The 55,527-nt window shown below is 73.2% G+C and carries 52 protein-coding genes, 1 tRNA gene and 1 pseudogene (1 of these 54 only partly in view); 28 read left to right on the top strand and 26 right to left on the bottom strand.

The window, feature by feature from the left end; genetic code table 11:
* The 3 genes from ACN6LD_RS29405 to ACN6LD_RS29395 form a co-directional block, all read left to right on the top strand.
* A protein-coding gene (locus ACN6LD_RS29405; RefSeq protein ID WP_319187058.1) for a sigma-70 family RNA polymerase sigma factor crosses the window boundary here: on the top strand, nucleotides 1-321 show its 3' portion. 222 nt of this gene lie to the left of the window's left edge; the window shows 321 of its 543 coding nt (coding positions 223-543); its start codon lies off the left edge, out of view; the stop codon is at nucleotides 319-321.
* On the top strand, nucleotides 318-1,136 hold the full coding sequence (locus ACN6LD_RS29400; protein WP_319187060.1) for an anti-sigma factor: 819 nt from the start codon (nucleotides 318-320) through the stop codon (nucleotides 1,134-1,136). The genes ACN6LD_RS29405 and ACN6LD_RS29400 overlap by 4 nt, the downstream gene beginning before the upstream one ends.
* Nucleotides 1,137-1,262: 126 nt before the next feature.
* Complete coding sequence (locus ACN6LD_RS29395) at nucleotides 1,263-1,544, top strand: hypothetical protein (protein ID WP_266723395.1); 282 nt, start codon at nucleotides 1,263-1,265, stop codon at nucleotides 1,542-1,544.
* A 35-nt stretch (nucleotides 1,545-1,579) separates the two neighbouring features.
* Here ACN6LD_RS29395 and ACN6LD_RS29390 read toward each other — a convergent pair whose 3' ends face one another.
* The 4 genes from ACN6LD_RS29390 to hmgA form a co-directional block, all read right to left on the bottom strand.
* Nucleotides 1,580-2,830: a CaiB/BaiF CoA transferase family protein gene (locus tag ACN6LD_RS29390; protein WP_319187063.1), complete on the bottom strand. Its 1,251-nt coding sequence runs from the start codon at nucleotides 2,828-2,830 to the stop codon at nucleotides 1,580-1,582.
* A gap of 82 nt (nucleotides 2,831-2,912) precedes the next feature.
* On the bottom strand, nucleotides 2,913-4,079 hold the full coding sequence (locus tag ACN6LD_RS29385) for a type ISP restriction/modification enzyme (RefSeq protein ID WP_319187065.1): 1,167 nt from the start codon (nucleotides 4,077-4,079) through the stop codon (nucleotides 2,913-2,915).
* A gap of 35 nt (nucleotides 4,080-4,114) precedes the next feature.
* Nucleotides 4,115-4,864 (bottom strand): GntR family transcriptional regulator, encoded by a 750-nt coding sequence (locus ACN6LD_RS29380; protein WP_445044788.1) that lies wholly within the window; start codon nucleotides 4,862-4,864, stop codon nucleotides 4,115-4,117.
* A gap of 27 nt (nucleotides 4,865-4,891) precedes the next feature.
* The gene (gene hmgA / locus ACN6LD_RS29375) at nucleotides 4,892-6,244 is read right to left on the bottom strand and encodes a homogentisate 1,2-dioxygenase (RefSeq protein ID WP_319187069.1); all 1,353 of its coding nucleotides are present in this window, start codon (nucleotides 6,242-6,244) and stop codon (nucleotides 4,892-4,894) included.
* Nucleotides 6,245-6,407: 163 nt separating this feature from the next.
* On the opposite strand from hmgA, the gene ACN6LD_RS29370 reads away from it, so the two are divergent.
* From ACN6LD_RS29370 to ACN6LD_RS29325, 10 genes are all read left to right on the top strand, one after another.
* Nucleotides 6,408-6,980, top strand: a complete 573-nt coding sequence (locus ACN6LD_RS29370; protein ID WP_319187071.1) for a hypothetical protein — start codon at nucleotides 6,408-6,410, stop codon at nucleotides 6,978-6,980.
* A gap of 73 nt (nucleotides 6,981-7,053) precedes the next feature.
* Nucleotides 7,054-7,671: a TetR/AcrR family transcriptional regulator gene (locus ACN6LD_RS29365; RefSeq protein WP_319187073.1), complete on the top strand. Its 618-nt coding sequence runs from the start codon at nucleotides 7,054-7,056 to the stop codon at nucleotides 7,669-7,671.
* Between the two features lie 137 nt (nucleotides 7,672-7,808).
* Complete coding sequence (locus ACN6LD_RS29360) at nucleotides 7,809-10,046, top strand: molybdopterin oxidoreductase family protein (protein WP_445044787.1); 2,238 nt, start codon at nucleotides 7,809-7,811, stop codon at nucleotides 10,044-10,046.
* A gap of 141 nt (nucleotides 10,047-10,187) precedes the next feature.
* Nucleotides 10,188-11,621: a CitMHS family transporter gene (locus tag ACN6LD_RS29355; RefSeq protein WP_319187077.1), complete on the top strand. Its 1,434-nt coding sequence runs from the start codon at nucleotides 10,188-10,190 to the stop codon at nucleotides 11,619-11,621.
* Between the two features lie 19 nt (nucleotides 11,622-11,640).
* A complete protein-coding gene (locus tag ACN6LD_RS29350; protein ID WP_319187079.1) occupies nucleotides 11,641-12,891 on the top strand; it encodes an MFS transporter in 1,251 nt (416 codons plus the stop codon).
* Nucleotides 12,892-12,994: 103 nt separating this feature from the next.
* The gene (locus ACN6LD_RS29345) at nucleotides 12,995-13,786 is read left to right on the top strand and encodes a hypothetical protein (protein ID WP_319187080.1); all 792 of its coding nucleotides are present in this window, start codon (nucleotides 12,995-12,997) and stop codon (nucleotides 13,784-13,786) included.
* On the top strand, nucleotides 13,773-14,477 hold the full coding sequence (locus tag ACN6LD_RS29340) for a class F sortase (RefSeq protein WP_319187082.1): 705 nt from the start codon (nucleotides 13,773-13,775) through the stop codon (nucleotides 14,475-14,477). The genes ACN6LD_RS29345 and ACN6LD_RS29340 overlap by 14 nt, the downstream gene beginning before the upstream one ends.
* A 281-nt stretch (nucleotides 14,478-14,758) precedes the next feature.
* On the top strand, nucleotides 14,759-16,114 hold the full coding sequence (locus ACN6LD_RS29335; protein ID WP_319187084.1) for an ABC transporter ATP-binding protein: 1,356 nt from the start codon (nucleotides 14,759-14,761) through the stop codon (nucleotides 16,112-16,114).
* Between the two features lie 88 nt (nucleotides 16,115-16,202).
* Complete coding sequence (locus ACN6LD_RS29330; protein ID WP_319187086.1) at nucleotides 16,203-17,591, top strand: aldehyde dehydrogenase family protein; 1,389 nt, start codon at nucleotides 16,203-16,205, stop codon at nucleotides 17,589-17,591.
* Nucleotides 17,592-17,601: 10 nt separating this feature from the next.
* Complete coding sequence (locus ACN6LD_RS29325; RefSeq protein ID WP_445044786.1) at nucleotides 17,602-18,681, top strand: Zn-dependent alcohol dehydrogenase; 1,080 nt, start codon at nucleotides 17,602-17,604, stop codon at nucleotides 18,679-18,681.
* 46 nt (nucleotides 18,682-18,727) lie between these two features.
* Here the strand turns inward: ACN6LD_RS29325 and ACN6LD_RS29320 are convergent, their stop codons facing one another.
* The 3 genes from ACN6LD_RS29320 to ACN6LD_RS29310 all read right to left on the bottom strand — a co-directional run bounded on the left by ACN6LD_RS29320 (nucleotide 18,728) and on the right by ACN6LD_RS29310 (nucleotide 21,367).
* The gene (locus ACN6LD_RS29320; RefSeq protein WP_319187150.1) at nucleotides 18,728-19,729 is read right to left on the bottom strand and encodes a DMT family transporter; all 1,002 of its coding nucleotides are present in this window, start codon (nucleotides 19,727-19,729) and stop codon (nucleotides 18,728-18,730) included.
* A gap of 149 nt (nucleotides 19,730-19,878) precedes the next feature.
* Entirely contained in the window at nucleotides 19,879-20,697 is an 819-nt protein-coding gene (locus tag ACN6LD_RS29315; RefSeq protein WP_445044785.1) for an ArsR/SmtB family transcription factor, read from the bottom strand.
* A 34-nt stretch (nucleotides 20,698-20,731) separates the two neighbouring features.
* On the bottom strand, nucleotides 20,732-21,367 hold the full coding sequence (locus ACN6LD_RS29310; RefSeq protein WP_319166270.1) for a TetR/AcrR family transcriptional regulator: 636 nt from the start codon (nucleotides 21,365-21,367) through the stop codon (nucleotides 20,732-20,734).
* Between the two features lie 81 nt (nucleotides 21,368-21,448).
* Between ACN6LD_RS29310 and ACN6LD_RS29305 the strand changes: the two genes are divergently transcribed.
* The 3 genes from ACN6LD_RS29305 (at nucleotide 21,449) to ACN6LD_RS29295 (ending at nucleotide 23,600) form a co-directional block, all read left to right on the top strand.
* A complete protein-coding gene (locus ACN6LD_RS29305) occupies nucleotides 21,449-22,600 on the top strand; it encodes an acyl-CoA dehydrogenase family protein (protein WP_319187152.1) in 1,152 nt (383 codons plus the stop codon).
* A gap of 59 nt (nucleotides 22,601-22,659) precedes the next feature.
* Nucleotides 22,660-22,902: a YiaA/YiaB family inner membrane protein gene (locus tag ACN6LD_RS29300; protein WP_107444819.1), complete on the top strand. Its 243-nt coding sequence runs from the start codon at nucleotides 22,660-22,662 to the stop codon at nucleotides 22,900-22,902.
* A 71-nt stretch (nucleotides 22,903-22,973) separates the two neighbouring features.
* The gene (locus ACN6LD_RS29295; protein ID WP_319187093.1) at nucleotides 22,974-23,600 is read left to right on the top strand and encodes a TetR/AcrR family transcriptional regulator; all 627 of its coding nucleotides are present in this window, start codon (nucleotides 22,974-22,976) and stop codon (nucleotides 23,598-23,600) included.
* A gap of 26 nt (nucleotides 23,601-23,626) precedes the next feature.
* Here ACN6LD_RS29295 and ACN6LD_RS29290 read toward each other — a convergent pair whose 3' ends face one another.
* Nucleotides 23,627-24,088 (bottom strand): MaoC family dehydratase, encoded by a 462-nt coding sequence (locus tag ACN6LD_RS29290; RefSeq protein WP_057579718.1) that lies wholly within the window; start codon nucleotides 24,086-24,088, stop codon nucleotides 23,627-23,629.
* Between the two features lie 86 nt (nucleotides 24,089-24,174).
* Between ACN6LD_RS29290 and soxR the strand changes: the two genes are divergently transcribed.
* Nucleotides 24,175-24,708, top strand: a complete 534-nt coding sequence (gene soxR, locus ACN6LD_RS29285) for a redox-sensitive transcriptional activator SoxR (RefSeq protein ID WP_415924820.1) — start codon at nucleotides 24,175-24,177, stop codon at nucleotides 24,706-24,708.
* A gap of 134 nt (nucleotides 24,709-24,842) precedes the next feature.
* Entirely contained in the window at nucleotides 24,843-25,118 is a 276-nt protein-coding gene (locus tag ACN6LD_RS29280) for a hypothetical protein (RefSeq protein WP_445044790.1), read from the top strand.
* Here ACN6LD_RS29280 and ACN6LD_RS29275 read toward each other — a convergent pair.
* Both ACN6LD_RS29275 and ACN6LD_RS29270 read right to left on the bottom strand, forming a co-directional pair.
* Nucleotides 25,094-25,283, bottom strand: a pseudogene (locus ACN6LD_RS29275) (RNA ligase (ATP)); the annotation flags it as partial. The gene ACN6LD_RS29280 and the pseudogene ACN6LD_RS29275 sit on opposite strands and share 25 nt — an antisense overlap.
* 124 nt (nucleotides 25,284-25,407) lie before the next feature.
* Entirely contained in the window at nucleotides 25,408-26,010 is a 603-nt protein-coding gene (locus tag ACN6LD_RS29270; RefSeq protein WP_319187097.1) for a hypothetical protein, read from the bottom strand.
* A gap of 209 nt (nucleotides 26,011-26,219) precedes the next feature.
* Between ACN6LD_RS29270 and ACN6LD_RS29265 the strand changes: the two genes are divergently transcribed.
* On the top strand, nucleotides 26,220-29,006 hold the full coding sequence (locus ACN6LD_RS29265; protein ID WP_445044784.1) for a penicillin acylase family protein: 2,787 nt from the start codon (nucleotides 26,220-26,222) through the stop codon (nucleotides 29,004-29,006).
* Nucleotides 29,007-29,028: 22 nt separating this feature from the next.
* Here ACN6LD_RS29265 and ACN6LD_RS29260 read toward each other — a convergent pair whose 3' ends face one another.
* Entirely contained in the window at nucleotides 29,029-30,450 is a 1,422-nt protein-coding gene (locus ACN6LD_RS29260; RefSeq protein ID WP_445044783.1) for a serine-threonine protein kinase, read from the bottom strand.
* 287 nt (nucleotides 30,451-30,737) lie between these two features.
* On the opposite strand from ACN6LD_RS29260, the gene ACN6LD_RS29255 reads away from it, so the two are divergent.
* The 3 genes from ACN6LD_RS29255 to ACN6LD_RS29245 are packed head-to-tail and all read left to right on the top strand — an operon-like array spanning nucleotide 30,738 to nucleotide 33,815.
* The gene (locus tag ACN6LD_RS29255; RefSeq protein WP_319187103.1) at nucleotides 30,738-31,499 is read left to right on the top strand and encodes an SDR family oxidoreductase; all 762 of its coding nucleotides are present in this window, start codon (nucleotides 30,738-30,740) and stop codon (nucleotides 31,497-31,499) included.
* Complete coding sequence (locus ACN6LD_RS29250) at nucleotides 31,496-33,169, top strand: class I adenylate-forming enzyme family protein (RefSeq protein WP_445044782.1); 1,674 nt, start codon at nucleotides 31,496-31,498, stop codon at nucleotides 33,167-33,169. The genes ACN6LD_RS29255 and ACN6LD_RS29250 overlap by 4 nt, the downstream gene beginning before the upstream one ends.
* 52 nt (nucleotides 33,170-33,221) lie before the next feature.
* A complete protein-coding gene (locus ACN6LD_RS29245) occupies nucleotides 33,222-33,815 on the top strand; it encodes a TetR/AcrR family transcriptional regulator (RefSeq protein WP_319187107.1) in 594 nt (197 codons plus the stop codon).
* A gap of 55 nt (nucleotides 33,816-33,870) precedes the next feature.
* Here the strand turns inward: ACN6LD_RS29245 and ACN6LD_RS29240 are convergent, their stop codons facing one another.
* From ACN6LD_RS29240 to ACN6LD_RS29230, 3 genes are all read right to left on the bottom strand, one after another.
* Nucleotides 33,871-35,085, bottom strand: coding sequence for an acyl-CoA dehydrogenase family protein (locus ACN6LD_RS29240; protein WP_319187109.1), 1,215 nt, complete (start codon nucleotides 35,083-35,085; stop codon nucleotides 33,871-33,873).
* Nucleotides 35,086-35,090: 5 nt separating this feature from the next.
* The gene (locus tag ACN6LD_RS29235; protein WP_445044781.1) at nucleotides 35,091-36,113 is read right to left on the bottom strand and encodes a phosphotransferase family protein; all 1,023 of its coding nucleotides are present in this window, start codon (nucleotides 36,111-36,113) and stop codon (nucleotides 35,091-35,093) included.
* Between the two features lie 248 nt (nucleotides 36,114-36,361).
* Complete coding sequence (locus ACN6LD_RS29230; RefSeq protein WP_319187113.1) at nucleotides 36,362-36,658, bottom strand: hypothetical protein; 297 nt, start codon at nucleotides 36,656-36,658, stop codon at nucleotides 36,362-36,364.
* A gap of 116 nt (nucleotides 36,659-36,774) precedes the next feature.
* On the opposite strand from ACN6LD_RS29230, the gene ACN6LD_RS29225 reads away from it, so the two are divergent.
* Nucleotides 36,775-37,752 carry an NADP-dependent oxidoreductase gene (locus ACN6LD_RS29225; RefSeq protein ID WP_445044780.1) on the top strand — a complete coding sequence of 326 codons (978 nt, stop codon included), beginning with the start codon at nucleotides 36,775-36,777 and terminating at the stop codon, nucleotides 37,750-37,752.
* A gap of 64 nt (nucleotides 37,753-37,816) precedes the next feature.
* Here the strand turns inward: ACN6LD_RS29225 and ACN6LD_RS29220 are convergent, their stop codons facing one another.
* From ACN6LD_RS29220 to ACN6LD_RS29205, 4 genes are all read right to left on the bottom strand, one after another.
* On the bottom strand, nucleotides 37,817-38,140 hold the full coding sequence (locus ACN6LD_RS29220; protein ID WP_319187117.1) for a DUF202 domain-containing protein: 324 nt from the start codon (nucleotides 38,138-38,140) through the stop codon (nucleotides 37,817-37,819).
* Nucleotides 38,137-38,529, bottom strand: coding sequence for a YidH family protein (locus ACN6LD_RS29215; RefSeq protein ID WP_319187119.1), 393 nt, complete (start codon nucleotides 38,527-38,529; stop codon nucleotides 38,137-38,139). Before ACN6LD_RS29215 ends, ACN6LD_RS29220 begins: the two co-directional genes overlap by 4 nt.
* A gap of 10 nt (nucleotides 38,530-38,539) precedes the next feature.
* Complete coding sequence (locus ACN6LD_RS29210; RefSeq protein ID WP_445044779.1) at nucleotides 38,540-39,091, bottom strand: NUDIX domain-containing protein; 552 nt, start codon at nucleotides 39,089-39,091, stop codon at nucleotides 38,540-38,542.
* A 157-nt stretch (nucleotides 39,092-39,248) separates the two neighbouring features.
* On the bottom strand, nucleotides 39,249-40,142 hold the full coding sequence (locus ACN6LD_RS29205) for a DMT family transporter (protein WP_319187122.1): 894 nt from the start codon (nucleotides 40,140-40,142) through the stop codon (nucleotides 39,249-39,251).
* A gap of 605 nt (nucleotides 40,143-40,747) precedes the next feature.
* Here ACN6LD_RS29205 and ACN6LD_RS29200 point away from each other — a divergent pair.
* Nucleotides 40,748-41,473, top strand: a complete 726-nt coding sequence (locus ACN6LD_RS29200) for a molybdopterin-dependent oxidoreductase (protein WP_319187123.1) — start codon at nucleotides 40,748-40,750, stop codon at nucleotides 41,471-41,473.
* The gene (locus ACN6LD_RS29195) at nucleotides 41,457-42,080 is read left to right on the top strand and encodes a cytochrome b/b6 domain-containing protein (RefSeq protein WP_319187125.1); all 624 of its coding nucleotides are present in this window, start codon (nucleotides 41,457-41,459) and stop codon (nucleotides 42,078-42,080) included. The genes ACN6LD_RS29200 and ACN6LD_RS29195 overlap by 17 nt, the downstream gene beginning before the upstream one ends.
* Before the next feature lie 321 nt (nucleotides 42,081-42,401).
* On the opposite strand, the gene ACN6LD_RS29190 is transcribed toward ACN6LD_RS29195, so the two are convergent.
* The 4 genes from ACN6LD_RS29190 to ACN6LD_RS29175 form a co-directional block, all read right to left on the bottom strand.
* A complete protein-coding gene (locus ACN6LD_RS29190) occupies nucleotides 42,402-43,409 on the bottom strand; it encodes an L-idonate 5-dehydrogenase (RefSeq protein WP_319187127.1) in 1,008 nt (335 codons plus the stop codon).
* Between the two features lie 16 nt (nucleotides 43,410-43,425).
* The gene (locus ACN6LD_RS29185; RefSeq protein WP_445044778.1) at nucleotides 43,426-44,184 is read right to left on the bottom strand and encodes an SDR family oxidoreductase; all 759 of its coding nucleotides are present in this window, start codon (nucleotides 44,182-44,184) and stop codon (nucleotides 43,426-43,428) included.
* Between the two features lie 88 nt (nucleotides 44,185-44,272).
* Nucleotides 44,273-45,670 (bottom strand): GntT/GntP/DsdX family permease, encoded by a 1,398-nt coding sequence (locus tag ACN6LD_RS29180; protein ID WP_445044777.1) that lies wholly within the window; start codon nucleotides 45,668-45,670, stop codon nucleotides 44,273-44,275.
* A 212-nt stretch (nucleotides 45,671-45,882) separates the two neighbouring features.
* Nucleotides 45,883-46,401 carry a gluconokinase gene (locus tag ACN6LD_RS29175; protein WP_319187132.1) on the bottom strand — a complete coding sequence of 173 codons (519 nt, stop codon included), beginning with the start codon at nucleotides 46,399-46,401 and terminating at the stop codon, nucleotides 45,883-45,885.
* 143 nt (nucleotides 46,402-46,544) lie between these two features.
* On the opposite strand from ACN6LD_RS29175, the gene ACN6LD_RS29170 reads away from it, so the two are divergent.
* The gene (locus tag ACN6LD_RS29170) at nucleotides 46,545-47,246 is read left to right on the top strand and encodes a FadR/GntR family transcriptional regulator (protein ID WP_319187134.1); all 702 of its coding nucleotides are present in this window, start codon (nucleotides 46,545-46,547) and stop codon (nucleotides 47,244-47,246) included.
* An 18-nt stretch (nucleotides 47,247-47,264) separates the two neighbouring features.
* On the opposite strand, the gene ACN6LD_RS29165 is transcribed toward ACN6LD_RS29170, so the two are convergent.
* From ACN6LD_RS29165 to ACN6LD_RS29150, 4 genes are all read right to left on the bottom strand, one after another.
* Nucleotides 47,265-47,699, bottom strand: coding sequence for a YchJ family protein (locus ACN6LD_RS29165; RefSeq protein WP_445044776.1), 435 nt, complete (start codon nucleotides 47,697-47,699; stop codon nucleotides 47,265-47,267).
* 139 nt (nucleotides 47,700-47,838) lie between these two features.
* On the bottom strand, nucleotides 47,839-49,191 hold the full coding sequence (locus ACN6LD_RS29160) for a M1 family metallopeptidase (RefSeq protein ID WP_319187154.1): 1,353 nt from the start codon (nucleotides 49,189-49,191) through the stop codon (nucleotides 47,839-47,841).
* Between the two features lie 80 nt (nucleotides 49,192-49,271).
* Entirely contained in the window at nucleotides 49,272-53,138 is a 3,867-nt protein-coding gene (locus ACN6LD_RS29155; RefSeq protein ID WP_445044775.1) for a Pls/PosA family non-ribosomal peptide synthetase, read from the bottom strand.
* Between the two features lie 324 nt (nucleotides 53,139-53,462).
* Nucleotides 53,463-53,550 (bottom strand) — tRNA-Leu (locus ACN6LD_RS29150).
* Between the two features lie 206 nt (nucleotides 53,551-53,756).
* On the opposite strand from ACN6LD_RS29150, the gene ACN6LD_RS29145 reads away from it, so the two are divergent.
* Entirely contained in the window at nucleotides 53,757-55,085 is a 1,329-nt protein-coding gene (locus tag ACN6LD_RS29145; RefSeq protein WP_319187139.1) for a M20/M25/M40 family metallo-hydrolase, read from the top strand.
* A 165-nt stretch (nucleotides 55,086-55,250) separates the two neighbouring features.
* Nucleotides 55,251-55,484 carry a chaplin ChpH gene (gene chpH, locus ACN6LD_RS29140; RefSeq protein ID WP_319166214.1) on the top strand — a complete coding sequence of 78 codons (234 nt, stop codon included), beginning with the start codon at nucleotides 55,251-55,253 and terminating at the stop codon, nucleotides 55,482-55,484.
* Nucleotides 55,485-55,527 lie beyond the last annotated feature (43 nt).

The following is a 55,527-nucleotide window of genomic DNA, read 5'->3' as shown; positions in this document are numbered from 1 at the left end:
CTCGCGCACCGCCGCGCCGTCGACCGGGTGCGCAGCGCCCGCGCCGCCGTGGATCGCGAGCAACGCGAGGGACGCCGCTACCACGACCCCGCCTTCGACCAGGTGACGGAGGAGGTCGAGGCAGGACTGGAGCGCGAGTGGGTGCGCCGCTGCCTCGACCGCCTGACGGCTCTTCAGCGGCAGTCCGTCACCCTCGCCTACTACGACGGCTACACGTACCGTGAGGTGGCCGACCGGTTGTCGTTGCCGCTGGGCACGGTCAAGACACGGATGCGCGACGGACTCACGCGGATGCGCGACTGCCTGGGAGGCGCCGTATGAGCATCCTCGGGATCTTCCGCCGGGAGGATCTTCACTCGCTGGCCGCCCCCTATGCGCTCGACGCACTCGAGGGGGACGAGCGGCGCCGCTTCGACAAGCATCTGAAGAACTGCGAACGCTGCTCGGCCGAGGTGCGGGCGCTGACCGAGGACGCGGTGCGGCTCGCCTGGTCGGCCGCCGCCCCGCCGCCCGCCGCGCTGCGCGAGCGGGTGCTGGCCGCGGTGCAGAGAACCCCGCAGGAGTCCTCGCGCGCCCCGGCCAGGGAGCACGCGCCCCAACTGCCCCCGCACGTCTGGGGCGCACAGCCACCGCCCAGACGCTCCCGAGCGCCCCGAGCGCGCCGCCCGCTGTTCGTGCCGTTCGCGACGGTCACCGCCGCCGCGGCCCTCGTCGTCGCCTCGCTGTTCGCCGTCCTGGCCGACCGCACCCGGGACGAGCTGAACGCCGAGCGCGCCCAGGCACGTGATATCGCCCACGTTCTCGCAGCTCCCGACGCCCGGGCGAGCACCGGGCGGGACGCCCGGGGCCGCAGTATCGGAGTGATCGCTTCCGCTGCGGACGGCGAGGCGATCGTGACCTTGAGCGGATACGGCGATCTTCCGACCGGGCAGGTGCATCAGCTGTGGCTCATGCGCCCCGGCGCGCAACCGCGCTCCCTGGGGCTCTTCGCGAGCGACACGCCCCTGGTCGCCACCGGTCTCGACAAGGGCGCGACGTCACTCGCTGTGACCGTCGAGCCCGACGGGGGATCGCCGCAGCCCACTACACAGCCGGTTGTCCAACTCACCCTGAAATCGGTCGGATTCGGAGAGTGATCGCGGAGGAGTCGTCAACCCCCTTACGGGGAAGGTGAATCCTGTGAGCTCGATACATGTGTGCCGCGACGGGGCGATAGGGTTACCCTGCCCGGGCCGGGTGGACTCGTACGGGTGGGGAGTGACATGGAACAGATAACGATGCACAGCAGGGCTAGGGTCCCCGCGATCACCTGCGGGAGCAGCGCGACCAGTTCGCGGCTGGACCGACATCTTTCGGTACTGGCGGGTCCCGCCATTCCGCAGCGCGAGACGCTCGAGGCGACCTCGCTCATGCGGGAGCTGACGGCCCGTGAGCCCGTACAGAACGCCGGCTCCAAGACGGTGCGAGCACGGGTGAGCCGCGTCTCGCTCTTCGCCCCTCTGCGCCGCCTGCGCCGCTCGCTCTTCGGCGGGCACAAGCACTGACCGTCCGGCCCACCCGTATGCACTGAGTCCCGCGCTCAGGCGGTCACACCGTCCCGGCGCAGCGCTGCGATCTCCTCGTCCGTCATCCCCACGGCACGCAGCACTGCTTCGGTGTGCTCCCCGAGCGCGGGCACGTCCCCCATCCGCGCCTCCGTCCCACCCGGAAACGTGATGGGGGGCAGCAGCGCCCGCAGCGGTCCGACCGGCGTCCCCACCTCCCGCCACCGCTCACGGGCCGCCAGCTGCGGATGCTCGGCGACCCCGGGCAGCTCCCTCAGACGGGCGCAGGCGATGCCCGCGCCCTCCAGACGCGCCACCGCCTCGTCGGCGCCCAGCGTGCCGAGCGCCTCCGCCACGAGCGCGTCCGTGCCTTCCCGGTTCGCCACCCGTGCCGCGTTCGTCGCGTACGCCGGGTCCGTCCCCCATTCCGGTCGGCCGAGGACCTGTTCGGCCAGCCGCCGCCACTCCCGGTCGTTCTGCACCGACAGCAGCACCCCTGCGCCGTCCGCCGTCGGGTAGGCGTCGTAGGGCGCGATCACCGCGTGCGCGAGACCGGTGCGCCGCGGGGGGACGCCCCCGTGCATCGTGTGATGGAGCGGGTGCCCCATCCACTCCGTCAGCGACTCCAGCATCGACACCTCCACCGGGCCGCCCCGACCCGTCGTGCCCCGCCGCACCAGCGCGGCCAGCACGCCGGAGAAGGCGTACATGCCCGCCGCGATGTCCGCCGCCGGGATGCCCGCCTTGACCGGCTGCCCGGGCGTCCCGGTCACCGACACCAGTCCCGCCTCGCACTGCACGAGCATGTCGTACGCCCGTTTGTCCGCGAAGGGGCCGCCGGCGCCGTAGCCGGAGACGTCGACCGCCACGAGTCGCGGGTGCGCCGCGCACAGGGTGGCCGCGTCCAGGCCCAGCCGGGCCGCGGCCCCCTGCGCCAGGTTCTGCACGAACACGTCCGCGCCGGCGATCAGCCGGCGCACCACGGCCAGGCCGCGCGGATCCTTCAGGTCCAGCGCGATCGACTCCTTGCCGCGGTTGCACCACACGAAGTGCGAGGCGAGTCCGGCGGCGGCCGTGTCGTAGCCGCGCGCGAAGTCCCCGCCGTCGATCCGCTCGACCTTGATCACCCGGGCGCCGAGGTCGGCGAGCTGCCGGGTCGCGAACGGCGCCGCGACGGCCTGCTCGACCGCGACGACGACGAGACCCTCGAGAGGCAGTGGCTCCGGCCGGGGCTCCGGCAGGGGCCGGGGACGAGGCGTGTGCTGGGGCTGGGGCGGCTGGTCCATGGGGTGGATCATGACCTCCGTCCGCCCGGTCTGTCATGCGGGAGCCGGGCAGGGCCGCCCCGGACGGCCCCGCGCACCGGGTCTAGATGAGGGCGAACTGGCCCTCCGGTCCCTCCTCGTGGTGGTCGAGGACCGTCGCCGGGTGGCGTGCCGCGTCCGGGACCGGCAGGACGCCCGCCGCGCGCAGCTCCGCCGCGGTGACCGTGTCCGGGTCCGCCGCGGCCGACTCGGCCCGCCGCGCGCCGACGTCCGCGAGCAGCGCCAGCACCGTGATCAGTTCCAGGAGTTCGGAGGTCCACGACTGCTGCCAGGCCGCGGGGCGGATCGCGGCCAGTGTGCCCGGCTCGGCCTCCTGGGCCGTCCGTGCCGCGAACCAGCGCTCCAGGACCCGGACGCCGGGCTCCGACTCGGCGTCCCACGCCTCGGGCGGGACGGGCGACACCCGGCCCTCGTCGAGCCGGAGGGTCTCCTCGTCGCGGTCGTACCGCAGGGCGAGCGGGCGGGCCGGGATCGGGGCGCGGACGTAGGGCCGGCGGCCGCCGGGCAGTTTGGGCCGCTCGCCGTGCCGCCTCAGCAGCCACAGCACGCGACGGCCGGACTCGACGCCGTGCGCCCACAGCTCCCGGTCCCGGGTGAGCGGGACGGTGAGATCGGGGCGGACGGCGGTGAGGGTCCACGCCAGGAAGTCCACCGGATCGGGGGAGTGGCCCAGCCGGCGCAGCAGATCGGGCAGGCCGGGCGCCAGGTTGGGCTCCACGCCGCCCGGCCGTCGGTACAGCGGCCGGATGCGGCCCGGCCGCAGCAGGGGCAGCACGGAGGTCGCCAGCAGGGGGCGCGTCGCCGTCTGCGGCGTCTCCACCACGAACACCTGGGCGTCGTCCGCGACCCGCCACAGCTCCGGGCGGGCGGTGTCGAGAAGGCGGTGATCGGGGATCAGCCACTGCTCGTCGAAGGGCGCCGCCAGCACCCGTACGGGCTCGGGGCAGGGGCCGACGGCGCGGGCCAGCCGTTCGGTGCCGCCGGACCTGCCGGGCAGCTGCCCGACCGCCGTGTGCAGGGTGCGCGAGCGCGTCGGCTCGAAGAGGGCCTCGCGGTCGGGGCCTTCGGCCTTGAGCAGGGCGTCCCAGCGGGCCTTCAGGGACGCCGGGTCGGGCGCCGTCGGCCACCCCCGGCCGAGCCGCGGCGGTGCGACGGACCACGGCATGAGGTCCGCAAGCTGCGGAGCGTCGTCGGGCGTCACGCCGGGCATCGTACGACGGGTCGCGGACCGCGCGGCACGGTGCGTCACGTCGCGTCGAGGGTGACCGTGAAGGAGAAACGGTCGCCTCGGTAGTGGATGACGGCCGCGTCCAGGGCCCGGCCGTCGGAGTCGTAGGTGACGCCCGTGTAGTGCAGGATCGGGCTCAGCAGCGGGACCCGGAGCAGCTGCGCCGTCTCGGGGTCCGCGAGCCGCGCCTCCACGGTGTCGGTGATGCGGCTGATGTCCACGCCCACGACGTCCCGCAGCACCTTCGTCATCGGCCAGCGGACCAGGTCGTCCGGATCGATGCGGGCGGCGAGCTCCGGACGGACGTAGTTGCGGGCGTGGTTGGTGGGCTCGCCCGTGTTCTCGTCGCTTCGCAGGCGGTGGTACGTCCCCACCTCCGCGAGGTCCGGGAAGTGCTCGGCGACCTCGGCGGGGACGGCCGCCCGGCCGTGGTCCAGCAGCTCGGTCGCCATCCCGGACTGCTGGGCCACGATCGCGTCGACCGAGCCCAGCAGCCGGACCGGGGCCCCGCGCCGCGCCGCGGGCTCGATGAACGTGCCCCGGCGGCGGTGCCGGGTGATCAGCCCCTCCTCCTCGAGCTCCTTCAAGGCCTGCCGCATGGTCAGCACGCTCACCCCGTAGTGCCCGGCCAACTGCTCCTCCGTCGGCAGTCGCAGCGGGTCCCGGGGCGAGCGGCCGAGTATCGAGGCGCGCAGCGACTGCGACACCTGGTACCAGAGCGGCAGCTTTCGGGTGAGGACGATCGAGTCCGGGGCGAAGGAGGTCACGGGCCTATCCGTACCGGTCGGGAACGTTCAGTGCAATGTGCCGTCGGACGTTCCGGCGGACGGACGGAAGTGACGCTCGAGGCCCTGCCACACGTCGTCGTAGCGCTGCTGCAGATGATCCGCCCGCGCCGCCTGCGGGGTGAGGACGAGCGGCCAGCGCGTCTCGAACATGAACGCCAGCCCGTCGTCGACCTTGTGCGGCTTCAGGTCGGCGGCGCTCGCGCGGTCGAACGTCTCACGGTCCGGGCCGTGCGCCGACATCATGTTGTGCAGCGAGCCGCCGCCCGGCACGAAGCCCCCCTTCCCGGCCGTCTTGGCGTCGTAGGCGCCCTCGATCAGGCCCATGTACTCGCTCATCACGTTGCGGTGGAAGTACGGCGGCCGGAAAGTGTCCTCGCCGACCAGCCAGCGCGGGGCGAACACCACGAAGTCCACGCCGGCCAGGCCGGGGGTGTCGGACGGGGACGTCAGCACGGTGAAGATCGACGGGTCCGGGTGGTCGTAGGACACCGAGCCGATGACGTTGAAGCGGCGCAGGTCGTACACGTACGGCACGAGGTTGCCGTGCCAGGCGACGACGTCCAGCGGGGAGTGGTCGTAGGTCGCGCTCCACAGATGACCGCAGAACTTGTTGACCACCTCCACCGGCCCCTCGACGTCCTCGTAGGCGGCGACCGGCGCCCGGAAGTCGCGCGGGTTGGCGAGGCCGTTGGCGCCGATCGGCCCGAGGTCGGGGAGCCGGAAGGGGGCGCCGTAGTTCTCGCAGACGTAGCCGCGGGCCGAGTCGTCCAGCAGGTCGACGCGGAAGCGGACCCCGCGCGGGATCAGCGCGACATGGCCGGGCTCGGCGTGCAGCAGCCCGAACTCCGTGCGCAGCAGCAGCCCGCCGTGCTCGGGGACGATCAGCAGCTCGCCGTCGGCGTTCCCGAAGACGCGGTCCATGCCGGCGTTCGCGTGGTAGAGGTGCACGGCCATGCCGCTGCGCTGGGCGGCGTCCCCGTTGCCGCCGACGGTCCACAGGCCGGACAGGAAGTCGGTGCCCCCGGGCGGCTCGGGCAGCGGGTCCCAGCGCAGCCGGTTCGGATCGGCGACGGTCTGTGTGAAGGGGCCGGTGCGCAGCGCCCCGTCCGGGGCCCGGGTGAAGGCCGGGTGCGCGGCCGACGGACGGATCCGGTACAGCCAGGAGCGGCGGTTGTGGGCGCGCGGCTCGGTGAACGCCGTGCCGCTGAGCTGCTCGGCGTACAGGCCGAGGGGGGCGCGCTGGGGCGAGTTGCGGCCGTCGGGAAGGGCCCCCGGGACGGCCTCCGAGGCGTGTTCGTTGCCGAACCCGCTGAGGTGGGCCAACCCCTCGGCCGTCTTGCGTGCGTCCCCGCTGCTCATCGTGGCTCCCTTGCCGGTGATTCCTATGCATCACCGTAGGATTGCGGTTTCCCGGACGCAAGAGGCCCGCCGGTGTCCTCCTCTCGGAGGACGATCACGGCACGGCCGGAACCAGACTTCAGGGGGATCCGTGGGCGGGGGGCGGTGCTCTAGTGTCCGGTTCATGTCGTGGACGCGCCCCCTTCCCGCCGCGCTCGCGGTTTCTGTCCTGTTGCTGGCCGGATCCGCGGGCTGCGCCTCCGGCGACGCCCGCGGACAGGGGACCGTGGCGTCGCCCTCGCCGGTCGGCAAGGTGCTGGACCACACGGACGACGACGGGCGCCACTACCGCCAGGTGGCGAGGAAAGGGGCTCCCGAGGTCGGAGTGGAGGTCCAGCCGGACGGCTCCGGCGGCTGGGACGTGCGGCTGAAGCTGGCCAATTTCCGGTTCTCGCCGACGGGAGCGCCGCAGCGGGCCGTCACCGGTCGCGGCCTCGCCCGGCTCTACGTCGACGACCTACGGGTCGCCGACCTGCGCACCCTGGCGTACCGCATCCCGGCCGGCTATCTCCCGCACGGCACCCATCACGTCACCGCCCGTCTGTACGCGGACGACGCGACGGTCTGGGCGGTGGAGGGCAAGCCGGTGGAGGCCACGGCGGACGTCACGGCGTCGGAGTCCGCGTCCGCCGTGCCGCCCGGCGGGCTTCCGGCGGGGTCGCCGAGCGGGTCCCCGACGGGGTCGCCGTCCCCCTGAGCGCGTTGAGTGCATCAGACACGTTTCTCCGTACCCAGGGGTGAGGTTCACCCGGCCGCGGCGGAAAGGCATCATGAAGTCCGTGCCCCAAGCGACATCGCTCCGTCGTGCGCCCGTGCAGCGGCGCAGTGCCGAACGGCTGACCAGGATCCTCGACGCCTGCGCCGACCTGCTGGACGAGGTCGGCTACGACGCCCTGAGCACGCGGGCCGTCGCCGAGCGCGCCGGCGTCCCCATCGGGTCCGTCTACCGCTTCTTCGGCAACAAGCGGCAGATGGCCGACGCGCTCGCGCAGCGCAACCTCGAGCACTACTCCGAGCGCGTCACCGAGCGTCTGCGCGGAGCCCGGCAGGGCGACTGGCGGACCGCGATGGACGCCGTGCTCGACGAGTACCTCGCCATGAAGCGCACCGCGCCCGGCTTCTCGCTCGTCGACTTCGGCAACCAGATCCCGGTCGGCGCGCGGCACTCCGAGCCCAACCACCGGGTCGCCGACCGGCTCACCGAGCTGCTCGCCGCCCACCTCGTCCGCGAGCCCGACGACGATCTGCGCCGGGTGTTCCTGATCGCCGTGGAGACCGCGGACACCCTCGTCCATCTGGCCTTCCGGGTGGACCCGGAGGGGGATGCGAAAGTGATCGACGAGACCCGCGAGCTGCTGAGGGCGTATCTGGCCCGCGTGCTGGACTGACCCGCGTGCCGGACCGACCCGCGCGGCGCAGGCGGTCGGGGCGCGGGGGCGACCGCTTTCCGGGCAGGGCCTCCCCAGAAGGCATACCGGTCGGTATGCTCGACCGGGACGAGGCAACGCCGCCCCCAGGAGGACCCGTGTCCCGCACCGCCCTGCGAATCTGCCCCCTGTGCGAGGCCACCTGCGGGCTCACGCTCACGATCGAGGGGACGCGGGTCACCGGCGCCCGCGGCGACCGGGACGACGTGTTCAGCAAGGGTTTCATCTGCCCCAAGGGCGCCGCGTTCCCCGCCGTGGACGGCGACCCCGACCGGCTGTCCTCGCCTCTCGTCCGCCGTGACGGCGAGCTGCGCGAGGCCACCTGGGAGGAGGCCTTGGACGCGGTGGCCGCCGGCATCCGCCCGGTCGTGGAGCGGCACGGCCCGAACGCCGTCGGCGTCGTCCTCGGCAACCCCAACGTGCACACCGTGGCCGGCGGCCTCTACCCGCAGCTGCTGGTCGGCGGGCTGGGCACCCGCAGTCTGTTCACCGCTTCCACGGTCGACCAGATGCCCAAGCACGTCTCCAGCGGACTGCTCTTCGGCGATGCCAACGCGATCCCCGTCCCGGACCTCGACCGCACCGACCACCTCCTCCTCATCGGCGCCAACCCCCTGGAGTCCAACGGGAGTCTGTGCACCGCCCCGGACTTCCCCGGCAAGCTCAAGGCGCTCAAGGCCCGCGGCGGCACCCTGACGGTCATCGACCCGCGCCGCACCCGCACCGCGAAACTCGCCGACCGGCACATCGAGATCCGGCCGGGCGCCGACGCGCTGCTCCTCGCGGCCATGGCGCACGTGTTGTTCGAGGAAGACCTGGTGCACCTGGGGGAGTTGACCCCGCACGTCGAGGGATTGGCCGAACTCCGCGACGCCGTACGGGACTTCACTCCCGAGGCGGTGGCCCCGGCGTGCGACGTCGACGCCGCGGTCGTGCGCGCGCTCGCCCGGGAGCTCGCCACCGCCCCGACCGCCGCCGTCTACGGCCGCATCGGGAGCTGCACGGTCCCGTTCGGCACCCTCGGCAGCTGGCTCGTCGACGTCCTGAACATCCTCACCGGCAACCTGGACCGGCCCGGCGGCGCCCTCTTCCCGCAGGCCGCCACCGACCGCACGCCCCGCCCCGCGGGCCCCGGCCGCGGCTTCCGGCTCGGCCGATGGCACTCCCGGGTCGGCGGCCACCCCGAAGCCAAGGGCGAACTCCCGCTCTCGGCGCTGGCGCAGGAGATCGACACCGCCACCGAGGAGGGCGAGCCGATCCGCGCACTCGTGGTGGTGGCCGCGAACCCCGTGCTGTCCGCGCCCGACGGCGACCGGCTCGACAAGGCGCTGGAGTCGCTCGACTTCATGGTCAGCGTCGACCCCTACCTGAACGAGACCTCGCGCCACGCCGACGTCGTCCTGCCGCCGCCCCCGCCCTCCCAGAGCCCGCACCACGACTTCGCCTTCAACACCCTGGCCGTGCGCAACCAGGTCCGTTACTCCCGCCCCGCCGTCCCGCTGGAGCCCGGCCGGATGGCCGAGACGGAGATCCTCGCCCGGCTGACGCTCGCGGTGACCGGCATGCACGGCGCCGACCCGTCGGCCGTGGACGAGATGGTCGTCGGCCAGACACTCGGCAAGGCCGTCCAGGAGCCGCACTCGCCCGTGCACGGCCGTGCCCCGCAGGAGCTCGCCGCGCAGCTCACCGGGGAGAGCGGCCCCGAACGCCGGCTCGACATGATGCTGCGCCTCGGCCCCTACGGCGACGGCTTCGGCGCCCGCCCGGACGGTCTGAGCCTCGCCCGGCTGCTCGAGAGTCCGCACGGCATCGACCTCGGACCGCTCGGTCCCCGCCTGCCGCAGCCGCTGAAGACGGCCTCCGGCCGGATCGAGCTGCTGCCGCAGCCGATCGCCGGTGATCTCCCGCGGCTGCGCGAGTCCCTGGAACAGCGGCCGGACGGGCTCGTCCTGGTCGGCCGCCGTCATCTGCGGTCCAACAACAGCTGGATGCACAACGTCCCCGCCCTCACCGGCGGTACCAACCGCTGCACGCTGCAGATCCACCCCGAGGACGCCGAACGGCTGGGCGTGCGCGACGGCGCGCCGGTGCGGGTGACGGGCGCCGGGGGCGAGGTGACCGCACCGGCCGAGGTCACCGACGGCGTGCGCCGGGGCGTCGTCAGCCTTCCGCACGGCTGGGGTCACGACCGCCCCGGAACGCGCCTGAGCCATGCCGCCGCCGACCCCGGAGTCAACGTCAACCAGCTCCTCGACGGCAGTCTGCTCGACCCCCTGTCGGGCAACGCGGTCCTCAACGGAGTGCCGGTCCGACTGGCCGCGATCCCGGCGCTGTGACCTGAGCAAAGCTGTGACCTGGAGTTTTGCGCTTATTGCTCGCACGTCAACGTCTTGTTAACCCTGTTTGAACGGACCTAACGTCAACGCACCGCCGACCCCCAGGTGGGATGTTCAAGGGCGAACGTTAGGTATCCATTCATGTTGACCATCCTCGGCTTCGCGATGATCGCGACCTTCCTGGTCCTGATCATGCTGAAGAAGATGTCGCCGATCGCGGCGCTCGTCTTGATCCCGGCACTGTTCTGCGTCTTCGTCGGGAAGGGCGCCAAGCTCGGTGACTACGTCATCGACGGCGTCACCAGCCTCGCCCCCACGGCGGCGATGCTCATGTTCGCGATCGTCTACTTCGGTGTGATGATCGACGTCGGCCTGTTCGACCCGATCGTCCGGGGCATCCTGAAGTTCTGCAAGGCCGACCCGCTGCGCATCGTCGTCGGCACGGCACTGCTCGCCGCGATCGTCTCCCTCGACGGCGACGGCTCCACCACCTTCATGATCACCGTCTCGGCGATGTACCCGCTGTACAAGCGCCTGAAGATGAGCCTGGTCGTGATGACCGGGGTGGCCGCCATGGCCAACGGCGTGATGAACACGCTGCCGTGGGGCGGCCCCACCGCCCGCGCCGCCACCGCGCTCAAGGTCGACGCCAGCGACATCTTCGTGCCGATGATCCCGGCTCTCGCCGTGGGCCTCGTCTTCGTCGTCGCGCTCTCCTACGTCCTCGGCCGCCGCGAGCGGGCCCGGCTCGGCGTGCTGACTCTGGACGACGTGCTGGTGGAGGAGAAGGCGGAGCAGACCGAGACGGTGCTCGTGGGAGCCGGCGGCGCCGGAACCGGCGCCGGCAAGGCGGCCGCCCCGGCCGGCGGCTCCGGCGGCGCGGCTCCCGGCGGCGTCGGCGAGGACGACGCCGAAGACGCGGACGACGACGGCTTCCAGGGCCTCGACCCGCACCGCGCCACCCTGCGCCCCAAGCTGTACTGGTTCAACGCGCTGCTCACGGTCGTGCTGCTGACCGCCATGATCATGGAACTGCTGCCGATCCCGGTGCTGTTCCTGCTCGGCGCCGCGCTCGCCCTCACCGTCAACTTCCCCCACATCCCGGACCAGAAGGCCCGGCTCGCCGCCCACGCCGACAACGTCCTCAACGTCTCCGGCATGGTCTTCGCCGCCGCCGTCTTCACCGGCGTCCTCCAGGGCACCGGCATGGTCGACCACATGGCCAGGTGGATGGTGGACGTCGTCCCCGAGGGCATGGGCCCGCACATGGCGCTCGTCACCGGCGTACTGAGCCTGCCGCTCACCTACTTCATGTCGAACGACGGCTTCTACTTCGGCGTCCTTCCGGTCCTCGCCGAGGCCGGCGCGGCGCACGGCGTCACCCCGCTGGAGATGGCCCGCGCCTCGCTCGTCGGCCAGCCCCTGCACATGTCGAGCCCGCTGGTCCCGGCCGTCTACGTCCTCGTCGGCATGGCCAGGGTCGAGTTCGGCGACCACACCCGCTTCGTGGTCAAGTGGGCCGTCCTGACCTGCCTGGCGATTCTCGGCGCGGGCATCCTGTTCGGGATCATCTGACCGTCCGGTGGAGGAACATGTGAGGCCCGGCAGGAACCGCGGCTGGCTGCTCCGTCTCGTCATCGCCTTCGGCTTCGCGCAGGGGGCGGTGTCGATGGCGCGGCCCGCCGTCTCCTACCGGGCCCTCGCGCTCGGCGCCGACGAGGGGGCCGTCGGCGTCGTGGCGGGCGTCTACGCGCTGCTGCCGCTCTTCGCCGCCGTGCCGCTCGGCCGGCGCACCGACCACGGCCGGTGCGCCCCCCTGCTGCCGGTCGGCGTGGCCCTCATATCCGGCGGCTGCGTGCTCAGCGGGCTCGCGGCGTCGCTGTGGACGATGGCCCTGTGGAGCGGCGTGATGGGGCTCGGGCACCTCTGCTTCGTGATCGGCGCCCAGTCGCTCGTCGCCCGCCAGTCCGCGCCGCACGAACAGGACCGCAACTTCGGCCACTTCACCATCGGCGCCTCGCTCGGCCAACTCGTCGGCCCGGTGGCCGCCGGAGCGCTGATCGGCCGTGCGGACATGGCGGGCAGCAGCGCGCTCGCCCTGCTCGTGGCGGGCGCGGGCTGCGCCGTCGCGTTCGCCTCGCTGTGGCGCATCGAGCACCGCGACCTCGAGCCCGACTCCCGCACGGGGCAAGGGGATCGGATCCCCGTCCGGCGCATCCTGCGGGCCCGGGGCGTCCCCGCCGGCATCCTCGTCAGCCTCTCCGTGCTGTCCGCGACCGACATCCTCACCGCCTACCTGCCGGTGGTCGGCGAGCACCGGGGCATCGCGCCGTCCGTCGTCGGCCTGCTGCTCAGCGTCCGCGCGGCCGCCTCCATCGCCTGCCGGCTCGTCCTCACCCCGCTGCTGCGGCTGCTCGGCCGGACCGCGCTGCTCACGGTGACCTGTCTGCTGGCGGCCCTGCTCTGCGCCGGCATCGCGCTGCCCGTGCCGGTCCTGGCGCTGGGCGTGATGCTCGCGCTGCTCGGCTTCTGCCTGGGCGTCGGACAGCCGTTGTCCATGACGACCGTCGTCCGGGCCGCGCCGGACGGCGCCCGTTCCACCGCCCTCGCGCTGCGCCTCACCGGCAACCGGCTCGGCCAGGTCGCCGCACCGGCCGCCGCGGGCCTGGTGGCCGGGCTCGCGGGTGCGGCCGCGCCGTTCGCGATGCTGGGGGCGCTGCTGCTGCTCTCTTCGGGGGTGGCCCTCAGGTCGCCGCGGGAGGCGCGCGGAGCGGAGGAGGCGGGGGCGGATCCGTCCGCCGGTCGCCGGTCCGGGGCGGGATTGCGCCGGTCGAGCGACGTCTGACGGCGCGTCGGGCGGCGGTCCCACCGTCGGGGCCGGCGATGTGAAAGAGAGTCAGGTGCAAGAGCGATTTGTATGAAAATCGTCCTGACTCGGAGGAATGCGCATGTCCAGCTCGACGCTCCCGCCCGCCTTCGGCGCCCGCTTCGGCGCCACGGCTCTCACAGTGCTCGCCGCGGCCGGGTTCACCTGCCTCGCGGCACCGTCGGCCGTGGCCGTCGGGGAGGCCGGCGACATCAGGATCCACCGTGAGCACGTGCCCCCGGGCGTCTCGAAGGACGACCCGGTGGCCTGCCGGTTCTACCTCGACGCAGCCAACTTCGGCGACCTCGAGTCCGTCACGTACACCATCAAAGCGAAGCCCCCGACGGCGGGCACCGCCACGGTGACCGGCACCATCGACCTGACCCAGGGCGCCGGGCACACCGACACGCTGGGACTGGCCGAGGGGTCGTACACGCTCAACTGGAATCTTCCTTCCGCCACAGGCGGGGTCGTCGCCTCGACCACGGTGAAGGTCTTCAAGATCAACTGTCGTGAGGACGGGCGCAGCGGCGGGAACCAGGGCCCGAACCGCCCGATCACGGACGACGGCCGGGAGTTCGGGGCCGCGAACGGCCAGGGCGGCGGCGGCCAGAACGGCGCCGCGCAGGGCGCAGGCGGCCGGGAGAGCGGCGGCCGTGAGGACGCCGGCCGTGAAGGCGCAGCGCAGGGCGGCGGCGCCTGGAACGGCGAGAAGGGCGGTCCCGAGGGCGGTGTCCACGCGGGTGGCGGCGGTCTCGCCGACACCTCGCAAACCTTCACCCCGCTGGCCGCCACCGCGGCCGTCGGCCTGGTGGCCGTCGGCGGAGTCGCGTACTTCCGTCTGACCCGCCGGCGCAACCATGGTGCCGCGTAGGCGCGGACGCAGGCCCTGGCACCGGACCCGTCTCTTCCGTCTCACCAGGACGGCCGTGCTCGCGGTCGTCCTGGTGACGGCGGCAGTCCGGTGCGGGGGGCACGACTCCCCGGGCGCGCCGCCCGGGGCCGGGCGGACGGCGGCCCACGGGTCCGCCGGCCGGGCCTCCGCGGACGACGCCGGCGCAGAGGGCGGGAAGGGGCCCGAGCACCCCGGGCCGCCGCCCCGCCCGCTGCCCCGGTCCCCGGCGACCGTGCTGCGGGTGCCGTCCCTGGGCATCGACGCGCCGATCGTCCCGCTGCGGCTCGGCCCCGACCGGCATCTGGGGACGCCGCCCCTCGACGAGCCCAAGCTCGTCGGCTGGTACGCGGGCGGCCCCACCCCGGGCGAGCGGGGCGCCGCCGTCGCGGTCGGGCACCGCGACACCAAGACCGGCCCCGCGGTTTTCGCCGGCCTCGCGCGGGTGGCCCGGGGCGCCCGGATCGAGGCCCGGCGCGCCGACGGCCGCACCGCCGTCTACACCGTGGACCGCGTCCGGGTCTTCGACAAGGACACCTTCCCCGACAAGGAGGTGTACGGTCCGACCCGCCGCCCCGAGCTGCGCGTGCTCACCTGTGGCGGCCTGTTCCGGCGGACGACCGGGTACACGAGCAACGTCGTCGTCTTCGCCCATCTGACGGCGACCCGCTGACCCGGCGCCGAGACGCCCTGCCCGTCCCCGACCGGCCTCGCCCTCCCCGACCGGCCCCGTCCCGTCTCCACCGGCCCCGCCGGGCCTCGGGGCCCGGGCAGAACCAGACGGTCCGGTTCGTCGCCTGCCGGACGCCCGCGTCCGATCCGGCCCCCTCTCTTCCCCCCGCCGTGCACGGTCCGTTAGCTTCCGTGACTCAGCAGCCTCGTTCGGTCCGCGCGCGACAGGCCGGATCGCGGAGCACCGGCTGGGCAGGCCCACGAGTCCCGGGGACGCTTCTCATGACACGCGCCATCTCCCTGCACGACGTCAGCAAGGTCCACGCCCGAAGCGGCCGGGTCGTGGACCGGCTGTCGCTGGACATCGCGCCCGGCGAGTTCCTGGTCCTGCTCGGCCCCTCCGGCTGCGGCAAGTCCACCGTGCTCCGGATGATCGCGGGCCTCGAGAACATCACGGAGGGCCGGCTGACGCTCGACGGGGCGTACGCCAACGGCCTGGCGCCGTCCGAACGGGACATCGCGATGGTCTTCCAGAACTTCGCGCTCTACCCGAACATGACCGGCCGCGACAACATCGGCTTCCCGCTGCGCATCGAGTCGCCCGGCGCCGATCCCGGTCCCCGGGTGGACGCCACCGCCCGGATGCTCGGCATCGAGGACCTGCTCGACCGCTTCCCCGGCCAGCTCTCCGGCGGCGAGCGCCAGCGCGTCGCCATGGGCCGGGCCATCGCCCGCCACCCCTCGGCCTTCCTGATGGACGAGCCGCTGTCCAACCTGGACGCCAAGCTCCGCAACCACCTGCGGGCCGAGATCTCCAGGCTCACCCGGGAGCTGGGCGTCACCACCGTGTACGTCACCCACGACCAGGCCGAGGCCATGTCGCTCGGCGACCGGGTCGCCGTCCTGCGCGGTGGAGTACTCCAGCAGGTCGGCGCCCCGCGCTCGGTGTACGCGCTGCCGCGCAACGTCTTCGTCGCCGCCTTCATCGGCACCCCGCGGATCAACCTGCTGCGCGGGGTGGTCCGCGCCCCTCTCGACGGCGCCATGACGGTCGTCCTCGGCAAGCAGGCCCTGCGGCTGCCCGAGCCGCTGTCCCTCGACCACAAGCTGCTGCGTGTGCAGCAGGGCCGGGAGGTGATCGTCGGGCTGCGCTCGGAGGCGGTGCGCATCGCCACGCCCGCCGAGGCCCGGCCGGGCGAGACGCACATCACGGGCCTGGTGGAGCACGTCGAGTTCCAGGGTCACGAGGTGCTGGCGCACTTCAACACCGGCTCCCGGCTCGCCGTCGTGCCCGAGCTGGAAGCGCCGCGGCCGGTCCCGCGGCCGACCCGGCGCCGCCGCCGGGAGAGCGGGGTGCTGGGCCGGCTGCGGGAGCGGGCGGGCGGCCTGCGGGGCGGCCGGGTCGGGGTCCTGGACGAACGTCCGGAAAACGCCGGGGGAGGGGAGCACGGCGGGCGCCCCCCGTCCGCCGAGGCCCGGGCGCCGGGCGACCTGGTGGTGCGCACCACCCCCGACTTCGACCTCCGGCACGGCATGCAGGTGCCGCTCCTCGTCGACATCGCGCATCTCTTCGTCTTCGACCAGCACGGCGACCGGATCAGCCCTGCCCCGGACCGGCTGCCGGACCTGGACGAGTGAGCAGACGTCGTCCCGTGTCCCCTGGTGCCGGAAAACTAACGACGCTAGTTTAGGGCGCGGACGACGATGACCGCCCGGAGGGAACGCGATGAAGGCACACGACGGCATCTACCTCGACGGCGCGTGGCGCCCGGCCGCGGGTCAGGACGTGATCGAGGTCGTCGACCCGGTGGACGAGCGGGTGATCGGCCGCGTCCCGGCGGGCGGGGCCGCAGACGTCGACGCCGCGGTGCGCGCCGCCCGCGCCGCCCTCCCGGGCTGGGCCTCGACCCCGCCCGCCGAGCGCGCCGCACGGCTGAGCGCCCTCCGGGACGTCCTGGCGGCCCGCAAGGACGAGATCGCCGAGACGGTCACCGCCGAACTCGGCTCACCCCTCGCCTTCTCCCAGGCGGTCCACGCGGCGGTGCCGATCGCGGTGGCGGGCTCCTACGCGGAGCTGGCCGCGACGCACTCCTTCGAGGAACGGGTCGGCAACTCCACGGTCCTGCACGAGCCGGTCGGCGTGGTCGGCGCGATCACCCCCTGGAACTACCCGCTGCACCAGATCGTCGCCAAGGTCGCCCCGGCCCTCGCCGCGGGCTGCACCGTGGTCCTCAAACCAGCCGAGGACACCCCGCTCACCGCCCAGCTGTTCGCCGAGGCGGTCCACGAGGCGGGCGTCCCGGCCGGGGTCTTCAACCTCGTCACCGGCCTCGGCCCGGTGGCCGGCCAGGCCCTCGCCGAACACCCCGGCGTCGACCTGGTGTCCTTCACCGGCTCGACGGCCGTCGGGAAGCGGATCGCGGCGACGGCGGGCGCCGCCGTGAAGAAGGTCGCCCTCGAACTCGGCGGGAAGTCCGCCAACGTCATCCTGCCGAGCGCCGACCTCGCCCGGGCGGTCAACGTCGGCGTCGCCAACGTGATGTCCAACTCCGGCCAGACGTGCAGCGCCTGGACCCGGATGCTCGTCCACCGCGACCAGTACGAGGAGGCGGTCGGACTCGCCGCAGCCGCCGCGGCCAAGTACGGCGACCGCATCGGTCCCGTCGTCAGCGCAAGGCAGCGCGACCGCGTGCGCGGATACATCGAGCAGGGCGTGGCCGAGGGGGCGACGCTGGTCGCGGGCGGCCCCGAAGCCCCCCGCGAACAGGGCTACTTCGTCAGCCCCACGGTCTTCTCCGACGTCACCCCCGACATGACGATCGCCCAGGAGGAGATCTTCGGCCCGGTGCTGTCCGTCCTGCGCTACGAGGACGAGGACGACGCCCTGCGGATCGCCAACGGCACGGTCTACGGGCTCGCCGGCGCGGTCTGGGCCGGCGACGAGGCGGAGGCGGTGGCCTTCGCCCGCCGCATGGACACCGGCCAGGTCGACGTCAACGGCGGCCGGTTCAACCCCCTCGCCCCCTTCGGCGGCTACAAACAGTCGGGCGTCGGACGCGAGCTCGGCGCGCACGGCCTGACCGAGTACCTCCAGACCAAGTCCCTGCAGTTCTGAGGAGCCAGAAGTGGTCCGTGCCGCCGTACTTCCCGCCGTCGGAGCTCCCCTGGAGGTCATCGGCATCGACCTCCCGGAACCCGGCCCGGGCCAGGTCCGCGTCCGCCTCGCCGCCGCCGGGGTCTGCCACTCCGACCTCTCCCTGTCCGACGGGACCATGCGGGTGCCCGTCCCCGCCGTCCTCGGCCACGAGGGCGCGGGCACGGTCGTGTCCGTCGGCGAAGGGGTCGCCCGGGTCGCACCGGGCGACCGGGTCGTCCTCAACTGGGCTCCCTCCTGCGGGAGTTGTCACGCCTGTGGGCTGGGCGAGGTCTGGCTGTGCGCCAACGCCCTGAACGGCTCCGCGGACGTCTACGCCCGCACCGCCGACGGCAGGGACCTGCACCCGGGCCTGAACGTCGCCGCGTTCGCCGAGGAGACGGTCGTCCAGGAGTCCTGCCTGCTGCCCCTGCCGGACGGCATCCCCCTCGCCGACGCCGCCCTGCTGGGCTGCGCCGTCCTCACCGGCTACGGCGCCGTCCACCACAACGCGCGCGTCCGGGCCGGCGAGACGGTCGCCGTCTTCGGCGTCGGCGGCGTCGGCCTCGCCGCCCTCCAGGCGGCCCGGATCGCGGGCGCCTCGACGATCGTCGCCGTGGACGTCTCCCCCGAGAAGGAGGAGCTGGCCCGGTCGGCGGGCGCCACGGAGTACGTGATCGCCTCGCCGGACACCGCCCGAGAGATCCGCGCCCTCACCGGCCGGCAGGGCGTCGACGTGGCCGTGGAGTGCGTGGGCCGGGCCGTCGCCATCCGCACGGCCTGGGAATCCACCCGGCGCGGCGGCCGCACCACGGTCGTCGGCATCGGCGGCAAGGACCAGCAGGTCACCTTCAACGCCCTGGAGCTCTTCCACTGGGGCAGAACCCTCTCGGGCTGCGTCTACGGGAACTCCGACCCGGCGAGGGACCTCCCGGTCCTCGCCGGCCACGTCCGGGCGGGCCGTCTGGACCTCGGCGCCCTGGTGACGGAGCGCATCGCGCTGGAGGACATCCCGGGCGCCTTCGACAACATGATGGCCGGCAAGGGCGGCCGGGCGCTCGTCGTGTTCTGACCTCGCCCCCCACGGTCGGGACGGCGGGGCGGGCCCCCGGTCGGCGTCAGCCCGACCGGGGGCCGACCTCCCGGTCGGGCCCCGGGTCGGGAACCCCCGCTTCTCCCGCCCCCGTCGCCTGCGCGGACTCCGCCGCCCGCGCCGGCGGCACCCGCGGGGTGCGGGGCTTCGACCGTGACACGGCCACGCCCGCCAGGCACAGCACGCCGCCGGCCAGCGTGAGCGCCCCCGGCACCTCGCCGAGCGCCAGCCAGGACATCAGGACGACCAGCGCGGGCACCGCGTACGTGGTCGCCCCCATACGGCTCGCTGTCGTCCGGGCCAGGGCGTACGCCCACGTGGTGAAGGCCAGCGCGGTCGGGAAGACGCCCAGGTAGACCATGTTGAGCGTGGCGGAGACCGGCGCGTCGGCCGCCTCGTGGACCAGCTGTCCCGCGAACGGCAGACACACCACCGCGCCGACGACGCACCCGAACGTCGTCACCTGCAGCGCGCTCGCGCGGCCCAGGGCCGGCTTCTGTGCCACGACGCCGCCCGCGTAACCGAAGGCGGCGAGCAGGCACAGCACCACGCCCAGCACCGACGACCCGCCCTCGCCCGACATCGAAAGGCCCACCGCGACCGCGCCCGTGAACGACACCGCCATCCCGGCCAGCAGCCGCGGCGGCATCGCGTCCCCGAGCAGCCGCGCGCCGAGCAGCGCGATGAGGATCGGCCCGATGTTCACCACCAGCGCCGCCGTTCCCGCGTCCACCTGCTGCTCGCCCCAGTTGAGGACGACCATGTAGAAGCCGAACCACAGCACCCCCGACACGGCGATCCCGCGCCAGGCGGACCTCGGCGGCCACCCCGCACGCCGTACGGCGCAGATGCTCCCCAGCACCACCGTCCCGGAGAGCAGCCGGCCGAGCGCGAGCGCCCCCGGCGAGTAGGCGTCGCCCGCGCTGCGGATCGACACGAAGGCGGAGGCCCACAGCACGACGGTCACGGCGGCCGCACCGGCGGCGAGCATCTCGGTACGGCGTTCGGCAGGCCGGGGGCTGGTCATCATGGTCCTCAAGGCTAGGAGGGGGGACGGAGCGGGGCTCGCGGATTTCGGACCGGGCGTCCCGCCGGGACGTGCAGCAGGTCGAGACGGGCGCGGCGCAGCCGCGGACACGGGGCGGGCGCGGACGCCGACGGGGCGTCGGCCTCGGCTCAGCGCAGGGCCCCGGGCTCGACGCCCAGCAGGTCGGCCAAAGCCCGCTCGCCCCGCGTGGTCACCTTCACGGCCCGCTCGGAGCCGACGCGCACACACCACCCCGCGTCGAGGGCGTGCCGGCACAGCGCGGCGCCGGCCGCGCCCGCCAGATGCGGCCGCCGCTCGGTCCAGTCGAGGCAGGCTCGGGCGAGCGGCCTTCGGGTGGCGAGGTCGAGGACGATGCCGCAGTCCTCGAACCACCGCACCCCTGCCGCCGTCAGCGCGAAACCGGTGCCCCGCTCGCCGGCGGCGGGGTCCGGGCCTGCCTCGGCGGACGCCCGGGGGCGTCCGGCCGCCGAGGCAGGCGCGTGCGCCGGGGCGAGCAGGCGGCGGGCGGTGAGGGCGTCCGTCACGACGATGCCGAGGCGGCCGGCGAGATGGTCGTAACAGGTGCGGCCCCGGGCCATCGCCGAACCGGCACTCGTGGCGCGCAGGCCGCGCGGCCGGTGGGCCGGGTCCGGGGTCACCTGGGCGGCCAGGTCCTCCAGGAGCTGGGCGGCCCGGGTGCCGGCGAGCCGCACGTACCGGTGCCGCCCCTGTCTTTCCTCCGCCAGCAGGCCCCCCGCGACCAGCTTGCCCAGGTGCTCGCTCAGTGTGGACGCGGCGACGCCCGCGTGCCGGGCGAGTTCGCCGGCGGTCCACGCCCGCCCGTCGAGCAGGGCCAGCAGGCAGGCGGCCCGGGTCTCGTCGGCGACGAGACCCGCGAGTGCGGCCAGCCCCGCCGCCCGGGGGTCCTTGCGGCTGCCGGTGTCCGTGACGCTCATGCCGTCCAGCATGCGCGACGCACACTTCGGCCGACGCCGAACCGTGTCAGGGCAGCTGTTCGAACTGCCGCGCGAGGCCGTCCAGGAGGGCCGTGAGCCCGGTCTCGAAGGCCCGCTCGTCGATCTTCTCCTGCTGCTCGGCGAGCAGATGGGCCTGCCCCAGGTGCGGGTAGTCGGCGGGGTCGTAGGCGCTCACGTCGTCGACGAAACCGCCGGCGAACGAGCCGAGCGCGGAGCCCATGATGAAGTACCGCATCAGCGCGCCGATGCTGGTGGCCTGGGCGGCGGGCCAGCCGGCGCGGACCATCGCCCCGTACACCGCGTCGGCGAGCCGCAGTCCGGCCGGGCGGCGGCCGGGTCCCTGGGCGAGCACGGGGACGATGTTCGGGTGGTCGCGCAGGGCCGCCCGGTAGGAGACGGCCCAGTCGTGCAGCGCGGTCCGCCACTCCCGGCCGGCGTCCTCGAACATCGACAGGTCGACCTGGGCGCTCACCGAGTCGGCGACGGCCTCGAGGATCTCGTCCTTGGTGCGGAAGTGGTTGTACAGGGAGGGCCCGCTCACCCCCAGTTCGGCGGCGAGCCGACGCGTGGAGACGGCCGCGAGGCCCTCCGCGTCCACGAGCGCCCGTGCGGTCTCGACGATCCGGTCGGTGCTGAGGAGGGGCTTGCGCGGTCGGGCCATGGCGCACATAGTAGGGCTGCACGCTGTAAACTAGCAGTGCTAATTTAAAATCCGACTTCCCTTCAGTGAGGTGATCTCGTGGTGAATCTGGGGCTCAGCGAGGAGCAGACGGCCGTCCGGCGGCTCGCCAAGGAGTTCGTGGACCGCGAGATCGCCCCGCACGTCGTCGCCTGGGACCGCGCCGAGGAGGTCGACCGGTCCGTCGTGAAGAAGCTCGGCGAGGTCGGCTTCCTCGGGCTGACCGTCGACGAGGAGTACGGCGGCTCCGGCGGCGACCACCTCGCCTACTGCCTGGTCACCGAGGAACTGGGCCGCGGGGACTCGTCGGTGCGCGGCATCGTGTCCGTCTCCCTCGGCCTGGTCGCCAAGTCGATCGCTGCCTGGGGGAGCGAGGAGCAGAAGCGCCGCTGGCTGCCCGGGCTGACGTCGGGCGCGTACGTCGGCTGCTTCGGCCTCACCGAACCGGGCACCGGCTCGGACGCGGGCAACCTCACCACCCGCGCGGTCCGTGACGGCGACTCGTACGTGATCAACGGCGCCAAGACGTTCATCACCAACGGGACCTGGGCCGACGTCGTCCTGCTCTTCGCCCGCTCGACCGACGCGCCGGGACACAAGGGCGTCTCCGCGTTCCTCGTCCCCACGGACACTCCCGGTCTCGGCCGCCGCACCATTCACGGCAAGCTCGGCCTGCGCGGCCAGGCGACCGCCGAGCTGGTCCTCGAGGACGTCCGGGTGCCCGCCTCCGCCATGCTGGCGCCCGAGGGCAAGGGCTTCTCCGTCGCGATGTCGGCGCTGGCCAAGGGCCGGATGTCGGTGGCGGCCGGGTGTGTCGGCATCGCGCAGGCCGCCCTGGACGCGGCGGTGCGCTACGCCGGCGAGCGCGAGCAGTTCGGCAGGAGCATCGCCCACCACCAGCTCGTCCAGGAGCTGATCAGCGACATCGCGGTCGACGTGGACGCGGCCCGGCTGCTGACCTGGCGGGTCGCCGACCTGATCGACCGGGGCCTGCCCTTCGCGACCGAGTCCTCCAAGGCCAAGCTCTTCGCCTCGGAGGCCGCCGTACGCGCCGCCAACAACGCCCTGCAGGTCTTCGGCGGCTACGGCTACATCGACGAGTACCCGGCCGGCAAGCTGCTGCGCGACGCCCGCGTGATGACGCTCTACGAGGGCACGAGCCAGATACAGAAACTGCTCATCGGACGGGCCCTGACGGGGGTGTCGGCGTTCTGAGTACGAACTGAGTACGCGGACGGATGCGGCGCGGGCCCTCCCGCGGCCAGGCTGTCGCCATGAGTGAGACACCGGTCAAGCAGAACACCGCCGCCTTCTACGGCCAGGCGGTCGCGTCCTTCGCCGTGGCCATGGCGGCGACCGCCATCGGCATCTTCAAGCTGAACGCCGACGCCTGGGTGCGAGCCTTCCTCGCGATCGCCGTTCTGTACCTCGTCACGTCGGCCTTCACCCTGGCCAAGGTGATCCGGGACAAGCAGGACGCCGCGGCCCGGGTGTACAGCCCCTTCGAGAAGCTCTGAGCGGGCACTCTAAGCGAGCGCTCACCTTCGGCGGTATGGTGTAGCCCCTGTACCGAGAGAGGCGACGAGCGATGACTACGGCGGAGGAGACGTCCGGCGGGGAGATCGAACCGTGGGACGAGGTCACCCCTGACGCGGCTCGGCGACTCCTCGTCGCCGCGGTGGAGGCCTTCGCCGAGCGGGGCTACCACGCGACGACGACCCGGGACATCGCGGGCCGCGCGGGCATGAGCCCGGCCGCCCTCTACATCCACTACAAGACCAAGGAAGAGCTGCTGCACCGCATCAGCCGGATCGGTCACGACCGTGCGCTGGACATCCTGCGCACGGCGGCCGCCGGCGAGGGCAGCGCCACCGAGCGTCTCGCCGAGGCCGTGAGCTCCTTCGTCCGCTGGCACGCCGGACGGCGCACCACGGCCCGGATCGTGCAGTACGAGCTGGACGCCCTCGGCCCGGACGCCCGCGCGGAGATCCTGGGCCTGCGCCGCAAGGTCGACGCCGAGGTCCGCGGGATCATCGAGGACGGCGTGGCGAGCGGCGAGTTCGCCGTGCCGGACGTGCACGGCACCACCCTCGCCGTGCTGTCCCTCTGCATCGACGTGGCCCGCTGGTTCAACGTCGGCGGGCCGCGCACGCCCGACGAGGTCGGCGAGCTGTACGCCGACCTCGTGCTGCGGATGGTGGGCGCGGCGAAGTAGCCGCGCCGGCCTTGCGACGACCGGCCTCAGAGGTAGTAGCGGGACACCGACTCCGCCACGCACACCGGCTTGTCGCCGCCGTCGCGCTCCACGGTGAACGCCACGCTGACCTGCACGCCGCCGGTGACGTCCTCGACGCCGGTGATCGTCGCGGTGGCGCGCACCCGGGAGCCGACGGGCACCGGGGCGGGGAAACGCACCTTGTTCGTCCCGTAGTTGACGCCCATCTTCACGTTCTCGACCGTGATCAGCTGCGGGCCGAAGAGCGGCAGCAGGGAGAGGGTGAGGTAGCCGTGCGCGATGGTCGTGCCGAACGGTCCTGCGGCGGCCTTCTCCGGGTCCACGTGGATCCACTGGTGGTCGCCGGTGGCCTCCGCGAAGAGGTCGATCCGCTTCTGGTCCACCTCCAGCCAGTCGGTGTACCCCAGCTGCTCGCCCACCGCCGCCCTCAGCTCGTCGGCGGACGTGAAGATCCTCGGCTCTGCCATGTCTGCGGCCCTCTCGCGTCACTGGATGCCCATGCCACCGTGCCATGGGTCTAAGCAACTGCTTAGCATGGTCGGGCGGAGGGTCGATGTCAACGGACCTCGGGCCGACGGGGGTGGGTAGGGTTCGAGGGGTGCCCCAGATTCCCGAGAAGATCCACGAGCTCACGGTGGGCCAGCTCGCCGCCCGGAGCGGCGCCGCCGTCTCCGCCCTGCACTTCTACGAGTCCAAGGGCCTGATCAGCAGCCGCCGCACCTCGGGCAACCAGCGCCGCTACCATCGCGACACGCTCCGCCGCGTCGCCTTCGTCCGCGCCGCGCAGCGGGTCGGCATCCCGCTGGCCACGATCCGTGAGGCCCTTGCCGGACTCCCGGAGGAGCGCACCCCGACCCGCGAGGACTGGGCCGCCCTGTCGCAGGCGTGGCGCGCGGAGCTGGACGAGCGGATCAGGCAGCTCGACCGGCTCCGCGACCACCTCACCGACTGCATCGGCTGCGGCTGTCTGTCACTCGACACCTGCGTCCTGTCCAACCCGGACGACGTCCTCGGCGGGCGGCTGTCCGGCTCACGCCTGCTGGCCGAACGTCGAGAAGGCGACGGCAGGGCCGGGGGACAGGGCTGAGCCGCCGGCGACCCGCTCCCGCGAGGCGCCCGGGGGACCGGAATCGGCGCCCGGGGCCGACGTGGGCCGCAGCGCCGCCGCCCCGCACGCTGCTGCCGACCCCGGCCCGCGCGCTGCCGCCGACCTCGGCCCGCATGCTGCCGACCCCGGCCCGCGCGCTGCCGTCGACCTCGGCCCGCATGCTGTTGGCCCCGGCCTGCGCGCTGCTGCCGGCCCCGGCCTGCATGCTGCCGTCGACCTCGGCCCGCATGCTGCCGACCCCGGCCCGCACGCTACCGCTGGCCCCGGCCCGCATGCTGCCGTCGACCCCGGCCCGCGCGCTGCCGCCGGCCCGGACGCCCCGCCGTCCGCAGGCCGCCCCGTCCGTCCCCGGCTGCCCGTGCCCGGTGCCGCCCTTCAGGGTCAGGTAGGCACCGCTCACCGCCTCGGCGATGGGCCCGGCCTCCGGTCACCGGGCTGTACCGCTCGGCGGCCGGGCGGATCGCCACTCCCTCGCGCAGATGCAGTTCGCATCCGGAGACCGTCTCGCGGCCGGAGGCGATCTCCAGCCCCCGTGCGCTGTCGTACGGCCCCTCGCCCGGTGTGAAAAAGGGGTGCGGCATCCCCGGCGCACCCCCGCCGTCCTCGCGGCCCGGCCAGTGACCGGCCGACGGCCTCGGGCGGAGCTCCGGCCTGGGTCGGGCCTGGGTCGGGCCTGCGTCAGGCCGACACCAGCAGCCGTCCTCGCCGGGCGTGCGCCAGCGCCTCCGGCGTGAGCACGGGGCGCGGGACGAGGATCCCGCAGTCCGCGCAGACCGGTCCCGCCGACGGTTCGTGGTCCAGTTCGTACTTCCAGGGCAGCCGTTCGCCGCCGCACACCGGGCACCCGGAGCCCGGCGCGCGCTCCAGCGCGGCGATCAGTTTGCGCAGCACGTCGGCCAGCGGCTCACCGGGGTGGAGCCGCGGGTCGTCGCACCAGGCGACGCCGAACCCGCCCCAGGTGAGGCGGTGCCAGTCGTCCACGCTCCCGGGCCGGCGCAGCCCGTCGTGCTTCTCCTTCTTGCGGCGTTCGGCGAACTCCCCCTCGTAGGTCAGCCACACCGCCCGCGCCGCCTCCAGTTCGTCCAACGCGGCCACGAGCCGCGCCGGGTCGGGGGAGCGGTCCTCCGGACCGAATCCGGCCCGGGAGCACAGATGGTCCCAGGTCGCTCTGTGCCCGTAGGGGGCGAACCGCTCAAGGCATTTGCGCAGCGAATACCGCCGCAGTGCCAGATCGCACCGCGGGTCTCGCACCTGTCTCGCCAGACTCCGGAAACCGGCCATCGCCTTGCACCTCCGTCACATCTGCACCTGAACTTCGGTCACTTCGGCGTTCGTCGTACGGACGTCGTCGAATAGACGTATCGACAAGCGATTCGGCTCCATCCGATCTCCGACGACCTCCACAAGCCGAAAACTTGACGCATGTTCATCTTCAATCCCGGGGATACCGGCGGTAACCTTTCGGCCACCCCCGTCGCTAGGAGCAGCCGATGCCTCGGCGAACCCCCCGCAACTCTCTCGACAGACTGAGAACTCCCGGCAGATTCCCCGGGTTCCTGAAGACCGCTTCCATATGCGCTCTGATCGCCGGACTTTTGTCGCCTCTTTCCCAAGTGGCGGCAGCGGCCGAGGTCACGGCCGCGAACGACTACTGCGGCGGACAGTGTTCCGACATCCTGCCGCCCGGCGAGAACGGCAACGCCACGCTGGCGCAGGTCCTCCTCAACCAGGCGTTCGGCACCCAGCCCGAACACGCGGAGGACCAGCTCGGCCCCTACGCCAACCTCGCCAAGGGGTACCCCACCCTCACCAACGCCACGATCAACACCTTCTTCAACGACGCGTCGTTCGGCGTCGCCGCCGACCAGGTCGCCTCGACCGTCAAGCCCGCAGGCCGCACGGACGTGACGATCGTCCGCGACAAGAAGACGGGCGTACCGCACATCTCGGGCACCACCCGGTACGGAACCGAGTTCGGCGCCGGGTACGCCGCGGCCCAGGACCGGCTGTGGCTCATGGACGTCTTCCGTCACGTCGGGCGCGGCCAGCTGACCGCGTTCGCGGGCGGCGACCCCTCCAACCAGGGTCTCGAGCAGCAGTTCTGGCGCAATGCTCCGTACACCGAGGCAGACCTCCAGGCCCAGATCGACAACGCCGTCGCCACCAACGGCACCCGCGGCCAGCAGGCTCTCGCCGACGCGAACGCCTACCTGGCAGGTGTCAACGCCTACATCGACGCCTCCGACAGCGGCCGCTACTTCCCCGGTGAATACGTCCTGACGGGACACAAGGACTCAATCACCAACGCCGGCACCATCGACCACTTCAAGATCACCGACCTGGTGGCGCTGGCCTCGGTCATCGGCGCGCTGTTCGGTTCAGGCGGCGGCGGCGAGGTCAACAACGCCGTCTCGCTGCTCGCCGCACAGGAGAAGTACGGCGTGGAGCAGGGCACCCAGGTCTGGGAGGCGTTCCGCGAACGCAACGATCCCGAGGCCGTCCTCACCGTCCACAACGGCGAGAGCTTCCCCTACGGCGGCAAGCCCGCGACCCCGCAGGGGGAGGCGCTGCCCGACGCCGGTTCGGTGGCCTCGCAGCCGCTGGTCTACGACGCCACGGGCACCGGCGCCGACGCCGGCGCGACCGCCGCCACCGCCACGGCGACCGCGAGCGCCCTCAGCTCGGCCAGGCGCGGCATGTCCAACGCCCTCGTGGTGAGCGGCAAGTCCACCGCGAGCGGCCACCCGATCGCCGTCTTCGGCCCGCAGACCGGCTACTTCGCCCCGCAGTTGCTCATGCTCCAGGAGATCCAGGGTCCGGGCATCAGCGCCCGCGGCGCCTCCTTCGCGGGCCTGAGCATGTACGTCGAACTCGGCCGCGGCCAGGACTACGCGTGGAGCGCCACGACGTCCGGCCAGGACATCATCGACTCCTACGCGGTCGAACTGTGCCAGGACGACTACCACTACCTGTACCACGGCGTGTGCACCGCCATGGACGTCGTCGAGCAGAAGAACGCCTGGAAGCCGACGACCGCCGACGGGACGGCGGCCGGCTCGTACACCATGCGCGTCTACCGGACGAAATACGGGCCCGTGGAGTACCGGGCGACCGTGGGCGGCAAGAAGGTCGCCTACACCACCCTCAGGTCGTCCTACATGCACGAGGCCGACTCGATCATCGGCTTCCAGATGCTGAACGACCCGGACTACGTCAAGAGCCCGCAGACCTTCCAGAGCGCGGTGCAGCACATCAACTACACCTTCAACTGGTTCTACGCCGACTCCACGCACACGGCGTACTACAACAGCGGCGACAACCCGGTCCGCCCGAGCGGCGTCGACGCCGAGTTCCCGGTGTGGGCGCAGGCGGCCTACGAGTGGAAGAACTGGGTCCCGGCCACCAACACGGCCGAGTACACCCCGGCTTCGGCGCACCCCAACTCCATCGACCAGGACTACTACGTCTCCTGGAACAACAAGCAGGCCAAGGACTACACGACGGCCTCCTGGGGCGACGGGTCCGTGCACCGCGGGAACCTGCTCGAGGACCGGGTGAAGAAGCTGGTCGCGGCCGGCGGCGTCACGCGCGCGTCCCTGGCGAAGGCGATGGCGGAGGCGGCGCTCACGGACCTGCGCGCCGAGGACGTCCTGCCGAACCTGCTGAAGGTGATCAACAGCTCGACGGTCACCGACTCCACCGCGGCGGCCGCCGTGACCAAGCTGCAGACCTGGCTGACGGCCGGCGGCAGGCGCACGGAGACCTCGGCGGGCTCGAAGACGTACGCCGACGCCGACGCGATCCGCATCCTGGACGCGTGGTGGCCGCTGCTGGTCAAGGCCGAGTTCGAACCCGGTCTGGGCACCGGCCTCTACAACGCCTTCGGCGCGAACCTGCCCATCGACGAGTCCCCGTCGGCGGCCCACGGGCCGACCGGATCGCACGCCGGCAGTTCCTTCCAGTACGGCTGGTGGAGCTACGTCGACAAGGACGTCCGCGCCGTGCTCGGCGAGACCGTGCGGGGCGGGCTGCCGCAGAAGTACTGCGGCGGCGGCACCCTGGGCGGCTGCCGGGACGTCCTGATCAGCACCCTGAAGACGGCGGCCGGCAAGACCGCGGCCCAGGTCTACCCGGGCGACACCCTGTGCGCGGCCGGCAACCAGTGGTGCGCCGACTCGATCGTGCAGCGCACCCTGGGCGGGATCAAGCACGGCAACATCAGTTGGCAGAACCGGCCCACCTTCCAGCAGGTGGTGGAGTTCACCTCGCACCGGTGAGGCACTGAGGAACGGCGGCGGGTCAGCGTACGCGGCCCGCCGCCAGCACCAACCGCGCCAGCTCGGGGTGCACGATGTCGCTGTGCGCCCCGGCCGGCGCCCCGCCGCGCCGGACGACCGCGGCCGCGTCGACGTTCACGCACCCCGACGCCGGAAGCGGGCCGGCCAGCGCCTCGGCGAGGGTGTACGCGCGCGTGCCCGGGACCGCCTGCACCCCGTCGTGCCCCATGGCGCCCCACTTGGCGCCCAGCACACTGCCGACGCCGAACTCCTCGAACACCCCGCGTGCGTCGCCCGCCATCCGGGAGGCCAGCGGATACATCGTGCCGAGCGCCGCGTCGAAGGAGGAGTGACAGCACACCAGAGGTCCGTCGACACGGTTCTGCAGTCCCTGCAGCACTCCGCCCGCACGCGCGTCGTGCGGCAGCCGGGCCGCGAACGCGTAGTGCGAGAAAGCCCCTTGGAGCAGCGTCACGGACTTCACCGTGCGCACCCCCTCCGGCAGTCCGCGCAGCGCGAAGGACACCAGCCGCCCGCCGAAGCTGTGCCCCACGAGATGCACCCGCACCGTGGGCGCGACCGCCGCCAGCCGGCCCACGAACGGACCGAGCCCGCGCTCGCCGACCGTCCCCGCCCGCCGCTTCATCGCGTAGTACGTCGCCTGCCGCAGCAGCTCGTGCGCCCCGTCCCAGGGGTTGGGCAGGGAGAACCCCTCGACACCGCGGCCGCGTTCCGGGCCGGCGACCGGGCCGCCGGGCAGAAGGCCGTCGGACGCAGGGCCGTCGGGCGGAAGGCCGTCGGACGCCGGGTCGCCGGACGCCGGGCTCCCGGCATCGAGGCCGGCCAGGGCCCCGGCGAACTCCTCGCAGACCTCCGCCGTGGGCCCCGCGAACATCTGCGGCCCGTCCTGCGGGACGCCGTCCGTCAGGGTGTCCGCCGCGAACAGCGCCTGCGGCCCGTGCGGCGCCACGTCCACCAGCAGCCGCACCAGCCGTCCGAACTCCTCCAGCGCGGCCTCCCCGGGCGGCCGCTGCTCCAGCAGCCGCCCGATCCGGTCCACCGCCGCGGCCCGGCCCGGGAAGGTCTCCAGCAGTGCGTGCCGGGTCTGCCCGTCCAGCGCCCCACGTCGGACGGCCCCCGCGGCCGCGGACCGTGGGAAGTCCGGGATCGGTTCGTCCGGGAACCGCATCGACGGCCACACCACGCCGACGTATCCGATCCTCGCGGCCGGCGCGAGGGCGGGCATCGGAGCGAAGAAGCGGCTGTAGAGCCCGGTCGCTGCCGAGCGGTCGGTGTTCCAGCCGTGCGCGAAGACGATCAGGTCACGGACGCCGCGCCGCGCCACCTCGGCCGCCAGGCGGTCCGGCCGTCCGCCTTCGGTGTCGCCGTCGGCGTCGAAGGTCAGTTCCCAGTACGGCGTGACGCTCATCGCAGGTTCCGCCACGACAGGCCCTCGTTCCCGAAATCGTTCCCGAAGCGGTGCGCCGGATGCGCGCATCGTCCTGCGAACGGCAACGATTGGCCATACGTCACGCCTCATCGCGCTTCATCACGTCACATCCGTCGGACGGAGCTCTCCCGGGTCCGGCGCAGCCCGGCGCACGGCGAACGGGCGGTGAATCCGGAACGGCCCTTCCGCCACAACATACCGACTGGTTAGTCTGGGACGCGGAGCCGGTGCGCGCCCCAGGGCCGCAGTCCGTGCCGCCGTCGCGTCGAAGGAGACCGAACGTGGAAGCCGTGCAGGATGCCGGAGTGGTCGTGACCGGAGCGGGAGGCGGCATCGGCGCCGCACTGGCCCGCCGCTTCGCCGCGGAGGGCGCCCGGGTCGTGGTCAACGACCTGGACGCGGACCGGGCGCGGGCGGTCGCCGAGGAGATCGGCGGGATCGCGGTCCCCGGTGACGCCTCGGCGGTCGTGGACCGGGCCCGCGACGCCCTCGACGGCGTCGTCGACGTGTACTGCGCGAACGCCGGAGTCGCCTCGGGCGGCTCCGAGGCCGCCGGGGAGGCCGTCTGGGCGCAGGCCTGGGACGTCAACGTGATGGCTCACGTCCGCGCGGCCCACGCGCTGCTCCCGGACTGGCTCGAGCGCGGCCGGGGCCGCTTCGTCTCCACCGTCTCCGCGGCCGGCCTGCTCACGATGATCGGCGCCGCCCCCTACAGCGTCACCAAGCACGGCGCGTACGCCTTCGCCGAGTGGCTGTCGCTGACCTACCGCCACCGCGGGGTCAAGGTCCACGCGATCTGTCCCCAGGGCGTGCGCACCGACATGCTGGACGCCACCGGCAGCGCCGGCGACCTGGTGCTCAAGCCGACCGCGATCGAGCCGCAGGACGTGGCGGACGCCTTGTTCAAGGGCATCGCCGAGGACCGCTTCCTGATCCTGCCGCACCCCGAGGTCGCCGGGTACTACCAGGTGCGGGCCGGCGATCCGGACCGCTGGCTGACCAACATGAACCATCTTCAGCAGAAGTGGGAGGCGGCCGAGTGACGGCGCCCACCTCCCGCTACGGGGCCAAGCCCTGGCTGGCCCTCCTCGACGACGCCCAGCGCGCCCCGATCGAGCCCGCCGACTCCGTGGTGCACGCCTTCCGACGGTCCGCCGCCGAGGTCCCGGACCGCACCTGCCTCGCCTACTTCGACGGCCGGCTCAGCTACCGCGAGGTGGACGAGCTCAGCGACTCCGTGGCCGGTCACCTCGCCGCCCGCGGCCTGCGGCCCGGCGACCGGGTGGCCGTCCTGCTGCAGAACTCCCCGCTCTTCGTGCTCGCCCTGCTCGGCGCCTGGAAGGCCGGCGCGACGGTCGTCCCGGTCAACCCGATGTACAAATCGGGCGAGGTCGCCCACGTCCTGCGGGACGGCGACGTCACCGCCCTGATCTGCTCCGACCGCGCATGGGAGGGGTATCTGCGCGAGACGGCCGCCGACTCGCCGGTGCGGATCGTCCTCACCGGCTGCGAACTGGACTTCCAGACCCGCGGTGACGCGCGCGTGCTCGCCTTCGAACGGCTCCCCCAGGCCCCCGACGCCGACGACCTCACCGCCGTCGCCCGCGCCGGCCACCGGGCGCCCGAGGGCCGCGAGGCCGCCCCCGCAGACATCGCCCTGATCAGCTACACCTCGGGCACCAGCGGCGCCCCCAAGGGCGCCACCAACACGCACGGCAACATCATGTTCAACGCCGAGCGGCAGCGCACCGGGCTGCGGCTGCCCGAAGCGCCCGTCTACTACGCGCTCGCGCCGCTGTTCCACATCACCGGCATGGTCTGTCAGCTCGGCGCCTGTCTGAACAGCGCGGGCACGCTCGTCCTGACGTACCGCTTCGAGGCGGGCCTGGTGCTGGAGGCGTTCGCCGAGCACCGGCCGCACTACACGGTCGGCCCGTCGACCGCGTTCATGGCGATGGCCGCCCACCCCTCCTGCACCCGCGACCACTTCGCGTCGTTCGCGCAGATCTCCTCCGGCGGCGCGCCGGTGCCGCCGGCCCTGGTGGAGAAGTTCCGGGCCGGCTTCGGGCCGTACATCCGCAACGGCTACGGGCTCACCGAGTGCACCGCCCCCTGCGCCTCGGTACCGCCCCAGCACGAGGCGCCGGTCGACCCGGAATCCGGCACCCTCGCCGTCGGCGTGCCGGGTCCCGACACCGTCGTGCGCATCGTCGACGACCGGGGCGCGGAGACGCCCTTCGGCGAGCCGGGCGAGATCGTGGTGCGGGGTCCGCAGGTCGTGCCCGGGTACTGGCGGCGGCCCGAGGCCACCGCCGAGGCCTTCCCCGGCGGCGAGCTGCGCACCGGGGACATCGGCTTCATGGACGAGCAGGGCTGGCTGTACGTCGTCGACCGCAAGAAGGACATGATCAACGCGTCGGGTTTCAAGGTGTGGCCGCGCGAGGTCGAGGACGTGCTGTACACCCACCCGTCGGTGCGCGAGGCCGCCGTCGTCGGGGTGCCGGACGGCTATCGCGGGGAGACGGTCAAGGCGTACATCAGCCTGCGTCCGGGCGCGGACGCGGATGCCGATACGCTCGCGGCCTACTGCAAGGACAGACTGGCGGCCTACAAGTACCCGCGCCAGGTGGAGATCCTGCCCGACCTGCCGAAGACGGCGAGTGGCAAGATCCTCCGTCGGGAACTGCGTTCCCGCACGACTGACGGTCAGTAGCGACAGCCGGCGGGACGCGCCGACGAGGCATCGAGGAAGGCAGGTGGCGGCAGTGCCCAGGACCACGGACGGCGACGGTATCCCCGTGCCGCAGCGGCTGCTCGCCGCCGCCACCAGGCTCTTCGCCGAGCAGGGCTACGACCGGACCTCGGTGCAGGAGATCGTCGAGGCGGCCGGCGTCACCAAGGGAGCCCTGTACCACTACTTCGGCTCCAAGGACGATCTGCTGCACGAGGTGTACGCGCGCGTGCTGCGCGTCCAGCAGGAGCGGCTCGACGCCTTCGCGAACGCCGACGAGCCGATCGAGAAGCGGCTGCGGGGCGCTGCGGCGGACGTCGTCGTCACGACCATCGAGAACCTCGACGACGCGATGATCTTCTTCCGCTCGATGCACCACCTCAGCCCGGAGAAGAACAAGCAGGTGCGTTCCGAGCGCCGGCGCTACCACGAACGCTTCCGCGCGCTCGTCGAGGAGGGCCAGGCCGGCGGAGTCTTCTCCACGGCCACTCCGGCCGACCTGGTCGTGGACTACCACTTCGGGTCGGTGCACCACCTGTCGACCTGGTACCGGCCGGACGGCCCGATGGGCGCGCAGGAGGTCGCCGACCACCTGGCCGACCTGCTGCTGCGGGCCCTTCGGCCCTGAAACGAGCGCACGGTGAGGGGCGGTCATCGTGGACGACCGCCCCTCACCCGTGCCTCTAGAGGTACTTCTTCAGCTCGCGCCGGGCCAGCGACCGCTGGTGCACCTCGTCCGGCCCGTCCGCGATCATCAGCGTGCGCGCCCCGGCGTACAGCTCGGCCAGCGGGAAGTCCTGGCTGACGCCGCCCGCGCCGTGCAGCTGGATCGCCCGGTCGATGATGTCGACGACCGCGCGCGGGGTGGCGATCTTGATGGCCTGGATCTCCGCGTGCGCGCCCCGGTTGCCGACGGTGTCCATCATCCAGGCGGTCTTGAGGACCAGCAGCCGCAGCTGCTCCACCGTCACGCGCGCGTCCGCGATCCAGTTGTGCACCACGCCCTGCTGTCCCAGCGCCTTGCCGAAGGCCGTACGGGAGACGGCCCGGCGGCACATCAGCTCGATCGCCCGCTCCGCCATGCCGATCAGCCGCATGCAGTGGTGGATGCGGCCGGGGCCGAGGCGGGCCTGGGCGATGGCGAAGCCGCCTCCCTCCTCGCCGATGAGGTTCGTCGCCGGCACGCGCGCATGGTCGAACACCACCTCGGCGTGGCCGCCGTGGGAGTGGTCCTCGTACCCGAAGACCTGCATGGCCCGCCGGACGGTGACGCCGGGCGTGTCCCGCGGCACCAGCACCATGGACTGCTGGCGCCGGATGTCGGCGCCGCCCGGGTCCGTCTTGCCCATGACGATGAAGATCCTGCAGTCCGGGTTCATCGCCCCGGAGATGTACCACTTGCGACCGGTGACGACGTATTCGTCGCCGTCCCGCTCGATGTGCGTGGTGATGTTGGTGGCGTCCGAGGAGGCCACCTCCGGCTCGGTCATCGCGAAGGCCGAACGGATCTCGCCCGCCAGCAGCGGCTCCAGCCACTGCTTCTTCTGCCGCTCGTCGCCGAACTGCGCGAGCACCTCCATGTTCCCGGTGTCCGGCGCGGCGCAGTTCAGCGCCGTCGGCGCCAGCTGCGGGGAACGGCCGGTGATCTCGGCGAGAGGCGCGTACTGCAGGTTGGTGAGCCCGGCGCCGTGCTCGGCGTCGGGCAGGAAGAGGTTCCACAGGCCCTGGCTGCGCGCCTCGGCCTTCAGCTCCTCGACCACCGCCGGGGTGTCCCAGGGCGAGGCGAGCAGCGCCCGCTGCTCCTCGGCCACCGCCTCGGCCGGGTAGACGTGCTCGTCCATGAAGGCGAGCAGCCTGGCGCGGAGGTCCTCGGTGCGTGCGTCGAACGCGAAGTCCATGCCGGTCAGCCTTCCTGGAGAGTGGTCAGTCCGTGCTCGATGAAGACGGGGACGAGCTCCCCGATGCGGTCGAAGCCGCGCCCGACCGTCTGGCCGAGCGTGTAGCGGTAGTGGATGCCCTCCAGGATCACGGCGAGCTTGAACCAGGCGAACGCCGTGTACCAGGCGACTGCCGAGACGTCGCGCCCGGACCCCGCGGCGTACCGCTCGACCAGCTCGGCCGGCGACGGATGGCCGGGCGCCGAGGCGGTCGTGGAGATCGGGGAGTTCGGCAGCGTCAGCGGCACGCTGTACATCACCAGCAGCCCCAGGTCGGTCAGCGGGTCGCCGAGCGTCGACATCTCCCAGTCGAGGATCGCGCGGATCGTGTCGTCGGGCCCGATCAGGACGTTGTCGAGCCGGTAGTCGCCGTGCACGACGGCGGCGGCGGGGGAGGCCGGCAGCTCGCGGCCGAGCGCCGCGTGCAGCTCGTCGATCCCGGCCAGCTCGCGGCTGCGGGAGGCGTCCAGCTGCTTGCCCCAGCGGCGCAGCTGCCGGTCCAGGAAGCCCTCGGGCCGGCCGAAGTCGGTCAGGCCGACCTCGCCGGGGTCCACCGCGTGCAGCTCCACCAGGGTGTCCACCAGCGACAGCACCGCGTCCCGGGTGCGCCGCTCACCGAGAGGGGCGAGCTCGTCGGCCGTCCGGTAAGGCGTGCCCTCGACGAACTCCATGACGTAGAAGGGGGCCCCGAGCACGTCGTCGTCCTCGCACAGCAGGACCGGGCGGGGCACCGGCACGCTCGCGGGGTGCAGGGCGCTGATCACCCGGTGCTCGCGCTTCATGTCGTGCGCGGTGGCCAGGACGTGCCCCAGCGGAGGCCGGCGTACGACCCACTTCGCCTCGCCGTCCGAGACCGCGTAGGTGAGGTTGGACCGTCCGCCTTCGATCAGCCGTCCGGTGAGGGGGCCGTGGACCAGACCGGGACGCTCGCGCTCCAGCAGGGCGCTCAGCCGGTCGAGGTCGAGTCCGGGCGGGTGGTCGGGGCTCATGCGTCGCTCCTACGGACGGGACGGGTGAACAGGGGCTCGCCCCATGATGCCGACCGGTCGGTATGGAGTCCAGGGGTCACGCCCAACGTGATCGGGGCCACCATAGGCCGACGGCTCCCCGGACAGAACCCGGGGAGCCGTCGGTAGACCTGTTTCGGCCGTTTCGGCCGTTCCGGCCATGGCGGCCGCTCCTCGGGCTGCGGGCGCCACGGCCGCTCGGTCCGCGGCCGCCCCGCGTGCCGGACGCGTCAGTGGTCGTCCCAGTGGCCGTCGTGCTCGGCGTGCCGGTGCCCGTCGTGCAGGTAGTCGAAGTGCCCTGCGTGCTCCACGCGCGTGTGGCCGCAGTCCTCGCCGTGCCGGTGCTCGTGCCCGTCGTGGGCCCGGTGCCCTTCGGGCTCGCACTCGTCCCAGTGGCCGGCGTGCTCGCGGTGCAGATGTCCGTCGTGGACGTAGTCCACGTGGTCGCCGTGGCTCACCTCGGCGTGCCCGCAGTCCGGGCCGTGCGTGTGGGAGTGGGCGGAGTGTTCGAGATGGAGGGCGGTCATGGGGGCGGCTCACCTTCGAAGCTGCGGGCGATGACGTCGGACACAGTGTCATGCGAACCGGGCATATCGGGTGATCCGGCTTGCGTGGCGTCCGGGGACCCCCGAGGGTCGGACCCATGAAGGCGATCAGTTACGCAGGCTACGGCGGCCCCGAGACGCTCGTGTACGGGGAGGTGCGCGACCCGAGGATCGGTCCCGACGCCGTGCTGGTGAAGGTCCGCGCGGCGGCTGTGAACCCCGTCGACTGGAAGGCCCGGCAGGGATATCTGGACGGGATGCTGGAGGCCGTCTTCCCGGTGGTCCCCGGCTGGGACGTCTCGGGGGTCGTCGTCCAGCCCGGCGTGTCCGTACCGGAGTACGCGGTCGGCGACGAGGTCATCGGCTACGTCCGCGAGGACTTCCTCTCCCGCGGCACCTTCGCCGAGTACGTCGCCGCTCCCGTGCGCACCCTCGCCCGCAAGCCGCGCAACCTCACCTGGGAGCAGGCCGCCGGCCTGCCGCTCACCGGGCTCACCGCCTACCAGGTGCTGACCGGGGCGCTCCAGGTGAGACGCGGCGAGACCGTCCTCGTCCACGCGGCCGCGGGCGGCGTCGGTTCGATCGCCGTGCAGCTCGCGCGTCACCTGGGCGCCCGGGTGATCGGCACGGCGAGCGAGGCCAACCACGACTTCGTGCGCTCGCTGGGCGGCGAGCCGGTGACCTACGGCGAGGGCCTGGCGGAACGGGTGCGCGGGCTGGCCCCCGAGGGCGTGGACGCGGCCTTCGACACGGTCGGCGGCGAGACGCTGAGGGTCTCGGCCGATCTGCTGGTCCCGGACGGACGCCTGGCCTCGGTCGCCGACGGGGACGTCGTCGGCTACGGCGGCCGCTACTGCTGGGTCCGACCCGACGCCGAGGACCTCACCCGCCTGGCGGAACTGGCCGAACAGGGCGTCGTCTCCGTGCACGTCTCCAAGACGTTCCCGCTCGAACAGGCCGCGCAGGCCCACCGCCTGAGCGAGGAGGGCCGCACCCGAGGCAAGATCGTGGTCACCGTGGACTGGGCGGAGGAGAGGGAGGAGACGGCGCCCGAGGAGGCTGCGGACAGCGCGTAGGGGCCGGGCCGCAGGGAGTCGGGCCCGGGCTGAGCGTGAGCGGGGAGCGCGCCCGGCGGGCGGGTCAGACCACGAGGACGACGGCGCACACCGCCGTCGCCACCGCGCACGCGACGGCCGCCGTGGCGTGACGCGTGGTGAGGGCCACCGGGTTCGGCGCGGCGGCGAGGGCGTGGATGCGCCGATGGGCGAGCAGCAGGAAGGCCAGCCACAGGGCGCAGCACAACGCGCCCGCCACGATCCCGGACGCCGACGGGCCGCCGTGCAGCGCGGCCTTCACGGCCAGCACGGCCGAGACGGTGCTCGCCAGCGTCGTACGCCGCCAGGCGAGCCGGGTCCGCTCGGGCTGGAGACCGGGATCCCGCTCCGGCGGCGGCCCGGCGCTCATCCCTCCCACCGCACCAGCACCACCAGCATCATCGCCACGGCCACCACCGCGACCAGCACGCCCAGCAGCGCCGGAAAACGGGAGGACGGCAGGTCCTCGCCCCGGCGCATCGCCCGCTCGCAGCGCACCCAGTGGTTCACCGCGCGCAGGGAGCACAGCACGCCCGCCGCGAGCAGCGCGAGCGCCAGCCCCACCCGCCAGCCCCAGCGCAGGTCCGGCAGGAACTGGTCCACCGCGAAACCTCCGCCGATCAACGCGAGCGCGGTGCGCAGCCAGGCCAGGAACGTGCGCTCGTTCGCCAGCGAGAACCGGTAGTCGGGTGTGCTGCCCTCCTCCCTGACCTGCTCGGGGGCGAACCACAACCGGACGTTCCGTACGAACTCGATCACCCGCAGGACCCTACCCGCCGCCTCCGCGGGGCCCCGCCGGCGCGGTCCGGGCAGTCGCCCGGTGCGCTCTGAGCCGCTCGTACGCCGCCAGTCCGTCCGGCACCCACTGCCAGACGGACAGACGTCGCTCGACCTCTTCCTCGGGCAGGAAGTCGTGCCATGCCACCTCCTCCTTCTGGGGGGTCACCGGCAGCTCGCAGCGGACCTCGTACACGGCCGACCACCAGCTCCCCGCCGCGCCGTCCTCGTAGAGGAACGTGAACAGATACTCCGGTCGCGGCAGCCCGCTCACCCCGAGCTCCTCCTCCGCCTCGCGCAGGGCGGCCTCGTCGTAGGCCTCGCCCGCGCCGACCACCCCGCCGACGAACATGTCGTACAGGGAGGGGAACACCAGCTTGGCCGCCGTCCTGCGATGGACGAAGATCCGCCCCTCGGCATCCCTGACCTGGACGAACACACAGCGGTGACGCAGGCCTTCGGCGTACACCTGCCCGCGCGGACGTCGGCCGACGACCTGGTCGTTCTCGTCGACGATGTCGAGGATTTCGTCAGCAGCGCTCATCGCACCATCCAAGCAGCCCCGCCCGAGGAGAGCCCCGTCCGAGCAGCCCCGTCCGAGCAGCCCCGTCCGAGCAGCCCCGTCCGGGCAGCCCCCTCCAAGGAGCCCCGTCCGAGGAGTTCCGTCCCGGGCAGCCGTTCCGGCCGGCCGGGACGACCGCCTACTGGGGCTGGAGCTTCGGCACCCGTTCCCGGGGGGCCCCGCCCCGGGGCATCGCCGGGTGCAGCCCGAGCAGCACGATGCCCGCGACGATCGCCGCCAGTCCCGCCGCCTCCCAGGCCAGCGCGCCGGTGTCGGTGTGCAGCCGGTCGCCCAGGAAACCGACGCCGCACAGGATTCCGGCGAGAGGCTGCGCCGCCGTCAGCGCGGGCAGCGACATCCGCAGCGGCGCCGTCTCGAAGGCGCTCTGCACCAGCACCAGGCCGGTCACACCGAGCGCGAGCACCGCGTACGGCTCCCAGCCGGTCATCAGCTCGCCGAGACCGCCGGCCGAGAAGCGCTGTCCGCTGACCCGGGTCAGCGCGTCCTGCACGCCGTACAGCAGGCCGGCGGCCAGGGCCAGCAGCACCGGTCCCGCGCTCAGCCGGGAGCGCTTGGCGTAGGCGGTGAGCAGCAGTGCCAGTCCGATCATCGCGCCGATGATCGTCCAGTGCCGCAGCGGATCCGTGACCGCGCTGCCGCCGCGCGGCTCGCCCGCCACGATGAAAACGGTCACCCCGCCCGCGAGCAGGACGAGCCCCGCCCACCCCTGGCGGCCCAGTGACTGTTTCGTCTGATGCCGGGAGAGCGCGAGGGCGAACAGCAGGTTGGTCGCGAGCAGCGGCTCCACCAAGGAGATCTCGCCCTGGCCGAGCGCGATCGCGCCCAGGGCCATTCCCGCCACCATGAGGCCGAGGCCGCCCAGCCAGCGCGGCACCTTCATCAGGTCGAGCAGCAGCCGCGGCGAGAGGAAGTCGCCGAGCGGCGCCCGCTGGGCCGCGTTCTGCTGGAGCACGAAGCCGAAGCCCAGACAGCAGGCGGCGCTCACGGCGAGAACCAGAACCAGAACCGACACGCTGCGTACCTCGATCATCCGGTCGGGCCACGGACGGGGGTGCGTAGTGGCCGACTGTAGCGTCCCAGCGCCCTCGGCACCCCGGGAGTGCCCGAAGCGTCCGCTGCGGGCCCGCAGGGGGCGATGGTTCCGGGAGTACCCCGGACCGGGCGGCTGACTCGGCCGCGGGGCCCGCGGCCGGAGCCGGAGGCGCGGGGCGCCCCTACGGCCATGGTGTGGGCTCCGGCCGGGCCGCGCCATGGCGCACGCCACACTCGTCCCGCGGTCAGCCGGTCGTGAAGGCTCCCACCAGGGGCGGGCCGCCGGAAACCGCCACCGCGCCCTGTGACTCGCCGAAATCGCCGCAAAACGCCGGGACCGCTGGGATCACCGGGACCGCCGGGATCACCGGGACCGCCGGGGCCGCCGGGACCGCCGGGGCCGCCGGGACCGCCGGGACCGCCGGGACCGCTGGGATCACCGGGATCGCGACGGGGTCGCCAGGAGAACCGTCTGCCTTCCGGGACCCGCTCCCGCGCGGCCCGGAAGGTAAGAAGTGATGACGGAAGTCTGACGGCTGCCGGGTAGACCTGGTCCGGCTCGCCCGCGGGTGTTCGAATGGACGGGTGAATCCCGAACCGTCCGAGGAACGCGGCGCCCCCGTCGGCCGCCGGGTGTTCCTCGGCACCCTCGCCCTCGGCGCCCTGGGGGTCGTCGCCGCACCCCCGCTCCAGCGCGGTCTCGAGGCCTTCCTCGGCAGCGCCGCGGACAAGGACCCCACGGGCCTGACCGGGCTGCTCCCCAACGGAGGCGGCTTCCGCTACTACTCGGTGACCTCGTCCGTCCCGCACAAGGACGCCTCGAACTACCGGCTCACCGTGGACGGCCTGGTCGACCGCCCGGTCAGCTACACCCTGGCCCAGCTGAAGGCCCTGCCGCAGACCCGGATGGTCAAGGACGTGCAGTGCGTCACGGGCTGGCGGGTCCCCGGCACCGCGTTCGAGGGCGTGCGGCTGTCCGCCCTCCTCGACGCGGCCGGTGTGCGGGCGACGGCCGGCGCGGTCCGGTTCACCTGCTTCGACGGCGCGTACAGCGAGAGCCTCACCCTGGACCAGGCCCGCCGAGCCGACGTCCTGGTCGCCCTGCGCATGCAGGACAAGGACCTCGGTCACGACCACGGCGGCCCCGTCCGCCTCTACGTGGCGCCGATGTACTTCTACAAGTCCGCCAAGTGGCTCTCCGGGATCACCGTCACGGAGAAGGTGAAGCCCGGCTACTGGGAGGACCGCGGCTACGACGTCGACGCCTGGGTCGGCCGCTCGAACGGACGCGACGATGAGCCTACGAGCTGAGGCGGCGCCGGCCGCCACGGGAGTGCGCCGCTTCACCCGCGCCGAGCGCTGGGTGCACCGCACCACGGCCCTGCTGATGGGCGTGTGCGTGGCGACGGCCGCCTGCCTGTACATCCCCGAGTTCGCCCAACTCGTGGGCCGCCGCGAACTGGTCGTACGGGTCCACGAGTGGGCGGGGCTGGCCCTGCCGGTCCCCGTCCTCGCGGGGCTCGCCTCCCGCGCGTTCCGCGCCGACCTGCGCCACCTCAACCGCTTCGGCCCGTACGACCGCCGCTGGCTGCGGGCGGTCCTGCGCCGGGACAAGCGGCGGGAGTCGCGTCCGGCGGCCAAGTTCAACGCCGGTCAGAAGATCTACGCGGCCTGGATCGCCGGGGCCACCCTGGTCATGCTCGGCACCGGACTCCTCATGTGGTTCACCCACCTCACCCCGATCATGTGGCGTACCAGCGCGACCTTCGTCCACGACTGGCTGGCCCTGACCGTCGGCATCGTCCTGGCAGGCCACATCGGCATGGCGCTCGGCGACCCGGAGGCCCGGCGCGGCATGCGCACGGGCTCGGTGAGCCGCGAGTGGGCCGAACGCGAACACCGCCACTGGCGGCCGTGACCGACAGATCGCCGGAACAGGCCCGTGGGCCCGGGGCCCGGGCCCACGGGCCTCGGCGGATCGCTCGGCGGATCGCTCGGCGGATCGCCGGAAGGCCCCCTCGGGGCCCGGGACCCCCGGATCGCCCGGAAGGCGCCCATTGGGCACCCGGGCGGGTGGCCGGAACGTGCCTGGCGGTGCCTTGGCCGGGCAGACCGCCCCGAATGAGCCTGCGGGGGGCCTGGGCCCCCGGCGGATCGCCGGAAGGTGCCTGGCGGGGCTTGGGGCCCCGGCGGATCGCCCGGAACGTGCCTGCGGGGCCTCTCGTCCGCGGGCTGCCGGTCAGTCGCCGAAGTCCAGCAGCACCTTGCAGGAACGGCTGCGGTCGGCCGCCAGCGCGAAAGCCGACTCCGCCTCGCGCACCGGGACGACCGCGCTGACCAGCGCGTCGAACGAGGGCGTGGCGGCGAGCAGCCGGAGCGCGTCGTCGAACTCGGTGTCGAAACGGAACGCCCCGCGCAGCTCGATCTCCCGGCTCACCAGCAGGTTCCCCGGAAACGGAGTCGGCCCCGGCGGCAGCATGCCGAGCTGCACGACGACCCCGCCGCGGCGCACCAGCCGCAGACAGGTCTCCAGCCCGGCGGCGGTCCCGGACGCCTCCACGGCCACGTCCGCCTCCGACGGCCACCCGGGATCGGCCGGATCGTCGGCCCGCACGACGACGTCGGCGCCCGCAGCGCGCGCGTACCCGAGCGCGGTGGGCAGCAGGTCGGTCACGGTGACGTGGGCGGCGCCCGCCGCCTTCGCGGCCGCGACCACCAGCGAGCCGATGGGGCCGGCCCCGGTGACCAGCACCTGCCGTGCGGACACCGCACCGGCCCGGCGCACCGCGTGCAGTGCCACCGACAACGGCTCGGCGAGCGCTGCCCGACGCGGCGGCAGTCCTTCCGGAAGCGGCCGCAGCTGCCCGGCGGGAACGGCGATCTCGGCGGCGAAGCCGCCCTGCACGTGCGGCGTCCTGGCCGCGCTGCCGAGGTAGCGGGTGTCCCGGCAGACGTGCCGGCGCCCGTCCGCGCACTCGGGGCAGAGCCCGCACGGCGTGGCGGGGTGCACGGCGACCGCGGTGCCGGCGAGCGGCCCGCTCGACGCCGTGCCGACGACTTCGTGCCCCAGCACCATCGGCTCCCGCAGCCGGAAGTCCCCGACCCCGCCATGGCGCCAGTAGTGCAGGTCGGAGCCGCAGACCCCGCCGTAGCGGACGGCGACGAGCACCTCGTCCGGCCCGGGCGAGGGCGAGGTCAGCTCGTCGACGCGCAGGTCGCCCGGACCGTGGATCACACATGCCAGCATCCGTCGTCACGTCCTTTCACAGCACGCTCGTCATACCGCCGTCCACGTACAGCACCTGCCCGCCGACGAAGTCCGCCGCGGGGGAGGCGAGGAACAGCACCCCGCCCACCAGGTCCTCGGTGCGGCCCCACCGTCCGGCCGGGGTGCGCCGACGCACCCACGCGCTGAACTCCTCGTCCTCGACCAGGGGCCGGGTCAGCTCGGTCTCGATGTATCCCGGGCCGAGGCCGTTGACCTGGACGCCGCGCGGGCCCCAGTCGGCGCACATGCCTTTGGTGAGCATCTTCAGCGCGCCCTTGGCGGCCGCGTAGGGCGCGATGCCGGGACGGGCCACCTCGCTCTGCAGCGAGCAGATGTTGATGATCTTTCCGTGGCCGCGTTCGGTCATCCCCCGGGCCGCCTCCCGGCCCACCAGGAAGGCGCTGGTGACGTTCGCGTCCAGCACCCGGTGCCAGTCGGAGTCGGCGAACTCCAGGAGCGGGGCGCGCAGTTGCATGCCCGCGTTGTTGACGAGGATGTCCAGCGGACCGACCCGGGCCTCGACGTCGGCGAGGCCCGTCCGCACCGAGGGCCCGTCGGTGACGTCGAACGCGCTGGTGTGCACCGATCCCGGAAGTCCGGCGGCGGCCCGCTCGAGGCGTCCGGCGTCGCGCCCGTTGAGGACGACCGTGCAGCCGGCCTCGGCCAGGCCCCGGGCCAGGGCCAGACCGATGCCCCGGCTGGAGCCGGTGACCAGAGCGGTCCGGCCGGTGATGTCGAACAGGGGGTGGCTCATCGCCGTGACTCCTCTTCCCGGCGCCCGGCCTCCCGGGGCCCGTCTTCCCGTGTCCGCGGGCGTCGCCCGCCGTGGCTGCCGCCCACGTCTAGACGACGAGGGAGAGGAGCATGACGAGACCGCCCGCGACCACGGAGATGATCGTCTCCATGACCGACCAGGTCTTCACGTTCTGGCCCACGGTGAGCCCGAAGTACTCCTTCACCAGCCAGAACCCGGCGTCGTTGACATGGCTGAAGAAGAGCGAGCCCGCGCCGATGGCCAGCACCAGCAGGGCGGTGTGCGTCGTCGACATGTCGGCCGCGAGCGGTGCGACCAGGCCCGCCGCCGAGATCGTCGCCACGGTCGCCGAGCCGGTGGCCAGCCGGATCGCCACCGCGATCAGCCAGGCCAGCAGCAGCGCGGGGATGGACCAGTCCTCGGAGATCTCCAGCACCATCCGGCCCACGCCGCAGTCGATCAGCGTCTGCTTGAAGCCGCCGCCCGCGCCGACGATCAGCAGGATGCCCGCGATGGGCGCGAGGCCCTTCTCGACCAGCCCGGAGATCCGGTCCTTGGCGAACCCGGCGGGCCTCAGCAGGGTGAAGATGCCGACGAGCACGGCGGTGAGCAGCGCGATCAGCGGAGATCCGACGACGTCGAAGACGCGTTGCACGGTGTGCTCGGGGTCGTCCACCACGATGTCGACCAGCGCCTTGGACAGCATGAGCACGACGGGCAGCAGGATGGTGGCGAGGGTGGCGCCGAACCCGGGCCGCTTCTCCAGGTCCTCGGAGGGCCGCTGGGGAATCATGCGCTCGGGGGCGGGGACGTCCACCCAGCGTGCGGCCACCCGCGAGAACAGCGGACCGGCGACGACGACCGTGGGTATGGCCACGAGCACTCCGAGCGCCAGCGTCACGCCCAGGTTGGCGCCGACCGCGTCGATCGCGACCAGCGGCCCTGGGTGCGGCGGGACGAGCCCGTGCATCACCGACAGACCGGCGAGCGCCGGAATGCCGATCCGCATGAGCGAGTAGTTGCCGCGCTTGGCGACCATCAGCACCACCGGGATCAGCAGCACCACGCCGACCTCGAAGAACAGCGGCAGACCGATCACGGAGGCGATCAGCACCATGGCCCACGGCATGGAGCGGCCGCCCGCCTTGGCGAGGATCGTGTCCACGATCTGGTCGGCCCCGCCGGAGTCCGCGAGCATCTTGCCGAGGATCGCGCCGAGCGCGATCAGCACGCCCACCCCGGCGACGGTGGCGCCCAGCCCGGTGGTGAACGAGGCGATGGTCTTGTCGAGCGGCGCCCCGGCGAACGCGCCCAGCGCGAGCGAGCCGATGGTCAGCGCCAGGAAGGCGTGGAGCTTGAACTCGGTGATGAGCAGGACGATCACGGCGATGCCCGCCAGGACGGCGATGCCCAGCTGCGCGTGGCCGGCCGAGGTGATCGGCTCGACGGCGTCCGCTGCCAGCATCTCGACGCTGAGTCTGGTCACGGGGATTCCCTTGTCAGGTAGGGGAGGGGGGTACGGGGAGTGCGGTGCGTGCGGGCGATCCGGCTGCCGCGGGAGGAGTACTCCGCAGGACGGTGACGGCGGCGGGTCGACCGAGGCCGGCCGGCCGACGGGGCGCGGCCGACCAAGACCGGTCGACGAGGGTCGGCCGCGACAGCGGTCGGCCGGGACGAGGGTCGGCCGGGACGGGGAGTTCAGTCCACGGGGTCAGCGAGCGCGGTCAGCGCCGCCAACGCCCGCCCGGTGATGGCCTCCGGGGTGCCGACGACGTCGACGACGACCCCGGCCTCGTCCGCATCGAGGGGCTGGAGCGTGGCGAACTGGGAGTCCAGCAGCGCCGTCGGCATGAAGTGACCCTGCCGGTGCGCCATGCGGTCCTCGATCAGCGACCGGTCGCCCGCCAGGTGGACGAAGACGACGCCGGGGGCGGCCGCCCTGAGCCGGTCGCGGTACGACCGCTTGAGCGCCGAGCAGCTGACCACGCCGCCGAGTCCGGCCCGCTCGTCCGCCCAGGCGCCGATGGCGTCGAGCCACGGCCACCGGTCGTCGTCGCCGAGCGGGGTGCCGGCCGACATCTTGGCGATGCTGGCCGGCGGGTGGAAGTCGTCGCCCTCGGCGTACGGGACGCCCAGCCGGGCGGCGAGCAGGGGACCGATGGTGGTCTTGCCCGTGCCGGCGACGCCCATCACCACGACGACGTGCGGGGTGCGCATCTCTGCCTCGCTGTCTTCCTCGACATCCGGCGCCGGTGGACGCCGCCGACGACACTGAAACCGATTAGGTAGGACTATTGCAAGACCCGGTAGTAAATAAGTCTGACTTTTTGAGTCCGTGATCTACCCCGTACGCTGAGTGCATGACCACTCCGGACCGGGGGCTGCACGGCCGCGTACTGGACGCCCTGGGGCCCGCGATCACGGCGGGCGAGTACCCGCCCGGCAGCGTCCTGCGCACCGACGAGCTGGCCCAGCGCTTCGACGTCTCCCGGTCCGTGATGCGCGAGGCGGTCCGCGTCCTGGAGTCCATGGACCTGGTCGAGTCGCGCCGCCGCGTCGGCGTGACGGTCCGGCCCAGGTCCGCGTGGAACGTCTACGACCCGCAGGTCATCCGCTGGCGGCTGGCCGGCGCCGACCGCCCGCACCAGCTGCGCTCGCTCACCGTCCTGCGCTCGGCGATCGAGCCGGTCGCGGCCGGCCTCGCGGCGCGGCACGCCACGGCGGAGCAGTGCGCCGAGCTCACCGAGTGCGCGCTCGGCATGGTGGCCCACTCACGCGGCCACCGGCTGGAGGGGTACCTGGTCCACGACATGGCCTTCCACCGGGTGATCCTCGCCGCCTCCGGCAACGAGATGTTCGCCCGCCTCGGCGACGTCGTCGCGGAGGTCCTGGCCGGCCGCACCCATCACGAGGTGATGTTCGAGGACCCCGACCCGGCCGCCGTCACCCTGCACGTCCAGGTCGCGGAGGCGGTCCGGGCCGGCGACGCGGCCCGCGCGGAGCAGCTCACCCGCGAGATCACCGTCGGCGCCCTCCACGAACTGGACATCCTGGCACCCTGACGCGGCCGGCGCACGGCGTCACCCTGGGAACTCCCCGTCCACGTACGCCCAGGCTCCGTCCACCCGCTCGAAGCGGCTGCGCTCGTGCAGCGAGCCTCCCCGGTAGGACGCGCGGAACTCCACCGTCCCCGTCGGGTGGAACGCGCTCCCGTCGGACACGGAGAGGATCTCCAGGCCGGTCCAGCGCATCCCGGGGTCGAGTTCCAGCCGCTCCGGACGCGTTTGCGGATGCCAGGTCCGCAGCAGATATCCCGCCTCGCCCGTGACGAACGCGCTGTAGCGCGACCGCATCAGCGCCTCGGCGGTCGGCGCGGCCCCGGCCCCGGCGTGGTAGCGGCCGCAGCACGCCTCGTACGGCGCGGGCAGACCGCACGGGCAGTCGGTGGGGACGGCGGAGTCAGCGGGGACGGCGGCGGAGGCGCGCTGTCGCGGGCGGGCGGAACGTCGGGCCATGCGCTCATTGTGCCCGGCCGCCCGCCGGCCCGGCCGCGCCCCTGGACAGCCGGGGGGCCTGCGCGACCGCCCGCACCGCTCTCGGCCCTGCCCTGCCCTGCCCCGCGACCCCGTCACCGAACCGGCGCCGGCCAGGCGCTCAGGCCGATGCCGCGCCCCGCTGCGCGGACGGCGTCGGCAACGGCGGCAGCGCTGTCCCGTACACCCAGGCCGCGAACAGCTCGTCCAGCGGCTCGGACGCGAACCGGGCGGCGTGCGCGGCGAACGTCGCCGTCGTCACCGACCCGCCACGGTGCACCCCGAGCCAGGCGCGCACCATGTGGAAGAACGCGTCGTCGCCCAGCGCACAGCGCACGGCGTGCACGGCGAGACCGCCGCGCTCGTAGAGCCGGTCGTCGAACATCGACTTGCGCCCCGGATCGGCGAGCCGCAGATCCTGTGGCTGCGTCGCCAGCAACCGGTGCGCGACGGCGGCGAGTTGCTGCGCGCTCCGGCCGCCCGACCGCTCCGACCACAGCCACTCCGCGTACTTCGCGAACCCCTCGTTCAGCCAGATGTGCCGCCAGTCGGCGATCGACACGCTGTTGCCGAACCACTGGTGCGCCAGCTCGTGCGCCACCAGCCGCTCCGAACCCCGCGCCCCGTCCACGTGGTTGGCGCCGAACAGCGACAACCCCTGCGCCTCGACGGGGACGTCGAGCTCTTCCTCCGTCACGACCACCGCGTACTCGTCGAACGGGTACGGGCCGAAGAGCTGCTGGAAGAGGTGCATCATGCCGGGCTGGCGCGCGAAGTCCCGTGAGAACTCGGGCAGCAGCCGCGCCGGGATGTGCCCGTGCTGAGGGACCCCGCCGAGCCCCGGGTCGCCCAGCAGCACCGTCTGGTACTTGCCGATCGACAGCCCTATCAGGTAGCTCGACGTGGGCGCCGACTGCTCGTACACCCACGTGGTCGTCGACGCCTTCGTGGTCCGCGTCAGCAGCCGGCCGCCCGCCACCACCGAGTACGCCGACGGTGTCGTGACCGATATCAGGTACGACGCCTTGTCCGCCGGACGGTCGTTGCACGGGTACCAGGACGGCGCACCGACCGGCTGGCTCGCCACCAGAGCCCCGTCGTCCAGCTCCTCCCAGCCCAGACCGCCCCAGGGGCTGGACACCGGCTTCGGGTTGCCCGACCAGTGCACCTCCACCGTGAAGGCGGCCCCGGCGCGGACCGGCTTGGCCGGCCGGACCCGCAGCCGGCCGCCCCGGTGCGTGTAATGCGCCGGACGACCGTCCACCCGGACCCGGCCGATCTTGAAGTCCGCCAGGTTCAGCTGGAACTCGGACAGCGCCGACCGCCCCGCGATCGCGTTGATCCGCGCCGCGCCCGACAGCCGGTTCGGGCCCGGCCGGTAGTCCAGCGTGAGCTCGTAGCGGTGCACCCGGTACCGGGAGTCACCGTTGGCCGGGAAATACGGGTCCGGCCCGACCGACTGCTGAACTGCCACTTCCGCGTCCGCTCCCTGCCCTGTGCTCGAACCGCCCGCCGCCGGTGCGTCGCCGCGCTCCGGCTCCGAGTAGCCCGTCCTCAGGGACGCCATGCCTCGATCGGGTTGCCGAGCCAGCGGGTGTCGTCCGGGACGGACTCCGCGGCCATGACGAGCGACGCGGGACCCAGGGTCGTCCGGGCCCCGATCGTGCTGCCGGGCAGCACGATCCCGCCAGGGCCCAGCGTGGCGCCCTCACGGAGGACCACAGTATCCGTCCGCAAGATCCGGTCGTGGAAGAGGTGAGTCTGCAGCACGCACCCGCGGTTGACCGTCACGCCGTCCTCCAGCGTGACCAGGTCCGATTCCGGCAGCCAGTAGCTCTCCACCCACGCGCCCCTGCCGATCCGCGCCCCGAGCCCGCGCAGCCACGCCGTCATCACCGGCGTCCCCGGCACCGCCCCGGCCAGCCACGGCACGGCCACCACCTCGACGAACGTGTCCGCCAGCTCGTTGCGCCACACGAACCCGCTCCACAGCGGATGCTCGCCGCTGCGGTGCCGGCCGACCAGCAGCCACTTGGCGGCCACCGAGACGAGGGCCGCCGCGGCCCCCGCCCCGAGCAGCACGAACCCCGACAGCAGCGGCGCCCAGGCGCCGAGCGCGCACAGCGCCGCCACCGTCAGCACGGCCAGCCCCGCCGAGCAGAACACCGGCACGATCCGGCACAGCTCCACCAGCGCGCGCGCCCACAGCAGCCGCGCCGACGGCTCGTACGTCCGGCTCTGGTCACTGTCCGCGGTGTTCCGCGGCAGCTTCACCGGCGGCAGCCCCAGATACGAGCTGCCCTTCTTCGCCTTCTTGGGCGTCGCCGACAGCACACCCACCAGACCGCCGTCCGGCACGCTCCGCCCCGGCGCGGTCATCCCCGAGTTGCCGAGGAACGCCCGCCGCCCGATCTCCGCGCGCCCGATCCGCATCCAGCCGCCGCCGAGCTCGTACGGCGCGGTCAGCGTGTCGTCGGCGAGGAACGCGCCTTCGCCGACCGTGGTCAGACTCGGCAGCGCCAGCACGGTGGAGACCTCGGCGCCCTTGCCGATCCGCATCCCCAGCAACCGCAGCCACACCGGCGTGACCAGCCCGGCGTACAGCGGGAACAGGGTCTCCCGCGAGCGGTCCATGAGCTGTGTGACCGTCCAGGCCTGCCAGCCCGTCCGGCTGTGCGTGGGATGCGTGCCCTCCCGCAGACCCAGGCTCAGCAGCCGCACGGCCGCCAGCAGCAGCACCGCGTACGCCAGCCCGAAGGCGAGCGTCGCCGGGACCAGGGCGAGCGCGGCACCCGACAGCGCCGTCACGAGACCGCCGCCGGGCTGCACGAACAGGCCCGCCACCAGCAGCGCCGCCGCGCCGGCCAGCACCGGCAGCGCGGTCAGCGCGAATCCGGTCAGGCCGTACAGGACACGCCAGTACGTGCCCCGTGCCGGCCGCTCCTTGGGCCAGTTGCGCTTGGCCTTGCCGAGCTTGGCCGCGGGCGCGCCCGCCCAACGCTGACCGGTGGGGACCTGACCGGTGACCGCGGAACCCGGCGCCACCTCGGCACGCTTGCCGACCCGGGCGCCCGGGAAGAGCATGCTGCGCGTGCCGACGACCGCGTGCGCACCCACCTTGACCGGTCCGATCTCGAGCCGGTCCCCGTCCAGCCAGTGGCCCGACAGGTCCACCTCGGACTCGACGGCCGCGCCCCGGCCCAGCTTGAGCATGCCGGTGACCGGCGGCAGCGAGTGCAGATCCACGTCCGGTCCCACCTTGGCGCCCAGCGCCCGCGCGTACCGCTCCAGCCAGGACCCGGTCAGCGAGGTCGCCCCGCTGAACTCGGCCAGCCGCTCCGCGGTCCACAGCCGCAGATGGACGCCGCCACCGCGCGCGTACCGCCCGGGCCGCACCCCGCGCAGCAGCAGCCGCGCACCGCCGGCGGCGATCGCGAGCCGCCCGGGCGGGCTGAACAGCAGCAGAGCGCCGCTCACGACCAGCCACCAGGGCGCGGTGGGCAGCCAGGAGTACATCGGCAGCAGATTGCCCACCAGGGCCAGCGGCACCGTCCAGCGCAGCCCCAGCAGCGTGAACAGCGGGACGAGAAGCAGCAGCTGGAGCACCTTGGCGCGCACGGGCACCGGATCGACGACGCGGGCGGCCCCGTCGTCCTGCGCGGACTCCTCCAGGTAGCGGGCCAGCTTGCGCAGCGTCGGCTGCTGGTAGACGTCCAGCACGGCCGCGCTCGGATACCGGGTGCGCAGCCTCGTGGTGAGCTGGGCGGCGGCCAGACTGCTGCCGCCGATCGCGAAGAAGTCGTCGCGGGCGCCGGAGACGGGGATGCCGAGGACCTCCGTCCACTGCTCGGCGAGCCAGGCCTCGGTGCCGTACAGCTCCTCGGTCCTGCCGCCGGTCTCCAGCCCTTCCAGCGGCCAGGGCAGCGCGTTGCGGTCCACCTTCCCGGACGTCCGGGTCGGCAGGTCGTCGACCGGCGCGAGCAGCGGCACCAGGGCCGCGGGCAGCTCGGCGCGCAGCCGCCGCACGGCCGCCGCCTGGTCCCAGCCCTCCTGGACGACGACGTACCCCACGAGAAGCTGGTTGCCGCTGCGGGCGATGCGCACGGCCGCCGCCGCCCCCGCGACGCCCGGCAGCGCCTGCAGCGCCGCGTCGACCTCGCCCAGTTCGATGCGCCGGCCGCCGAGTTTGATCTGCTCGTCCGCCCGGCCGAGGAAGACGAGCCCGTCGGCGTCGGCGCGCACCAGGTCGCCGCTGCGGTACGCCCGCTCCCAGCCCAGCGACGTCAGCGGCGCGTACTTCTCCGCGTCCTTCTCGGCGTCGAGATACCGGGCGAGCCCGACCCCGCCGATCACCAGCTGACCGCTGCCGCCCAGCGGCACCGGCTCGCCGGCCTCGTCCACCACGGCCAGCTCCCAGCCCCGCAGCGGCAGTCCGATGCGGACCGGCTCCTCGCCGGACATCAGCGAGGCGCAGGCCACCACGGTCGCCTCGGTCGGCCCGTAGGTGTTCCACACCTCCCGGCCCTCCGTCACCAGCCGCTGCACGAGCTCCGGCGGGCAGGCCTCGCCGCCGAAGATCAGCAGCCGTACGTCGTTGAGGGTCTCGGGCTCCCAGAGCGCGGCCAGCGTCGGCACGGTGGAGACCACCGTGATCTCCTGCTCCACCAGCCAGGGCCCGAGGTCGGCGCCGCTGCGGACCTGCGAGCGCGGCACCGGAACCAGACAGGCTCCGTACCGCCAGGCCAGCCACATCTCCTCGCAGGAGGCGTCGAAGGCCACCGACAGCCCGGCCATGACCCGGTCGCCGGGTGCGATCGGCTCCTCGGTGAGGAACAGCGCGGCCTCGGCGTCCACGAACGCGGCGGCGCTGCGGTGACTGACGGCGACGCCCTTGGGCTTCCCGGTCGAGCCGGAGGTGAAGATGATCCAGGCGTCGTGCCCGGCGCCGGGGCGGTCGGCCGCCGCGCCGGAGGCGCCGTGGACGGTGATCTCGTGCCCGGCGCCGACCACCGCCCGCACGTCCGCCTCCCCGAAGACCAGCTCGGCCCGCTCGTCGGGGTCCTCGGCGTCCACCGGCACGTAGGCCGCGCCGACGGCGAGGACGGCCAGGATCGCCACGTACAGGTCGTTGGTGCCGGAGGGCACGCGCACGCCCACCCGGTCGCCGAGCCCGACCCCGGAGGCGGCGAGCCGGCGCCGGAGCCTGTCCACCTCGACGGCGAGGGCGCGGTAGGTCAGCGGCGTGCTGCCGTCGTCCAGGGCGAGCTCGTCCGGGAACGACCGCACGGAAGCGTCGAAGACGTCGACGAGAGTGCGCGCAGAGGCGGCGGGACCGCCGGAGAAGCGGGCGGTGTCACCGAGTCGAGCGTGGATTTCTTCGTCGAGCAGGCCGAGAGCACTGCTCTCGTGAATGGCTGCCATCGGTCCTCGCGTCTCGAGCCCGGAAGCCTCCGGGGCGCCGGCGGGCCCGCAGGTCTGCCTGGGGTTGTCCGGTCCAGCTCCGTAACAAGCCGGAAATTTTAGTACGAAGCTAGGCTCGCCGGCTTGTGGCGGCCACTCGGGGAGGCCGTCCGGGGCACGACGGATGATCATTCGCAGGCCTCTGACCTGGGCGTCCTGCACGGCGGCGAGATATGCCCCACATCGGCGGGAAAGGGCGCGCGGAGCGGCCGGGACCGGAAGCCGACAGGGTCGTGGAACGCGAAAAGGGCGGCCCGGCCACTGGCCGAACCACCCTTTTCGCTGTGGTGTCCGAGGGGGGACTTGAACCCCCACGCCCGATAAAGGGCACTAGCACCTCAAGCTAGCGCGTCTGCCATTCCGCCACCCGGACAAGGTGTCTGTCGTGCGGGGTTTCCCCCGCGGCGACGTCGTAAACATTACCAGGCTTTCCGGGGTGCCCGATCACGGCCGGCGGGCACGGCCGCGGCGGCGCCCGCGTGAACGGCTCGTGACGGGCCGGGACCGGTCTTGGGCGCGGACCCGCAGGCGAGGGAGGATGAGGAGGACCCACCAGCAGTGACAGCGGGAGGAAGCAGCGTGAGCGCGACGGACGACCATGCCAGGAGCGTCACCGGCGAGGACGAGGTCGTGGACCTCTGCCGCGACCTGATCCGGATCGACACCAGCAACTACGGCGACCACTCGGGTCCCGGCGAGCGCAAGGCGGCCGAATGGGTCGCCGAGAAGCTCGCCGAGGTGGGCCTCGAGCCCCAGATCTTCGAGTCGCACCCCGGCCGCGCCTCCACCGTGGCCCGGATCGAGGGCGAGGACCCCTCCAGGCCCGCACTGCTCATCCACGGCCACCTCGACGTCGTCCCGGCCAACGCCGCCGACTGGACCCATCACCCCTTCTCCGGCGAGGTCGCGGACGGGTGCGTGTGGGGCCGGGGCGCGGTCGACATGAAGGACATGGACGCGATGACGCTGGCGGTCGTCCGTGACCGGCTGCGCTCCGGGCGCCGGCCGCCCCGCGACATCGTGCTCGCGTTCCTCGCCGACGAGGAGGCCGGCGGCACGTACGGCGCCCGGCACCTCGTCGACCGCCACCCCGGCCTGTTCGAGGGCGTCACCGAGGCGATCAGCGAGGTGGGCGGGTTCTCGTTCACCGTGAGCGAGGAGCGGCGGCTCTACCTCGTCCAGACGGCCGAGAAGGGCATGCACTGGATGAAGCTGACCGTGGCCGGCACCGCCGGACACGGCTCGATGATCCACCGGGACAACGCCATCACCGAGCTGTCCGAGGCCGTCGCCCGGCTCGGCCGGCACACCTTCCCGGTACGGGTCACCAAGACGACCCGGGCCTTCCTCGACGAACTCGGCGACGCGTTGGGCACCCCACTGGACCCCGAGGACATGCAGTCGACGCTGGCGCGGCTCGGCGGCATCGCCAAGCTGATCGGCGCGACGCTCAGCAACACCGCCAACCCCACCCAGCTGGGCGCCGGATACAAGGTCAACGTCATTCCGGGGGAGGCGACCGCGCACGTCGACGGGCGGTTCCTGCCGGGGTACGAGGACGAGTTCCTGGCCGACCTGGACCGGATCCTCGGCCCGAACGTGCGCCGCGAGGACGTGCACTCCGACAAGGCTCTGGAGACGTCCTTCGACGGGGCGCTCGTCGATGCCATGCAGTCCTCGCTGCTCGCCGAGGACCCGACCGCCAAGGCCGTCCCCTACATGCTCTCCGGCGGCACCGACGCCAAGTCCTTCGACGACCTCGGCATCCGCGGATTCGGCTTCGCCCCGCTCAAGCTGCCCCCGGAGCTCGACTTCGCCGGCATGTTCCACGGCGTGGACGAGCGGGTCCCGGTGGAGGGCCTGCGCTTCGGGGTGCGGGTGCTCGACCGCTTCATCGACGCGTCCTGAACGTCCGGGCGCCACGAGATCTCGCCGGGTGAAGGAAATCGGCCGCCTGTACGGAACCGACTGGGAAGAGTGAATGCGCCGATAAGCGCGTAGCCCCACTAATTCCGCCTCGTTACTGGTGATGCGATCCGCTTGATGGGGTCGCTTTGCCTACAAGGAGGAATAATGATCAAGAAGGTCGTCGCTGCTGCGGCTGCCACTGGTGGGCTGGTTCTCGCGGGCGCGGGCATGGCCGTCGCCGACGCGGGCGCTCAGGGTGCCGCGGTGCACTCCCCGGGCGTCCTGTCCGGCAACGTCGTTCAGGTTCCCGTGCATGTCCCGGTGAACGTCTGCGGCAACACGATCTCGGTGATCGGGCTGCTGAACCCCGCCTTCGGCAACACCTGCATCAACAACTGAGGTCGACCCGCTGAGGGGTCGTCCACACCGTCGGCCCCGGAGC

This window comes from Streptomyces sp. SAS_272, assembly GCF_052543235.1.
Note: the sequence above shows the minus strand (reverse complement) of the source record. Positions and strands in the feature narration are given on the sequence as shown.

Excerpts from the sequence above, each read along its gene's own strand:
- ACN6LD_RS29400 (WP_319187060.1), top strand. The coding sequence starts at position 318 with ATGAGCATCCTCGGGATCTTCCGCCGGGAGGATCTTCACTCGCTGGCC.
- ACN6LD_RS29395 (WP_266723395.1), top strand. The coding sequence starts at position 1,263 with ATGGAACAGATAACGATGCACAGCAGGGCTAGGGTCCCCGCGATCACC.
- ACN6LD_RS29390 (WP_319187063.1), bottom strand. The coding sequence starts at position 2,830 with ATGGACCAGCCGCCCCAGCCCCAGCACACGCCTCGTCCCCGGCCCCTG.
- ACN6LD_RS29385 (WP_319187065.1), bottom strand. The coding sequence starts at position 4,079 with ATGCCCGGCGTGACGCCCGACGACGCTCCGCAGCTTGCGGACCTCATG.
- hmgA (WP_319187069.1), bottom strand. The coding sequence starts at position 6,244 with ATGAGCAGCGGGGACGCACGCAAGACGGCCGAGGGGTTGGCCCACCTC.
- ACN6LD_RS29370 (WP_319187071.1), top strand. The coding sequence starts at position 6,408 with ATGTCGTGGACGCGCCCCCTTCCCGCCGCGCTCGCGGTTTCTGTCCTG.
- ACN6LD_RS29365 (WP_319187073.1), top strand. The coding sequence starts at position 7,054 with ATGAAGTCCGTGCCCCAAGCGACATCGCTCCGTCGTGCGCCCGTGCAG.
- ACN6LD_RS29355 (WP_319187077.1), top strand. The coding sequence starts at position 10,188 with ATGTTGACCATCCTCGGCTTCGCGATGATCGCGACCTTCCTGGTCCTG.
- ACN6LD_RS29345 (WP_319187080.1), top strand. The coding sequence starts at position 12,995 with ATGTCCAGCTCGACGCTCCCGCCCGCCTTCGGCGCCCGCTTCGGCGCC.
- ACN6LD_RS29340 (WP_319187082.1), top strand. The coding sequence starts at position 13,773 with ATGGTGCCGCGTAGGCGCGGACGCAGGCCCTGGCACCGGACCCGTCTC.
- ACN6LD_RS29335 (WP_319187084.1), top strand. The coding sequence starts at position 14,759 with ATGACACGCGCCATCTCCCTGCACGACGTCAGCAAGGTCCACGCCCGA.
- ACN6LD_RS29330 (WP_319187086.1), top strand. The coding sequence starts at position 16,203 with ATGAAGGCACACGACGGCATCTACCTCGACGGCGCGTGGCGCCCGGCC.
- ACN6LD_RS29320 (WP_319187150.1), bottom strand. The coding sequence starts at position 19,729 with ATGACCAGCCCCCGGCCTGCCGAACGCCGTACCGAGATGCTCGCCGCC.
- ACN6LD_RS29315 (WP_445044785.1), bottom strand. The coding sequence starts at position 20,697 with ATGCTGGACGGCATGAGCGTCACGGACACCGGCAGCCGCAAGGACCCC.
- ACN6LD_RS29310 (WP_319166270.1), bottom strand. The coding sequence starts at position 21,367 with ATGGCCCGACCGCGCAAGCCCCTCCTCAGCACCGACCGGATCGTCGAG.
- ACN6LD_RS29300 (WP_107444819.1), top strand. The coding sequence starts at position 22,660 with ATGAGTGAGACACCGGTCAAGCAGAACACCGCCGCCTTCTACGGCCAG.
- ACN6LD_RS29295 (WP_319187093.1), top strand. The coding sequence starts at position 22,974 with ATGACTACGGCGGAGGAGACGTCCGGCGGGGAGATCGAACCGTGGGAC.
- ACN6LD_RS29290 (WP_057579718.1), bottom strand. The coding sequence starts at position 24,088 with ATGGCAGAGCCGAGGATCTTCACGTCCGCCGACGAGCTGAGGGCGGCG.
- soxR (WP_415924820.1), top strand. The coding sequence starts at position 24,175 with ATGTCAACGGACCTCGGGCCGACGGGGGTGGGTAGGGTTCGAGGGGTG.
- ACN6LD_RS29280 (WP_445044790.1), top strand. The coding sequence starts at position 24,843 with ATGCTGCCGACCCCGGCCCGCGCGCTGCCGTCGACCTCGGCCCGCATG.
- ACN6LD_RS29270 (WP_319187097.1), bottom strand. The coding sequence starts at position 26,010 with ATGGCCGGTTTCCGGAGTCTGGCGAGACAGGTGCGAGACCCGCGGTGC.
- ACN6LD_RS29265 (WP_445044784.1), top strand. The coding sequence starts at position 26,220 with ATGCCTCGGCGAACCCCCCGCAACTCTCTCGACAGACTGAGAACTCCC.
- ACN6LD_RS29240 (WP_319187109.1), bottom strand. The coding sequence starts at position 35,085 with ATGGACTTCGCGTTCGACGCACGCACCGAGGACCTCCGCGCCAGGCTG.
- ACN6LD_RS29235 (WP_445044781.1), bottom strand. The coding sequence starts at position 36,113 with ATGAGCCCCGACCACCCGCCCGGACTCGACCTCGACCGGCTGAGCGCC.
- ACN6LD_RS29230 (WP_319187113.1), bottom strand. The coding sequence starts at position 36,658 with ATGACCGCCCTCCATCTCGAACACTCCGCCCACTCCCACACGCACGGC.
- ACN6LD_RS29225 (WP_445044780.1), top strand. The coding sequence starts at position 36,775 with ATGAAGGCGATCAGTTACGCAGGCTACGGCGGCCCCGAGACGCTCGTG.
- ACN6LD_RS29220 (WP_319187117.1), bottom strand. The coding sequence starts at position 38,140 with ATGAGCGCCGGGCCGCCGCCGGAGCGGGATCCCGGTCTCCAGCCCGAG.
- ACN6LD_RS29210 (WP_445044779.1), bottom strand. The coding sequence starts at position 39,091 with ATGAGCGCTGCTGACGAAATCCTCGACATCGTCGACGAGAACGACCAG.
- ACN6LD_RS29195 (WP_319187125.1), top strand. The coding sequence starts at position 41,457 with ATGAGCCTACGAGCTGAGGCGGCGCCGGCCGCCACGGGAGTGCGCCGC.
- ACN6LD_RS29190 (WP_319187127.1), bottom strand. The coding sequence starts at position 43,409 with ATGCTGGCATGTGTGATCCACGGTCCGGGCGACCTGCGCGTCGACGAG.
- ACN6LD_RS29185 (WP_445044778.1), bottom strand. The coding sequence starts at position 44,184 with ATGAGCCACCCCCTGTTCGACATCACCGGCCGGACCGCTCTGGTCACC.
- ACN6LD_RS29175 (WP_319187132.1), bottom strand. The coding sequence starts at position 46,401 with ATGCGCACCCCGCACGTCGTCGTGGTGATGGGCGTCGCCGGCACGGGC.
- ACN6LD_RS29170 (WP_319187134.1), top strand. The coding sequence starts at position 46,545 with ATGACCACTCCGGACCGGGGGCTGCACGGCCGCGTACTGGACGCCCTG.
- ACN6LD_RS29165 (WP_445044776.1), bottom strand. The coding sequence starts at position 47,699 with ATGGCCCGACGTTCCGCCCGCCCGCGACAGCGCGCCTCCGCCGCCGTC.
- ACN6LD_RS29155 (WP_445044775.1), bottom strand. The coding sequence starts at position 53,138 with ATGGCAGCCATTCACGAGAGCAGTGCTCTCGGCCTGCTCGACGAAGAA.
- chpH (WP_319166214.1), top strand. The coding sequence starts at position 55,251 with ATGATCAAGAAGGTCGTCGCTGCTGCGGCTGCCACTGGTGGGCTGGTT.